This window comes from Acinetobacter sp. YH12211, from assembly GCF_013418015.1.
In the GTDB taxonomy this organism is placed as follows: Bacteria; Pseudomonadota; Gammaproteobacteria; order Pseudomonadales; family Moraxellaceae; genus Acinetobacter; species Acinetobacter towneri.
On the sequence record NZ_VPCW01000010.1, the window covers coordinates 57,672 to 102,377 of the forward strand.

General features: G+C 36.9%; 32 protein-coding genes and 4 pseudogenes (1 of these 36 cut by a window edge). 30 read left to right on the forward strand and 6 right to left on the reverse strand.

Translation table 11 applies throughout. From position 1 onward, the window contains the following. Window positions 1–1,013 carry the 3' portion of a hypothetical protein gene (locus tag FTU98_RS07305; protein ID WP_163170011.1) on the forward strand. 946 nt of this gene lie to the left of the window's left edge, so 1,013 of the gene's 1,959 nt are visible here — the last part of the coding sequence; the start codon falls outside the window, past its left edge; the stop codon is at window positions 1,011–1,013. After that, window positions 985–1,371, forward strand: coding sequence for a hypothetical protein (locus FTU98_RS07310; RefSeq protein ID WP_163170012.1), 387 nt, complete (start codon window positions 985–987; stop codon window positions 1,369–1,371). Before FTU98_RS07305 ends, FTU98_RS07310 begins: the two co-directional genes overlap by 29 nt. A gap of 12 nt (window positions 1,372–1,383) precedes the next feature. On the opposite strand, the gene FTU98_RS07315 is transcribed toward FTU98_RS07310, so the two are convergent. Continuing rightward, window positions 1,384–1,611: a helix-turn-helix transcriptional regulator gene (locus FTU98_RS07315; protein ID WP_163170013.1), complete on the reverse strand. Its 228-nt coding sequence runs from the start codon at window positions 1,609–1,611 to the stop codon at window positions 1,384–1,386. An 80-nt stretch (window positions 1,612–1,691) separates the two neighbouring features. On the opposite strand from FTU98_RS07315, the gene FTU98_RS07320 reads away from it, so the two are divergent. The 22 genes and pseudogenes from FTU98_RS07320 to FTU98_RS07425 all read left to right on the forward strand — a co-directional run bounded on the left by FTU98_RS07320 (window position 1,692) and on the right by FTU98_RS07425 (window position 36,136). Then, a complete protein-coding gene (locus tag FTU98_RS07320) occupies window positions 1,692–2,186 on the forward strand; it encodes a hypothetical protein (protein ID WP_163170014.1) in 495 nt (164 codons plus the stop codon). Between the two features lie 216 nt (window positions 2,187–2,402). Next, window positions 2,403–5,678 carry a helicase-related protein gene (locus FTU98_RS07325; protein WP_180050859.1) on the forward strand — a complete coding sequence of 1,092 codons (3,276 nt, stop codon included), beginning with the start codon at window positions 2,403–2,405 and terminating at the stop codon, window positions 5,676–5,678. Window positions 5,679–5,680: 2 nt separating this feature from the next. Next, window positions 5,681–6,361, forward strand: coding sequence for a DUF4391 domain-containing protein (locus FTU98_RS07330; RefSeq protein WP_180050862.1), 681 nt, complete (start codon window positions 5,681–5,683; stop codon window positions 6,359–6,361). Window positions 6,362–6,363: 2 nt separating this feature from the next. Then, on the forward strand, window positions 6,364–9,078 hold the full coding sequence (locus FTU98_RS07335) for an ATP-binding domain-containing protein (RefSeq protein ID WP_180050865.1): 2,715 nt from the start codon (window positions 6,364–6,366) through the stop codon (window positions 9,076–9,078). Between the two features lie 24 nt (window positions 9,079–9,102). Then, a complete protein-coding gene (locus tag FTU98_RS07340) occupies window positions 9,103–10,986 on the forward strand; it encodes a site-specific DNA-methyltransferase (RefSeq protein WP_257220025.1) in 1,884 nt (627 codons plus the stop codon). A gap of 12 nt (window positions 10,987–10,998) precedes the next feature. After that, the gene (locus FTU98_RS07345; protein ID WP_180050868.1) at window positions 10,999–14,169 is read left to right on the forward strand and encodes a type III restriction-modification system endonuclease; all 3,171 of its coding nucleotides are present in this window, start codon (window positions 10,999–11,001) and stop codon (window positions 14,167–14,169) included. Window positions 14,170–14,219: 50 nt separating this feature from the next. Beyond that, window positions 14,220–15,143, forward strand: coding sequence for a hypothetical protein (locus tag FTU98_RS07350; RefSeq protein WP_180050871.1), 924 nt, complete (start codon window positions 14,220–14,222; stop codon window positions 15,141–15,143). 281 nt (window positions 15,144–15,424) lie between these two features. Next, window positions 15,425–16,132 (forward strand): hypothetical protein, encoded by a 708-nt coding sequence (locus tag FTU98_RS07355; protein ID WP_180050874.1) that lies wholly within the window; start codon window positions 15,425–15,427, stop codon window positions 16,130–16,132. Between the two features lie 273 nt (window positions 16,133–16,405). After that, window positions 16,406–18,073, forward strand: a pseudogene (locus FTU98_RS07360) (class I SAM-dependent DNA methyltransferase); the annotation flags it as partial. 11 nt (window positions 18,074–18,084) lie between these two features. Next, on the forward strand, window positions 18,085–19,431 hold the full coding sequence (locus FTU98_RS07365) for a restriction endonuclease subunit S (protein ID WP_180050877.1): 1,347 nt from the start codon (window positions 18,085–18,087) through the stop codon (window positions 19,429–19,431). A gap of 56 nt (window positions 19,432–19,487) precedes the next feature. Further along, the gene (locus FTU98_RS07370; protein WP_373885883.1) at window positions 19,488–22,523 is read left to right on the forward strand and encodes a type I restriction endonuclease subunit R; all 3,036 of its coding nucleotides are present in this window, start codon (window positions 19,488–19,490) and stop codon (window positions 22,521–22,523) included. 80 nt (window positions 22,524–22,603) lie between these two features. Then, window positions 22,604–24,406, forward strand: a complete 1,803-nt coding sequence (locus FTU98_RS07375) for a DUF262 domain-containing protein (protein ID WP_016659432.1) — start codon at window positions 22,604–22,606, stop codon at window positions 24,404–24,406. 579 nt (window positions 24,407–24,985) lie between these two features. Further along, window positions 24,986–26,464: an NAD(P)/FAD-dependent oxidoreductase gene (locus FTU98_RS07380; RefSeq protein ID WP_179990655.1), complete on the forward strand. Its 1,479-nt coding sequence runs from the start codon at window positions 24,986–24,988 to the stop codon at window positions 26,462–26,464. Next, window positions 26,461–27,399 (forward strand): alpha/beta hydrolase, encoded by a 939-nt coding sequence (locus tag FTU98_RS07385; RefSeq protein WP_104473353.1) that lies wholly within the window; start codon window positions 26,461–26,463, stop codon window positions 27,397–27,399. The genes FTU98_RS07380 and FTU98_RS07385 overlap by 4 nt, the downstream gene beginning before the upstream one ends. Before the next feature lie 12 nt (window positions 27,400–27,411). Beyond that, window positions 27,412–28,554 carry an iron-containing alcohol dehydrogenase family protein gene (locus tag FTU98_RS07390; RefSeq protein WP_154320578.1) on the forward strand — a complete coding sequence of 381 codons (1,143 nt, stop codon included), beginning with the start codon at window positions 27,412–27,414 and terminating at the stop codon, window positions 28,552–28,554. A gap of 43 nt (window positions 28,555–28,597) precedes the next feature. Further along, on the forward strand, window positions 28,598–29,983 hold the full coding sequence (locus FTU98_RS07395) for a sigma-54-dependent Fis family transcriptional regulator (RefSeq protein ID WP_228274519.1): 1,386 nt from the start codon (window positions 28,598–28,600) through the stop codon (window positions 29,981–29,983). Between the two features lie 31 nt (window positions 29,984–30,014). Next, the gene (locus FTU98_RS07400) at window positions 30,015–31,457 is read left to right on the forward strand and encodes an NAD-dependent succinate-semialdehyde dehydrogenase (RefSeq protein ID WP_104473351.1); all 1,443 of its coding nucleotides are present in this window, start codon (window positions 30,015–30,017) and stop codon (window positions 31,455–31,457) included. A gap of 24 nt (window positions 31,458–31,481) precedes the next feature. Beyond that, complete coding sequence (locus tag FTU98_RS07405) at window positions 31,482–32,846, forward strand: MFS transporter (protein ID WP_100357467.1); 1,365 nt, start codon at window positions 31,482–31,484, stop codon at window positions 32,844–32,846. 85 nt (window positions 32,847–32,931) lie between these two features. Next, on the forward strand, window positions 32,932–34,200 hold the full coding sequence (locus FTU98_RS07410) for a DcaP family trimeric outer membrane transporter (RefSeq protein ID WP_104473350.1): 1,269 nt from the start codon (window positions 32,932–32,934) through the stop codon (window positions 34,198–34,200). A gap of 56 nt (window positions 34,201–34,256) precedes the next feature. Beyond that, a complete protein-coding gene (locus tag FTU98_RS07415; RefSeq protein WP_180050883.1) occupies window positions 34,257–34,982 on the forward strand; it encodes an SDR family NAD(P)-dependent oxidoreductase in 726 nt (241 codons plus the stop codon). Continuing rightward, entirely contained in the window at window positions 34,975–35,418 is a 444-nt protein-coding gene (locus FTU98_RS07420) for a thioesterase family protein (RefSeq protein ID WP_157799945.1), read from the forward strand. Before FTU98_RS07415 ends, FTU98_RS07420 begins: the two co-directional genes overlap by 8 nt. Beyond that, window positions 35,402–36,136, forward strand: a complete 735-nt coding sequence (locus FTU98_RS07425) for an SDR family NAD(P)-dependent oxidoreductase (RefSeq protein ID WP_100357471.1) — start codon at window positions 35,402–35,404, stop codon at window positions 36,134–36,136. Before FTU98_RS07420 ends, FTU98_RS07425 begins: the two co-directional genes overlap by 17 nt. 176 nt (window positions 36,137–36,312) lie before the next feature. On the opposite strand, the gene FTU98_RS07430 is transcribed toward FTU98_RS07425, so the two are convergent. Next, window positions 36,313–37,044, reverse strand: a complete 732-nt coding sequence (locus FTU98_RS07430; RefSeq protein ID WP_154320580.1) for a Fic family protein — start codon at window positions 37,042–37,044, stop codon at window positions 36,313–36,315. Window positions 37,045–37,478: 434 nt separating this feature from the next. On the opposite strand from FTU98_RS07430, the gene FTU98_RS07435 reads away from it, so the two are divergent. Together FTU98_RS07435 and FTU98_RS07440 are read left to right on the forward strand one after the other, a co-directional pair. Next, window positions 37,479–37,676, forward strand: coding sequence for a hypothetical protein (locus FTU98_RS07435; RefSeq protein ID WP_004972905.1), 198 nt, complete (start codon window positions 37,479–37,481; stop codon window positions 37,674–37,676). Between the two features lie 532 nt (window positions 37,677–38,208). After that, window positions 38,209–38,427: a hypothetical protein gene (locus FTU98_RS07440; RefSeq protein WP_004972907.1), complete on the forward strand. Its 219-nt coding sequence runs from the start codon at window positions 38,209–38,211 to the stop codon at window positions 38,425–38,427. Between the two features lie 114 nt (window positions 38,428–38,541). Here FTU98_RS07440 and FTU98_RS07445 read toward each other — a convergent pair whose 3' ends face one another. The 3 genes from FTU98_RS07445 to FTU98_RS07455 form a co-directional block, all read right to left on the reverse strand. Next, window positions 38,542–38,910 (reverse strand): hypothetical protein, encoded by a 369-nt coding sequence (locus FTU98_RS07445; RefSeq protein ID WP_004972910.1) that lies wholly within the window; start codon window positions 38,908–38,910, stop codon window positions 38,542–38,544. Between the two features lie 217 nt (window positions 38,911–39,127). After that, a complete protein-coding gene (locus tag FTU98_RS07450; RefSeq protein WP_179988940.1) occupies window positions 39,128–39,844 on the reverse strand; it encodes a hypothetical protein in 717 nt (238 codons plus the stop codon). Window positions 39,845–39,953: 109 nt separating this feature from the next. Beyond that, window positions 39,954–40,652 (reverse strand): exonuclease domain-containing protein, encoded by a 699-nt coding sequence (locus FTU98_RS07455; RefSeq protein WP_026438378.1) that lies wholly within the window; start codon window positions 40,650–40,652, stop codon window positions 39,954–39,956. Between the two features lie 251 nt (window positions 40,653–40,903). On the opposite strand from FTU98_RS07455, the pseudogene FTU98_RS07460 reads away from it, so the two are divergent. The 4 genes and pseudogenes from FTU98_RS07460 to FTU98_RS13960 form a co-directional block, all read left to right on the forward strand. Then, a pseudogene (locus FTU98_RS07460) lies at window positions 40,904–42,166 on the forward strand (alpha/beta fold hydrolase). Window positions 42,167–42,343: 177 nt separating this feature from the next. Then, on the forward strand, window positions 42,344–43,597 hold the full coding sequence (gene glyA, locus FTU98_RS07465; RefSeq protein WP_019836649.1) for a serine hydroxymethyltransferase: 1,254 nt from the start codon (window positions 42,344–42,346) through the stop codon (window positions 43,595–43,597). Between the two features lie 163 nt (window positions 43,598–43,760). Further along, the gene (gene rnk / locus FTU98_RS07470) at window positions 43,761–44,165 is read left to right on the forward strand and encodes a nucleoside diphosphate kinase regulator (protein ID WP_004972920.1); all 405 of its coding nucleotides are present in this window, start codon (window positions 43,761–43,763) and stop codon (window positions 44,163–44,165) included. Between the two features lie 174 nt (window positions 44,166–44,339). Then, a pseudogene (locus FTU98_RS13960) lies at window positions 44,340–44,579 on the forward strand (RNA-guided endonuclease TnpB family protein); the annotation flags it as partial. Between the two features lie 7 nt (window positions 44,580–44,586). Here FTU98_RS13960 and FTU98_RS07480 read toward each other — a convergent pair. Further along, window positions 44,587–44,706 (reverse strand): annotated as a pseudogene (locus FTU98_RS07480) (IS30 family transposase); the annotation flags it as partial.

A 44,706-nucleotide genomic window follows, 5' to 3' on the forward strand; every position in this document is an offset into this window, starting at 1 on the left:
ATTTTATTCAAGGTGAAACAAATAAAACTATAAAAGATAAAGAAGCTCTGTGGATTGTTCCCTCTATTGTTAGCATAGCAATCGAGGCAATTTCTATTATTTGTGAGCTGAGATTTAGTGTGTTACAAAAAAATGGGTTTATATCACAATCAATTGAAGAATTTAGGCCATATTTACATTTAAATTCTTTTGAACCTTGGGCTTCTTCAGCTAATGATTTTGAAAAAATTTCCTTAATTAATGAAGTACGTCGATATAATGAAGCGCTACACATGTGGCCAAAACTGTTTGATCACAACCAGCTTGTAATTCAAGAAGAAGATTTGAAAATTGCAAGAAAAATGACTTCTTACTTAGATGAGACAAAATTTAGAGTTGGAAATATATGGCCCTTAGCTTGGCATCAGTTGCGTAGAACTGGCGCTGTTAATATGTCGGCATCAGATTTAGTTCAGGATGAAAGTTTACAGTATCAGTTAAAGCATAGTAGTAAATTTATGAGCCTCTATTACGCAAGCAATGCTTACAAATTAAACTTTGATTTAAATGAAGAGGTTGGTGAGTTATTTATGCAAGAATGGCACATGCATAACGTTTCAAAAAATCAGGAATTGGTATCTGAAAACTTTATTTCACCTCATGGTTCTAAAAGAAAAGCTCAACTTATTTCTACAATTACTCTAAAAGATCATACATCCCTGTTAAGTCTTTCTAAATCTAAAAAACTGAATTACAGAGAAACTTTCCTAGGTGGTTGTACTAAAAGTGGTGATCCATGTCCTTACGGAGGTATTACTAATATTTCAATGTGTATGGGAATTGATGGTAATCCACCTTGTGATTCAGTTCTATTAGATAAAAACAAATTACCTTTTATGTATCAGTTAGAAGATTTTTACCAGAAAAAATTTAACAATCATGAGACTGATTCCATACCGGCAAAGGCTACACTGCAACAATTAATTTCTGTAAGGAAAGCTATTAATGTCATTAAATCAAATGAAACTGAGTAAAGCTGAGCTTCAATTCTATGAAGCTTTTATGCGTTTAAAAGAAAATAAACCTGTTCATTTACCCAAAGGGACACCTGTAACTCAGAATAATGTCGCAAAGGAAGCAGGTGTTGACCCGTCAGCTTTAAGGAAAAGCAGATATCCAGAATTAATTAAAGAAATTCAAGCTTGGGTTGAATTGAATGATCAAAAAGAGATATCAAAAAAGAAAGTCGCAAAAAAATTAAATTCTGAAGTTGCTGAATTACAAGTGACTATTAATACATTAATTGAGCAAAGAGACAATGCTATGTCTAAACTCTTAGCTGCTCAAATTAAAATAATAGAATTAACAAATAAAATCAATGATTTAAAATAAATTAATGGAAATCTATAATACTCTTTCTAAGAATCTGATTATAGATATATCTAATACGCTTAACCAATCTTGTAGTTCCAATACATCGATACGTCTGTCTAAATTTTCAACTTTTGCAACGTATGACTGAGGTTTTTTTAAAGACGTAGCTAACTCTACTTGAGTTATTTTTTTTGACTCACGTATGGCTATAAGTTCTCGTATAAGTTTTATATATCTAGGATCGTGTATTGAGCTCATAGCTCAAGATGTTGTACTATTAGCAAAAATATCCCAAAATAGGATATTTTTACTGGTTTTTGATAATTCGGCAGATTTGTATGTATGTAAATCAATCTCTTAAGAGTTGTTTGGTTAAATTTCTGGCAACCACTGCCTTTAAGGCAAAGGAATTTAAAGATATTAGAAAGATGTTTATTGAAGCCTATCCAGAATTTAAAGCAAAAAAGTTTTATCAAAAAATCTATCAAACTGTTAGAGAGCTACAAGAATATGGTTTTATATCAGTTGATAATTCGACATGTACCTATAAATATACATCAGCGTATAGAAGTTGTGATTTGCTTGATTATCTATCAAATGAGACTACTTCATCTTCTATTCAAGAACAATTATATCAAGACTGCACTCGGCTTGAAGAGGAGGTAGATAAAGTAAAATTAGAGATAGAAATACTAGCTAAGTATATGCGTCTATATCCAATAATAGTTGATAAGATTTCTCGTTGTGTGTTGGATGCACAAATGTATTTGAAAAGTCTTCAATCAGAAATCACTGTATTAAACAAACTCATAGGCTGTATTTCAAAAAATTGACGGGCAATGAGAGTTTTAATTCCTGTGTATTTAATTGTTATTGCATATTTTCAGTATCAATTTTATGGTCAATAAATCAGATAACTTTTTTTGAAATCCCAGATACTTTCTAAGAAATTTGAGAATCATCAGGGTGATTACAACTTCATGAATTTTCACATATAAAATTTAAGGCTGCTATAATTTAGTATCTGTTATATTTTCTGCTTCACCCTTATGAAACTCATTGATAACATTAATAATATATTAGGCTCAGATATTGGGGAAAATCTAAGTAGTAAGTCTAGATTGAAGATTGCTGCTTCATACTTTTCCATTTATGCCTATGCTGCTTTAAAAAAAGAATTAGAAAAGATCGAAGAGCTGCAATTTGTTTTTACATCTCCAACCTTTGTCGCTGATAACGTCACAGATAAGCTAAAAAAGGAAAAACGTGAATTTGTCATTCCTAAACAAGATCGTGAAAGCAGTCTGTACGGGACAGAATTTGAAATTCACTTAAAAAATCAGTTATCACAAAAAGCAATTGCTAAAGAATGTGCAGATTGGATACGACGAAAAGCAAAATTTAAGTCAAATAATAGCAATGCGCCGATGCAGGAATTCATCAGTATTCAGAAACCTGAGCAGTCATTGACTTATATGCCTATTCAGGGGTTTACCCCAATGGGTCTTGGCTTCGAGAAAGGTAACGCCATTTCAAATATGGTCAATTGCTTTGATGAGCAGCCGATGGTGCAAACCTATATTCAGCTATTCAATCAAATTTGGAATGACCCTTCAAAAGTTGAAGATGTCACCAGTGAAATTATTCGACACATTGAGTCTGTCTATCAGGAAAATCCGCCTGAACGTATTTACTTCTTAATGCTTTACAACATCTTCAAAGATTTTTTAGAAGATATAAATGCAGACGTTATGCCGAATGACCTGACAGGTTATCAAGATACCTTAGTATGGAATAAGCTGTTCAATTTCCAAAAAGATGCAGCAGTAGGCATTATCAATAAACTTGAAACCTATAATGGCTGTATCTTGGCGGATAGTGTGGGTTTAGGTAAGACCTTCACTGCATTGGCAGTGATCAAATACTACGAATTACGAAACAAGAGTGTTCTGGTTTTATGTCCTAAGAAATTGGGAGCAAACTGGACGAATTATAACGCCAATCTAGTCACGAACATCTTTGCTAAAGACCGTTTTAGCTACGATGTGCTGTATCACACCGATCTTTCTCGTAAGGGTGGTGAAACCCTAGGTATAGATTTGGCGAAAATCAATTGGGGCAACTATGACTTGGTTGTCATTGATGAGTCGCATAACTTCCGTAACCGAGGCACGTTTAAGGATCGTGAAACACGTTATGACCGCTTAATGAATCAAGTGATTCGTCAGGGCGTGAAAACCAAAGTGTTAATGTTATCTGCTACGCCAGTTAATAATCACTTTACTGACCTTAAGAATCAGCTCGCCCTTGCTTATGAAGGGAATGCAGCGTTATTGGAAAATAAGCTCGATACTGAACGAGATATCGAAACCATATTCCGTAGAGCACAGGCCAGCTTTAATGCCTGGGCAAAACTAGATCCTGCCCAACGGACAACTCAAGCGATTCTGAACCTTCTAGATTTCGATTTCTTTAAGCTTTTGGATAGCGTAACGATTGCTCGTTCAAGAAAGCATATTCAAACTTTCTATGACACCAAAGATATTGGACAGTTCCCTCAACGACTCAAGCCGATTTCATTCCGTTGTGCATTATCAAACGATCAGGATAGTGTTTCTCTGAATCAAATTTATGCAGATCTGTCTTTAATCAAGATGTCAGTTTATGCACCAGTCAGTTATATCTTTCCAAGTGCTTTAAAAAAGTATGAAGAAATTTTTGATACTCGTGTAGAAGGCAAAGGTAAATTAAGACAGGTAGACCGTGAAAAAAGTTTACAGGCCCTGATGACGGTCAACTTGCTGAAACGCCTAGAAAGTTCTGTCCATGCGTTTAGGCTGACATTGAACGTTTTAAAGAAAAATATTGAAAATGTACTCGCTAAAATTGCGGACTTTGAAGCTCGTCAGGCTGATGATGAGGTGAGTATTTCACCCGACTTTGGCTATGATGAGGATGAGAATGGTGAGTTACTCAATACCGAAGATCTAATCGGAAATAAGCTCAAAATTCATTTGGCTGATATGGATCTGTTGAGCTGGAAAACGGATCTAGACGGTGACTACCACATTATTCTCGGTTTACTGCGAACGATTCAGCCAATTACCGCAGATAAGGATGCCAAATTACAACATCTTAAAGCGCATGTTGTTGAGAAAATTCAGAACCCAATTAATGCCAATAACCGTAAAGTCATCATATTTACTGCCTTTGCGGATACAGCGAATTATATCTATGAGCATATTGCTCCTATCCTGCTGGAAGCCTATGGTTTGCACAGTGCCAAAGTGATCGGCAGTGATAATACTTCAACGATCAAGACCAGAGTGGGAAGCCGTCAAAGTTATGATATGCAGGGCTTGCTCACCCTATTCTCTCCACAATCAAAGCAAAAAGCAGACATATTCCCTGAAGAGTCCAGAGAAATTGATGTGCTCATTGCAACGGACTGTATTTCTGAAGGACAAAACTTACAGGACTGTGATTATTTGATTAATTTCGATATTCACTGGAATCCTGTACGTATCATTCAACGCTTTGGGCGTGTGGATCGTATTGGCTCATCAAACAGCGTCATTCAGCTCGTTAATTACTGGCCTGATATTAGTCTGGATGAATATATTAACTTGCGAGAACGGGTCGAGAATCGCATGGTGATCGTCGATATGACAAGTACGGGAGATGATAACGTTCTCAGTGCCCAAGCCAATGATATTGCCTATCGTCGTGAACAATTACAGAAACTACAAACTGAAGTTTTAGACTTGGAAGATGCCAATACAGGGGTTTCGATTACCGATTTAGGTTTGAATGACTTCCGTATGGATTTGCTTGGCTATATGGAAGAGCATCCTGAATTGGAGCGATTACCGAATGGATTACATACTGTTGTGCCTGCACAGCCAGAACTCGGTTTAAATGCGGGAGTAATTTTCACTTTAAGAGCACGACATCCTGAGTCGCCTAACAGCCAAAGCAACCGCCTATATCCATATTACTTAGTTTATATTAATCAAGGCGGTGAAGTCGTTTATGACTACACCCAAGCCAAATATTTATTGGATGTAGCACGTAAAGCATGTCGAGGAAAAGATCATCCGATTCCTGAAGCATATGAAAAGTTTAATGAGAAAACCAATGACGGACGAGATATGAGTCAATATTCAGAATTGTTGGATATTGTGATTCATACCATTCAGGACGTAAAAGCTGAGAAGGATATTGATAGCTTGTTTTCAGGCTTGACTACATCAGCGTTGGTAGATGTGGTTTCTGGATTAAACGACTTTGAGCTGATTAGCTTTATTGTGATTGAAGAATCTTGATCATGAAGTTATATAAATTTCCACCCCAGGCTAAAGTGGATCGGTTAATTCCGAAAAATAAGTTTTATGAGCAAGGTAAAGCCAATAGCAAGATCGAACAATTATTTGTTAATCAAGTGGAAAATATACGGTGGGCGTACAAGTTGGCTTCATCTACAATTCACCTCCAAGATCAGGAAGATTTGAAGGAAATTCAAATCTTTCGAGTAAAAAGTCGGGTTGAAGATTTAGATGTGTCAATACTATCTTTCATTGATAAACTCATTCTCACTCCAATTATTTTTGAAGTTGTTTATCAGGATAAAGTTAAAGTTGTGGCAACCTATAAGCGTTTGAATCAAGCAAATAAAACTAAAGCTGTGATAGGTCAATATTATGCTTCGGAGTGGCTAGAAGATCATGATCGTATTGAATTGCCTCTTTATTTAAAACTGGCTGATCTATATGAACATTTCATCGCACAGATGTTGCCGATTACATCAAGCGAAGATTCAGGAGACGATGATGAATGCGTTTCTATTGAACTTAAATTGCAAAGAGCTCAACAACTTGAAAGCTTGCAAAAGCAGCTCGATAAGTTGAAATCCAAGTTAAGAAATGAAAGGCAATTTAATCGGAAGGTTGAATTAAATAAAAAAGTGAGTGAATTAGAATCGCAACTCGCTCAAGTAAGAAGGGGGTAAGCATGTTAGATAAAGGAATTCAAGAAATTGCACAAGATACAGTGGATATTCTTGCTGATATTTCAAATAAAGCAAAAGATGCATTAAAACTGTCAGGTTATTCACAGGATGTAATTACTGCTAACTCATTTACTGATAATGCTTTTTTGACTTTAGAAACTGTTTATGATTCTAATCGACGAGATAATTTAATTTTAGCTTCTGAACCTGTATTTATGCGTGTGGATTTGGAAGATGTTGACGGAAATTATTGTCGGAGTATTTATATTTCACAGGTTGCTCCACCAGGCTTGAGTGTTTGTCAGACAAAACCGATTAATGTTGTTAGTTATCGTGCCCCTATGGGGCGAATTGCATCTTTATCGCCAGGTGCAGATTTTCTGATTAAGGAACAAGAATATTATATTGGTCAAAAAATTAAATTTACACCACGCCAAGTTGAACAATTGTGGGATGGATTTGCAGTTGAAATTTTTTCAGAAGAAGAAAAAATTAACCTAGAGTCTTTTAGAGCATTGCTTGATAATTTAGAAGAGCAAGGTATAGATGTAGAAGCATATTTACAAGCAATTGCCGAAGAAGAACAGACCACAGCAGGTAAAATTAAAAATTTGACCCGTAATATACGCTCAGGCATGTCTTTACGTAACCAAGCAGCGCTTGATGAATACCAAGATGAAATTTTTCGTTTACCCGTAAACTCACAACGTATTATTTTAGGGCCACCAGGTACAGGTAAAACCACAACTTTAATTAAACGTCTAGGACAAAAACTTGATAAATCTCAAGGGGTACTATCTGAGCTTGAAGAAGGACTTTTAAAAAAATTAGGTAGGGATGGTCAAGGATTTAATGATTGGCTGATGTTTACGCCTTCAGAGCTATTAAAAGAATATTTATTTAAAGCATTTAATATAGAAGGCATAGCCATTAGAGATAATCTAAAGACCTGGTTAGATTATTCTAAAAATATTGCACGTAAGAACTTTGGCATTTTAAGAAGCTCGACAAATGGCTCAGGATTCTCGATAGAAACAAGTGAAAATATCAAACAACAATATGTTGATGATCCACAGTTTTTATATAGTAGTTTTCAATCTTATATAGAAAATGCTTTAAATTTAGAGTTAAACAACGGCATTAAAATTTTACAGCAAGCCTCTGGTTTAAATGATGAAAAACTCATTGTAAAAATTCGCAACATTATTGAAAGTGATACGAAAGTATTGAGTAAATATCGCCAACTTTTTGAACTAGAAAATCAAATTAAAAAAATGATTGAAAGTGAAAAATTAGTGAGCGATAAAATTATTCAAGAAGAGCGGAATTTACTGTTTAACATAAATGAAGGTATTTTTAAAGAATTAGCTCGCTTTTTAAATAACTTCAAAAATGTAGATGCTGAAGAAGATGATGAAGAGGCTGATTACGATGATGATGAAGTAGAAGCTGGCTCTGTCACGCATTCACAAGAAGCAAAAGCTTTAGTTGAATATCAAAAGTTTTTAAAAAAATTAGCACGTTATCACTATTTGAAAAAAACGTTTAAGAAAGGTAGTAAGGATGCCAAAATTGCTGAATGGTTAGGGGAAAAGCTTCCTTCAGAAGAGCGATTACTACAATTAGGGCGAAGTATTACTTTACAAAATGGTTTACGTCATAACCTAAACTGTTGGAAACGAATTTATAAAAAACCTGTAGGACTGTATAAAAAATTTAGGAAAGAAGAGCATTACCAACATTTTTATAGCAAAGAAAAATTAGAGGTACAAAAGATCTCACAAGCAGAATTAGATTTAATTTTGTTGGTGATTTTACGTAATTTAAAAGATTTGTTGAAAGAGCCATACATTGTTAGAAACCTTAATGAAATTGCTTTTCAAGAGCTTAAGGGTTTACGTGAAGGTTTGTTTAAAGACCAAATTATGGTGGATGAAGCCACAGATTTTTCTGCGCTACAACTTGCGTGTATGCAAGCCATGACGAATCCATTACTTAATTCATTTTTTGCGTGTGGTGACTTTAACCAACGATTAACTACCCAAGGGATTAAAGATCTAGTTTTACTCGAGTGGATTTCACCTGATTTAAAAATTGCACGTATTAATACAGTGTATCGTCAGAGTCCAAAATTAAATGAATTTACCCATGCCATTTTAGATTTAATGGATGAACAAGATATACAGGCACGTTCTGAATTGCCAAAGTTTACAGACTTTGAGGGTTTAGCCCCTGTGATTGCAGAATATCATGATGATTTAGATGATATTGCTTATTGGATTACTCAACGCATTGGGGAAATTGAGCGTTTGGTGAATACCAATCATACAGAAGAACAAATTTTACCTTCTATTGTAGTTTTGGTAAAAGATGAAGCTGATGTACAGCCGATGGCGAAAAAACTTACAGAAAATTTAGATGAGTTTAATTTAAAAGCGATTGCATGTTTGCAAGGTCAAAGTGTAGGCAATGCAACGGATGTACGTGTATGTAGTATCGAGTATATTAAAGGGCTAGAGTTTGAGGCTGTATTTTTTGTTGGCGTAGATCAACTGTTACAGCAGTATCCTGATTTATATCAGAAATTTTTATATGTCGGTGCAACCCGTGCAGCCAATTATTTAGGTGTAACGTGTGCCGATGCATTGCCAAGTGAATTAGAACAATTACGTCCATATTTTGGTGAAAACTGGGATATGGAAAGTTTAGATTTTTAAGATTAAATGATTGAGATGATAAAGATGTCAAACCAAGACCAGTTAAAAATGCACTCCCCCAACCTAGTCGATACCAACATTGAAAAGATTTCAGCACTGTTCCCAAACTGTATTACCGAGACCAAAGATGAAAATGGTGAGCTGAAAAAGGCTGTTGATTTTGACTTGCTTAAACAAGAACTTTCACAAGTTTTGGTTGAAGGTGAGCAAGAACGTTACCGTTTAGATTGGGTGGGAAAAAAAGAATCTATTCTGACTGCCAATGCACCTATTGCGAAAACCTTACGTCCATGCCGTGAAGAAAGCGTTAATTTTGATAAGACAGAAAACTTGTTTATCGAAGGTGATAACCTCGAAGCCCTGAAACTTCTCCAAGAGAATTACTTGGGCAAGGTCAAAATGATCTACATTGATCCACCATATAACACAGGTAACGATTTTATTTATGAAGATGATTTTGCAGAAAGTACCGATGAGTTTTTTGAACGTTCGAATCAAGTAGATGAAGAAGGAAATCGCTTAATTGCGAATACTGAAAGCAATGGCCGTTTCCATTCAGAATGGCTGAGTATGATCTATTCTCGACTAAAATTAGCTAAAAACTTGTTAAAAGACGATGGCGTTATTTTTATTAGTATTGATGATTATGAAAAAGATAATATCAAAAAGATTTGTGATGAAATTTTTATAGGTAATTATGTTGCGACAGTAGTTTGGCAAAGAGCTTTCTCACCGAAGAATGATGCTAAATATTTGTCCTCTAGTCATGACTATGTCTTAATCTATGCGAAGAATATCAATAGCTTTAAAGTTGGAAAACTTCCGAGAACAGAAGAAGCAAATGCAAGATATAAAAACCCAGATAACGATTACCGAGGGAAATGGGTTTCGGGAGATTTATCTGTAAAAACCTACTCTAAAGAATATGATTATCCTATAACTACACCATCTGGAAAAATTATTAATCCATCACATGGTTCATGTTGGAGGGTAAATAAAAATAAATTTAATGAATTAGTAAAAGATAATCGTATTTGGTTTGGTGAAAATGGTGACAATGTACCTCGTTTAAAGCGATTTCTGTCTGAGGTGCAGGATGGGATGGTTTCGACTACATTATGGCTGCATAACGATGTAGGACATAATCAAGAAGGACGGCAGGAAGTAAAAAAATTATTCGATGATAAGGGATATTTTGATGGGCCAAAGCCTACTCGCTTATTATCTAGAATTCTTCAAATCGCTAATACTACTAAAGATTCTATTATTTTAGATTTTTTTGCAGGTTCTTCGACTACAGCACATGCTGTAATGAAGTTAAATGCAGAAGATAGTGGCAACCGAAAATTCATCATGGTTCAATTGCCTGAAAAAACAGATGAGAAATCAGAAGCATTCAAGGCTGGTTATAAAAGTATTGCTGAAATATCTAAAGACCGTATCCGTCGTGCAGGTAAAAAGATTATAGAAGATAATGCCAGCAAAGAAGGGATTGAAAACTTAGATATTGGCTTCCGAGTCTTAAAAATCGACTCAACCAATATGAAAGATGTGTATTACACGCCAGCTGCTTTGAAACAAGCTGATATGCTGGATTTAGCTGATCACATTAAATCAGACCGTACATCTGAAGATCTCCTATTCCAAGTCATGTTGGATTGGGGGCTTGAGCTGTCATTACCAATTGAACGTAAAAATGTTGCTGGAAAAGAAGTGTTTTATGTGGCAGGTAATAGCCTTGTAGCGTGTTTTGATGATTTAACATTTGATGTGGTCGATGAAGTTGCCAAAGATCATCCTTTACGCTTCGTATCAGCAGAAAAAGCTATTCATCTGGATCATGATAAAACCAATATCAAAGAACGCTTTAAACAGCTCTCTCCTGATACCGAAGTCAAGTTTCTTTAAGAGGGTTAGATAATGGAAATCCGTTTTAAAACCCTTGCTTATCAAAAAGACTCTGTACAAGCGATTGTAGATTGCTTTAAAGGACAACCACGTTCTGAAGGCCATCGTTACATGATCGACCAAGGTACAGCTAAAGTTAAAAAAGCAACTGCACAGGTTGATATGTTGGAAGAAACCTTGGATTTACAAGGTGGCAAGACTAAAAAAGTGATTGCAGATGTTGGTTTTGAGAATGCCCATATTTTTGATCTACAAGCTGTACTGAAAAACATTCAGGACGTACAAGCAGCAAGTGGATTACAAAGATCATCTCAACTCATCACGGATGATAATGGCAAAGGCAAGAACCTGACCAAAAGCCAATTAAACCTTGATATTGAAATGGAAACAGGTACAGGTAAGACCTATTGTTATATCCGTACCATGTTTGAACTGCATAAGCAGTATGGTTGGTCGAAGTTTATTGTTGTTGTACCAAGCATTGCGATACGTGAAGGTGTTTATAAAAGCCTAAATATGATGGCAGATCACTTTCAAGAACAGTACGGCAAAAAAGCCCGTTTCTTCATCTACGACTCAAAAGCATTGCACCATTTAGAAAGCTTTAGCTCAAATGGTGGGATCAACGTCATGGTGATTAACGTACAGGCTTTCACTTCAAAATCTAAGGATAACCTTCGTATTTATGATGAGTTGGATGAATTCCAATCGCGTCGTCCTATTGATGTAATTAGTCGTAACCGTCCAATTGTGATCTTGGATGAACCGCAAAAGATGGGAGCGGTTACCACTTTAGAGTCTATATCAAACTTCAATCCGTTATTTATTTTGCGCTATTCTGCGACACATAAGCGTAACTATAACCTTGTCTATCGCTTAGATGCTTTGGATGCCTATAACCAAAAACTGGTGAAAAAAATCACCGTCAAAGGCGTGGAAGTACAAGGCTTAACGGGTACACATGGTTATTTATACTTGCAAGACATCATTGTATCGAAATCAGCACCTATCGCTCGCTTGGAAATAGAGATTGAAACCAAGAATGGCTTTAAACGTGAAATAAGAAAGGTCAGTAAAGGCGATAACCTTTACGATATTTCCAATAAGGCCGAACAATACAATGACCGTTATGTCGTCTCAGACATTGATGCACGAGATAACTCGGTGACTTTCTTGAATGGCACCAAAATTCATGTGGGTGAAGCATTAGGGCATGTTGATGAAAAGATCATGCGAACCATTCAGATCCGTGAAACGATTCGTGCACATATTCAAAAAGAACGCCAGTTATACAATCAAGGTATTAAAGTCTTGAGTCTTTTCTTCATTGATGAAGTAGCAAAATATCGTCAATATGATGAGGATAATAATCCTGTAGATGGCGAATACGTTCAAATTTTCAAGGAACAGTATCAACAGGTACTCAATGAAGTTCTGGATCTAAACTTAGAAAATGACCCATATTTTGACTATCTGAAAGCAATTGAGGTAGATCGTACTCACAACGGTTATTTCTCAATTGATAAGAAATCAAAACGTCTTGCCAATCCAGCAATTGATAAGAAAGCTGAAGAAGCTCAGGTATCCAATGATACAGACGCTTATGACCTGATTTTAAAAGATAAAGAACGCCTACTTTCCTTTGAAGAGCCAACTCGTTTTATTTTCTCTCACTCAGCGTTACGGGAAGGTTGGGATAACCCGAACGTGTTTGTGATCTGTACTTTAAAGCATTCAGATAATGTGATTTCTCGTCGCCAAGAAGTTGGCCGTGGTATGCGCCTTGCAGTGAATAAATTTGGCGAACGTATGGATGCTAACCATTTCCAAGGGGCCTTAGGAGAAATTCATAAACTGAATAATCTCACAGTTGTGACCAATGAAAGTTACAAAGAGTTTGTGTCGAATCTACAATCAGAAATTCTGAATACGATTCAGAATCGCCCGACACAAGCGACCCCTGATTACTTTAAAGGGAAAATCTTTAAGTTATCCGATGGGTCTAGTGTTGAAGTCACTGAATTAATGGCAAAGCAGATTAATAAGCATCTGTCTAAGCACGATTATATTGATGACAATGATCAGTTAACGCCAAAATATCACGAAGCGAAAGATCAAGGTACGCTGGCTGAATTGCCTGAAAACTTGGTTTCATATACTGAGCAAATTCACAAGCTGATTGATGGGCTGTTTGATCCTAAAGCTTTGGAGGGTATGGCTGATAATGGCAATAAGAAGCTAACCAATACCATCAACCAAGCCAATTTAGAACGTAAAGAGTTTCAGGCTTTATGGTCTCGAATTAATCGAAAAGCCGTTTATCAAATTCATTTAGATTCTGAAAAACTCATTGAGCAAAGCATTAGTGCTGTTGAACGTACGGCTAAAGAGCGTAACAACAAATTTGTGGAAACGCTGAGTTATAAACTTGCTGAAGCAATGCAGAATGATGAATCCACCTATGAGCAAGTCAAAGCCAAAGAAATGTTTGGGAAGGTGACATCAAAAACTGAGGTTGCGAATATTTCTATTCAGTCTCAAGTGACCTATGACCTAATTGGCAATATTGCCGATGATACCAATCTAACTCGTAAAACGGTTGCCCGTATCTTACAGGGAATTAACGCTGCGGTATTTGCACAGTTTAAGTTGAATCCAGAAGCTTTCATTCGTGAAATGAGTCGTATCATTAACGAGCAGCAGGCTAAAATGGTCATTCAAGGACTGAAATATAATCCTTTAGATAGTACTTATCCTGACAATGAAATCTTTGTGAGTAATGAGAATATTCCATTACAGTCGTATAAGGCAGAACGCCATATCTGGGATTACGTAGTCACCGACTCTGATAATGAGCGTAAATTTGTTGAAGAGTTGGATGGTGCAGATGAAGTGGTTGTCTACGCTAAACTCCCTGATCGTTTCCAGATCCCTACGCCTTTCGGTAGCTATAACCCTGATTGGGCAATTGCTTTCAATAAGGATAAAGTACGCCAAATCTATTTCGTTGCAGAAACTAAAGGCTCAATGCTAGACAGTGACCTAAGGGAAAAAGAGAAACGTAAAATTGACAGTGCTAAAAAGTTCTTCGCTACTTTAAATGAAGAACATCAACCATTGGACGATGTAGTTCATTATTCGGTGATTGATAGTTTTGGTAGTTTGATGAATTTAGTGAAATAAGCAATCGAAAGTCTATGACTAAGTCATAGACTTTCTTTTACGAGGAAATTATGGGCTTTTTTGATATGTTGTTTTCTGGCATTGGATCTTTATTCAGTGCAGCAGTGAGCGTAGTTTCTGAAGTCGTTTCTACAGTCAAAACCTATTTCACGGCAAAAGAAATCGTGACAAAGACTGTCTACGATGAACGAGACAAGAAACAAGATCAAATACATGAGCTTAATCAAGAAATTCAATTTTTGCGTAGAAAATTGAATGAATCAGGACGTATTACTGAACAACAACGTAAAAGGCTGATTGAGCTTGATGAGGAAAGAAATTTTCTAAAGCAAGGCATTAAAAGTGATAGTCAAATTATTGCTGCGGATAAATTTCAACAAAATGAAAATAATATTCATAAAGTTGATATTGATCTAGAAACAACACATGTCCTTCAATGGAATGCTTTTGCAGATACCATGGCAAAGACATGCCCTAAATGTCAAAGACCTATGAAATTGCAGTGGGCACGTAATTTAGTTTATGTTAATCCACAAGATTTCTATTGGGGGTGTACAGGTTGGTATTTTAAGAATAAGCAGGTTCGTTTATGTGAATATCGTGAAAATTTATCTCGACAAGATTTAGCATTAATGACAGATACATCCGCACCTGAATTTAGTCTTTCAGCTCAAGATTTCAATATTATTCTTCAGGATCAGAGTACGTCGGAAAGTATTATAGAACGTATGGATGATTTACAGTCTGATCTAAGAAACAATAAGTTAGGTATCAGCATTGTTTGTTGTCCAATTCATGCTGAACCGATGACTTTGCAAAAGAAAAAAAATGGAGTTGGGCTGTTGGATCAATATTATTTACGTTGTCCTCATTGGGCACCTAATGATCAAGGGTGTCCTTATACAGAGAAGCTAAAATCAGGTTCACAATTGGCGGCTTTATTAAAGCATCAAACTGGTACAGGAATACTTTAAATTTTATAATGTGTCCAAGTAAAGTAAGAATGGATGTTCAACTTCAAATAAGAAAATCTGTCCATTCAAATAAGAATACGCAAGTAGCACTTCTGCTAATCTACTACAGCCCCTTATAAAATATATAGAGTTATTTTATAATCAGCGAAGAATTCAAAAAGGCTTGGATTTTAAGACACCAAATCAAATGGCAAAAGACTTTTATCGGTTAGCTGCCTAGAATCTCCCAAGTGAAAGTCTCCTGCTAATTCAGCACACATCATTTTTATAAGTAGGTTTAAATGAATCAAGATCAATTTAAGAGATTATTTCTAATAATTTTCTTCCCTTTACTTATTTTTGGCTTCTACCTTGCAGACAAATTGCCATTTTTAGAAAGTAAAATTTATTATTGTGATTTTGAAGCTATTGAATGTCGTTTTGCACCTAAGTCTACTTATATATCGGAAAAATATAGAGCTGAATTTGCAGGGCACTTATATGAAACGTCAACAGTATTAGAAAATTTCCCAATACAAAATTTATTATTTAAATGGAGTGAGAATAGTTTAAACGACATAGAGAAGAAAGAAATCATCGAATACATAGTTGATGGTGCACTTACAAAATGTCATTTCTTCCAAAATTATACTTTTCGCTGCTATATACCTCATCTTTTTGACAAAAAATTTGTTTCTGGAGATTTTTCTTTCAATAATCCCAAAGACAAGGAAAGCTTTTCCAATTTAATAAAAAATGAGCTCAAAGACACAGGGGAAGACTATCGTTTAACCGTAAAAGTAATAACAGCTTTTATGATTTTATTACCACTACTACTTTTCTTATTATTTAGTTTTTTAATCAAATACATTACAACCGGATCAACCAAGGACATCAAGTATTTGAAATTTCTCACTTTATTTACTTTAACCATCATTATTTCAGTAACTATACTTATGTTTTTTGGTATCAATTTTAAAACTGATGAGACAATGATGTGGTACCGTTAATTAGAGCACTTAAAGAAGTTGTATGATGAAGTATGTGCATTGTCAGTGACAACTATAGTACGAACATAGTGAAAATTAAATTCATTATTAGTAATATTGCATAACGATTAATACTATTTTGAAAAAATGTTTTTAATCATTGAAATCAAAGCTATGGACATTTTTGCCAGAATGTCCATAATTTTTATTTGCTCTATGGACATTTGAGTTGTATTAAATAATGATAAATTACAGTTGCTTAGATATGTCCATACATTATGATGTAATCCTTAATGCGGTAGTGGCGGTATGCTCACCGAAGCGCAAAACTTTATTGAAGAGCGTTATAGCGATGAAGATCGTGACATCTTCCTCTACGGTAAAGAAATTAACGATGAAACCTATGCGATCTGTAAATCAGACATGATGATTAAGGGCAATAACCCTGAAAACATACGTGTGGGTTCGACCTTGGCAAGTGATGAGTTTGCCTCAAAACGTTTTGACTTTATGTTGTCAAATCCTCCGTATGGTAAAAGCTGGGCATCAGATCAAAAATACATTGTCGAAGATAAAAAAGTCATCGACCCACGTTTTAGAGTCGAGCTTAAAAACTATTGGGGTGAACTGAAAGAAGAAGATGCAACGCCACGTTCGAGCGATGGTCAGCTTTTATTCCTCATGGAAATGGTCAGTAAGATGAGCTCGCCTGAGCAAAATGGTATTGGTAGCCGTATTGCTTCTGTCCATAATGGTTCAAGTTTATTTACAGGTGATGCAGGTGGCGGCGAATCCAACATTCGTCGTTATATCATCGAAAATGATTTGCTGAATGCCATCATTCAATTGCCAAACAACTTGTTCTATAACACGGGTATTACCACTTATATTTGGTTGTTATCCAATAACAAGCCTGAGTCACGTAAAGGCAAAGTACAACTGATTGATGCAAGTTTGCTTTACCGTAAGTTACGTAAAAACTTAGGACAAAAGAACTGTGAGTTTGCACCTGAGCATCTTGAGGAAATTTTAAATGTGTACCTCAATGGGCAAGATGTTGAGCGTGGTTTAGATGCCAATAATGATCCAATTGGATTAGCCTCTAAGGTCTTTAATAATAGTGATTTTGGCTATTATAAAGTCAATATCGAACGTCCTGATCGTCGTAAAGCGCAGTTTAGTTTGGAGCGTTTACAGCCATTACGTTTTGATAAATCCTTGCTTGAGCCAATGGAATATATGTTTGCTGAATATGGCGATGCGCTGTACCAAGCAGGCAAGCTCAAAGAAGTGGAAAAAGACGTTTTAGATTGGTGTGAGAAGCAAGAGATCAGCTTAAATACCAAAGCAAAAGCCAAGCTGTTTGATATTAAGCATTGGACATCACTCAAGACGTTGTTTGAATCTGCTCAAGCAATTATGGCGCAAGTGGGTGAAGCGGAATCAAGTGACTTTAATGTGTTTAAAGACAACGTAGATAAAGCAATTAAATCCCTTGGTTTAAAGCTATCTGCATCTGAAAAAAACAGCATTTTAAATGCCGTAAGTTGGTATGACGAAACGGCTGAGAAAGTGCTGAAAAAAGTTGAAAAACTGAATGAGCAAAAGCTAGCGCAGTTACTTGAAAAGTTAGGCTGTGAAGAGTCTGATTTAGCCGATTTTGGTTATTTTGCAACAGGCAAAAAAGGCGAGTACATCACCTATGAAAGCAATGCTGATATTCGTGACAGTGAGTCTGTGCCGTTAAATCAGCGTATTCACCAATATTTCTTAGATGAAGTAAAACCGCATGTGGATGAAGCATGGATTAATTTGGATTCTGTAAAAATTGGTTATGAGATCAGTTTTAATAAGTATTTCTACCAACATAAGCCGTTGCGTTCACTTGAAGATGTCGCTCAGGATATTTTAAGTCTTGAGAAACAAGCCGATGGTTTAATTGCACAGATTTTGGGTCTTTAAGGAGAAGCGGAATGTTTAATAAATATGATGCTTATAAAGATTCGGGTATCGATTGGGTCGGAAAAATTCCTGCTAGTTGGGATGTAAAACGCTTAAAAGCCCCTCTCGCTGAGAGAAATGAAAAAAATGATCCGATAAAAACTGATTTTATTTTGTCATTAACTATGCATCAAGGGGTTATACCACAATCTGAAAAAACAGGAGGTGGAAATAAGCCTAAAGAAGATTTAACAGCTTATAAGTTAGCAAGACCTAATGATATTGTTCTGAACAGTATGAATGTAATTGTTGGTTCGGTTGGATTATCGAAATATTTTGGAGTTGTTAGTCCTGTTTATTACATGCTTTATGCAAGAGATGGTGCTAAAACAAATATTGGATATTACAACTATATTTTCCAATCACAGGCATTTCAAAAAAATTTGGGTCGTTTAGGTACTGGTATTTTAATTAAAAAATCGGAGACTTCAGGCAAGCTAAATACTATTCGCATGAAGATATCGATGGATGACTTGAATAATGAGTTATTGCCGATACCCTCTTTCAGTGAGCAAAATAAAATAGTTGATTTTTTGGATAGAAAGACAGCTGAAATAGACCAAGCCATTGCCATTAAAGAACAGCAAATTGCTTTACTGAATGAACGTAAGCAAATTGTCATTCAAAAAGCAGTGACGCAAGGTTTAAATCCAAATGTTGCGATGAAAGATTCGGGTGTTGAATGGATTGGGCAAATTCCTGAACATTGGGAAACATCAAAAATCCGTTATTTAGGTACTACTCAAAATGGTATTAGTGCGGGTGGTGATTATTTCGGGACAGGTTATCCATTTGTCAGTTATAGCGATGTTTATAAAAATCGTGTTTTACCTGAGTGTGTAGAAGGCTTAGCTAACTCTACTTTAAATGACCAAAAGAGTTTTAGTGTTCAGGAAGGTGACATTTTCTTTACAAGGACTTCTGAGACGATTGATGAAATTGGATTTACATCTGTTTGTTTTAAGACAATAGAAAATGCTGTGTTTGCAGGTTTTTTGATTAGGTTCAGACCATTTTTGAAAGCACCTCTTATTAAAGAATTTTCGAAATATTATTTTAGTTCGCCGATGATGAGAGCATATTTCGTTAAAGAAATGAATTTGGTCATTCGAGCTTCATTAAGTCAAGAGTTACTAAAAAATCTAGATGTTTTATTGCCAGACATTGAAGAACAGAAAGCGATTGCAGAATATTTAGATGATTTAACAGGCAAAATAGAAAATGCAGTTTTGATTAAATATGCTGAAATTGAAAAGCTTAAAGAATATAAAACCACCCTGATTAATGATGCTGTTACAGGCAAAATTAAAGTGGCTTAATTTTTTATCTAGCTTTTAAAAAAAATGAATTACCAATGCATGTAAGAGGGGTAACTGTGAACAAAAATTTAAACGAATTGGCTTTAGAAAAAAATATCGAACGTGCATTGGTCGGTATCTGTAAAGAAGACCTTGCTCAAGGCATCGCTCAAACCCATACGGGTTTGGGCTATGTCATCGGGCAAGTGTCCGACTTTAATGCAGACTATGCCATTGATGAAAAACTATTTTTTCAATTTTTAGAAAGCACTCAAAAAGATAGCTTAGATGCCTACAAAGCCTATAACAAAAACGACTGGAAACAAAAAATTCTAGGGCGTTTTGACAAGCTGATTAAAAAACATGGCATTGCCTATATGCTTAAAAAAGGCATGGCACTCGATGAGCAACATTTTCATTTTATGTATCCATGCCCATTGGCAAGCAGTAGCCAATCGGTTAAACAAAATTTTGCGTCTAATATCTTTAGCGTGACACGACAAGTACAGTATTCACTCAAAAACCGTCGTGAAGAAATTGATATGGTCATCTTCCTCAATGGCTTGCCATTAGTGACGATGGAACTTAAAAACGCATGGACGAATCAAACAGCACGTTATCACGGTCAAAAACAATATCGTGAAGATCGTGATCCAACACAGCCATTACTGACACCTGCACGTTGCTTGGTACATTTTGCTGTCGATACCGATGAAGTCTATATGACCACTAAACTTGAAGGGAAAAAGACTTACTTCTTGCCATTTAACAAAGGTACAGCTTCAGGTGGACAAGGTAATCCTGTTAATCCAAACGGTTATAAAACAGCATACCTGTGGGAAGAAATCTTTGCCAAAGAAAGCTTGGTCAATATTGTTCAACACTTTGTCCGTTTAGACGGTAAAGATTCAGATCAACTCAGCAAACGCACCTTATTTTTCCCACGTTATCATCAGCTTGATGTGGTGCGTAAAATCATTCGTGATGTGTCACAGCATGGCGTAGGCAAGCCGTATTTGATTCAACACTCCGCAGGTTCGGGAAAATCAAACTCAATTACGTGGGCAGCTTTTCAGCTCATTGAAGCCTATCCAAATAATGCACTTGCAGCAGGCAAACGAGCGTTACATCAACCGTTGTTTGATTCGGTAATTGTGGTGACAGACCGTAAAATTTTGGATAAACAACTGCGGGATAATATTAAAGATTTCTCAGAAATCAAAAACATTATTGCCCCGGCGCTGAGTAGTGCAGAGCTAAAAAGTGCTTTAGAAACAGGTAAAAAGATTATTATCACCACCATTCAAAAGTTCCGCATCATTTGGGATAGCGTGACTGATTTAAGTGATAAAAACTTTGCCATCATTATTGATGAAGCACATAGTTCACAGTCAGGCGAAGCACATAACAGCATGAACCGAGCGATGGGCAATGAAGCGTTAAAAACTGCTGATGATGTTCAGGACATGCTTGTGGCAATGATGACCACACGTAAAAAGCGTGAAAATGTATCGTACTTTGCTTTTACTGCAACACCTAAAAACACCACTTTAGAAAAGTTTGGTCAACTAGATGTTGCGACAGGCAAATATGTACCATTCCATCTATACAGTATGAAACAAGCCATTGAAGAAGGCTTTATTTTAGATGTGTTGGCAAACTATACGACCTATAAGAGCTTTTATGAGATTCAAAAGTCGATTGAAGGTAATCCGATGTTTGAATCGAAAAAAGCACAACGTATATTAAGAGCGTATGTGGAAGCATCACAACAATCCATTGATGCCAAAGCCAGCATTATGCTTGAGCACTTTATTGACAATGTGGTCAATAAGAAAAAACTCAAAGGTGTGGCAAAGGGCATGGTAGTGACACAAAGCATTGAAGCTGCGATCCGTTATTACTTGTCACTTAAAAAATTGTTAGAGCAAAAAAATAACCCATTTAACATCATGATTGCGTTCTCAGGTGAGAAAGAGGTTGATGGTAAAACCTATACTGAAGAATCGCTGAATGGCTTTAATGATACCAAAACCAAAGAAAAGTTTGATTTAGATGAAAACCGAATTTTGGTGGTGGCAAACAAATACCTGACAGGTTTTGACCAACCAAAACTGACCACGATGTATATCGATAAAAAATTGACAGGCGTACTATGTGTGCAGGCATTGTCACGTTTAAACCGTGCTGCGCCAAAATATAATAAACGCACAGAAGACTTGTTTATCTTAGACTTCTACAATGACATTGATGATATTAAAAAAGCATTTGATGATTTCTATACCTCGACTTCATTGTCCGAAGCAACAAATGTCAATGTACTGAATGATATTAAAACGGCCTTAGATGACACAGGCATTTATGAACTGCATGAGGTGGTGAAGTTTAATGAACTGTTCTTTAGTAATGCTTCTGGCAGTGACCTAAGCCCTATCATTGATACAGTGGCAGCCCGTTTTGATGTAGATAGAAAAGGATCATGGGAACATGAGCAACGTGTCGATTTTAAGGTGAAGGCAAAACAGTTTGTTAAAATTTATGCCCAAGTCTCTTCGATCATGCAGTTCAATAAAAAGGAATGGGAACAACTGTATTGGTTCTTAAAGTTCCTTATTCCAAAATTGAATGTACAAGATGGGCGCTTAAATGGTATTGATGATCTGTTGGAATCAGTTGATTTAAGCACTTATGCTTTAAAGCGTGAGCATATCAATAAAGCCATTACTCTAGATGCAGAGGAAACAGTTGTAGCGCCAACAAACGCCAATCCTCGTAATCCAAGCGAAGAAAATGATGATGAAACCTTAGATGTTATTATTTCTAAGTTTAATGAAAAATGGTTTCAAGATTGGAGCGCAACACCACAAGATCAACGGGTAATTATCATTGATTTGGTGAAGCGTATTCAGCAACATCAAAACTTCATGAAAAAGTATAAGCAGACCCAAGATCCACAAAACAGAGCACTCGTGTTTAAAAAGATGCTCGATGAAATTATGGTGGTACAGCGTAAAAATATGGTGGATTTATATAATCTTTACCGTAAGGATTCTGCATTCCAAGATACGTTTAGCCAGACCTTAGAAAACTTGATTGATATGGAAGAAGTTTGATTTTCTAAATTTGGTCATTGGGTATCAGTACCCAATGACCTTTTATTTTGTATGTTTTAGTTATTTTGAGGGGCGTCTTAATGGCGAAATATTCAGTACATCAGCATCCAATTGATACATTACTCTCTTGGATAAAATCAGGTGAAATCGCAATTCCTGAAATCCAGCGACCTTTCGTTTGGTCGAGTAGTAAAGTGCGGGATCTAATGGATTCGCTATATAAAGGTTATCCTGTCGGCTATATCATCACATGGCGTAACCCGGATATTCGTCTTAAAGATGGAACCTTATCCGCAGGAAAAAAGGTACTTATTGATGGACAGCAACGTATTACTGCATTGACTGCTGCTGTTGTTGGGCAGTTGGTGTTAGATAAGGACTATAAAGAAACTAATATTCGAATAGCGTATAACCCAACTGCTAAAGATGATGAGCCCTTATTTGAAGTATGTAACACAGCTATCGAGCGTAATCCAATCTGGGTCAATAATATCGCCCCAATTTTAAATGGGGATATTTCAATATCTCAGGCTAGACGTGCATATATGGGATTGAATCCAGATGCAAATGAAGATTTCATTGAAGATAAGCTTGAGCAGTTAAAAGCAATCAAAAATCGTCAGATTGGTATCATTGAACTAGATTCATCTCTGGATATCGACACGGTTACTGAAATTTTTATACGAATCAATCAAAAGGGTGTAGTACTCAGTAATGCAGACTTTGTTATGTCAAAGATTGCATCAGATGAGCAATTTGGTGGAAATCGATTACGTAAAATGATTGATTACTTTTGCCATCTTTTGAAAGATGGTAGTTTTAATAAAATCATTAAACAAAATGATAAAAATTTTGCAGATACGGAGGACTATAAAAAAATTAGTTGGATAGCTGATATCAAAGATGATTTGTATCAACCTAACTATATAGATGTTTTACGTGTGGCATACACGTGCCAATTTAATCGTGGAAAATTTAGTGATCTTGTGGCGTTACTTTCTGGCCGCGATTTTGAAAATAGACGTAATATACAAAGTATTGCTGAAGAAAGTTATCACAAGTTACGTCAAGGTTTAGAAGACTTCTTCAACCAGACAAATTACCAACGTTTTCTAACGATCATCCAATCAGCGGGATTTATTGACAAAAAACTTATTAGCTCAAAGACTAGCTTGAATTTTGCTTATGCGCTTTATTTGCAGCTTAGAGCATCAAAAATGCCTGAGCCACAAATTCAAAATCTTGTAAAACGCTGGTATGTGGTTTCATTACTGACAGGGCGTTATTCTGGATCTTCAGAATCAGCGATTGAGCGTGATAGTAAACAAATCTTAGAAAAAGGTATTGAAGGATACTTAGCTCAAATCGAGCAAGCAGATTTAGATGATGGGTTCTGGAATTACCGTTTGGTAAATGAGCTGGATTCTTCAAGTACTGTTAATAATGCATACTTGTGTTATCTAGCAGCACAATGCAAATCAAATGAGCAATCCTTCCTGTCTGGTAGTTTAACTGTACGAAGCTTAATAGAGCAAAGAGGGGATGTACATCACGTTTTTCCAAAAGACTATTTAGCTAAAAATGGGTTTAAGAAAAGTGAATATAATCAAGTAGCTAATTATGTTTATACAGAGCAAGCAATCAATATTAAACTAGGAAACGCTTCTCCAAAAGTGTATATGGAAAAAATCCAAAATGATATTAAGTTGGATAAGAATGAAATAACTTCTCTGAAAAGTATTGAAGGTTTAGACCTGAATTTACAGACTCATTGCATACCAAGTAATTTAAACCAGTTAGATGCTGATCAATATACTGAATTTTTGAATGAGCGTCGTAAGCTCATGGCACAAAAAATTAAGGAATTCTATAAAGGTCTATAATTCTTATAGATGGTTACAGGCTGTGCTTCATGCACAGCCTATTCTCTTTCTGAGGTTGATGGGTAAATATGGGTAATAGATAGTGGGTAATATTGTTTTAACTTCATGTTTAAATTAAATTTTCAATATGAGTTGTTTTGTCACCATCTCCAAAAAACATAAAACTTTATTAATAAGAATAAATTCATCAAAAATTAGAATATAAATATTTATTTGCTCAAAAGCCTTTATTTTAGGTGCAATCACTTCACTTTATTGAAAATTATAGCTAAGACACTTTGACTATTCTTCAAATTAAATATACCTATAAATTTCACTTTCGACCAAAGTCTAAGAAAAAATTCACAAAATATTTCGTGTAAAAAAATAATAATTATTGAATATTAAATGTTAGAGTAATTTTTTCATCGAAAAAACTAAATAATGAGAAAGTATTCATCGTTTATCTAAAGTTGTTTTTTTAAAATATATTAAAAAACAAATGGATGCTTATTTTCTTTATATTGGCATGATTATTGTAACTTATTTGGTGTGATGATTTTTTTCATTATTTTTGGAAATTTGGTAAAGGATTAACAAGTGAACAGTAAAGTTATTGATGTAGCAATTTTGGGTTCAGGTTATGGTGGTCTGGGAATGGCAGCCCAATTGAAAAGAAATAACATAACAAACTTTCGAATTTTTGAGAAAGCATCGGCTTTAGGTGGTGTTTGGCGCGACAATATTTATCCTGGCGCAGCTTGTGATACACAGTCACATATTTATTGCTTTGATTATTTTCCTAACCTTCGTGTTAGCCGCATGTATGCAGGACAACAAGAGTTACTGAATTATTTACAACGACTAGCACAGCATTTTGAGCTTGATTCTCATATTCAGTACGATTCTGAAATTACAAAGGCGGTATGGAATGATGCAGAACAGCTTTGGGATTTAGAAATTAAAAACTCAGCACCTGTGAAAGCCAAAGTCTTTGTACCTGCTTGGGGTCAATTGAATAAAGCAGTTATACCTAAATTTAAAGGAGCAGAATGCTTTAAAGGTGCTGCTTTCCATTCAGCCGAATGGGACTATTCTGTTGAACTGGCTGGAAAAAAAGTAATTAGTATCGGAAATGCTGCAAGTGCTGTTCAGTATATTCCTGAAGTTGCAAAAGTAGCAGCGCAATTAACAGTGTTCCAACGTAGCGCTAACTGGATCATGCCGCGTGATCAACAAATCTTTAGCGCTGAAGAGTTAGATGAGTTTGAAGCAAATCCAGAAACATTCTTTGCCAGTCGTAATCATATTCATCAAATGCGTGAAGATGGTTTTAACCGCACACAGCATGGATCTGATTCACAAAAAGAAGGCATGCGTATTGCTCTCGAGTTCTTAGAAAAAAATATTGATGACCCTGACCTTCGTCAAAAACTCACACCTGATTATGAATTTGGCTGTAAGCGTATTTTACGTACCGATGATTATTACCCAGCTTTAAATCGTGAAAACGTATCTTTGGTAACAGATGGTGTGGCTGAAATTACAGAAAATGCCGTAATTACAACTACTGGTGAAGTTATTGAGGCGGATGTAATTATTTATGGTACAGGTTTTGCCAGCCAAAATTTCAATGGTGATTTAGATATTATTGGTCAGCAATCAACACCGTTATCAGAAGTATGGGCAGAGGGAGCAGAAGCCTATTTGGGTTTAACTGTTCCTGCATTCAATAACATGTTTATCGTTTATGGTCCAAACACTAACTTAAACCATAACTCGATTGTGACTATGCTTGAAATTCAGCATCAGTATATTGTTGATGCGACGAAATACATCTTACAGAACCAAGTCTCTTTAGATGTTAAAGCACCAATTTTCACTGCCTATAATGACGATATTCAAGTGAAGATGGCGAGTTCAGCTTTTGCTTCTGATTGCTCAAGCTGGTATAAAAATGCCGCAGGTAAAGTCATTAATAACTGGCCACTGAATGTAGAGTCTTACCGTAACTATACGCAGTTTAATGCTGAAGATTATGTGGTACATGTAGTTACAGCTCACGGTGAGCCAGTATGAGTCTGGTACTGCATCCAGAGGCTCAGCCCATAATCGACGCCTTTATTGCCAATGGTGGTAAATCATTTGAGAAAATGGGCGAGATCCCAGCTTTAAGAACAACTTATGAAGGCAATTGTGCTTTGGCTGCCATGCAGGGTTTAGAGCATATTCAAAGCCAAGACATCTTTGCTCTAGTTTCTGAACAACCTGTTAATTTACGTGTTTATGACACGAATATAGAACAGGCTGAGAAACGTCCAACAGTGTTGTTTATTCATGGTGGTGGTTGGGTTATTGGTAACTTAAATACACATGATTCGATCTGTCGAAAAATCTCAGCAATAGCAAATGTCAGAGTTATTGCTGTGGATTATCGCTTGTCGCCGGAAGCAAAGTTTCCAATACCATTTGAAGATTGTCAGCGTGCTTTGCAGTACATCATGGCGCATGCGGATGATTTAAATGTGGATATAAGACGCATGGTCTTTGCAGGTGACAGTGCAGGTGCAAATTTAGCAGCACATTTAGGTCAAAATTTTTACCAAAACTATGGTGTCGAATTAAAAGCCCAAGTGTTGCTGTATCCAGTCATTGGACATTTCCCCGAATTAAACAGCTATCAACGCTATCAAGATGGTCTACCACTTGTAGAAAGTACGATGCATTGGTTCTTTGCGCAATTGTTTGCTGAAGGACAAGACCGAGATGCTATATCTCTATTGAAACAGCCATTTGATGCTAAAAATGGCGACATTTTCTTATTAACGCTTGAGCACGATCCTTTGTGTGATGAGGCTTTACTGTATTTACAGAAAGCTATTCAGAGTGGACTAAATGTGGAATATCACCACTTAAAAGGCTTGATGCACGGGATTTTCACACTGGCAGGGAAGTTGCCAGTTGCAGAGCAATATTTAGTCCAAATTGGTAAATATATCGCAAGCAAAATTTAAACAGGAACGTGAATGAGTTTTTCTACTTTTAAAAGTGCAAATAAATTAATCACTGGTCAATCAGCCTTGCAATATTTAGTACAAGCGATTGAGCAATTTAAAGTTCAGAAGCCTTTAATTGTGACGGATCAGGGCGTAGTGAAGTCGGGCACGATTCAGTATGTCCTAGATTTACTCACTGTTGAATATTCAATTTTTGATGCAGTTAAACCAGAGCCTGAATTAGAGCAAGTACAAGAATGTATTGATGTCTACCATGCTCAGCAATGTGATGCAGTATTGGCGGTAGGCGGTGGGAGTGCCTTGGATATTGCTAAGTGTGTCGCTGCTCTAGCGGGTCAAGTGGGTGACATTCTTGAATTCGTTGGTACAGATAAGATCAAAGGTCGTGATATTCCTTTGATTGTTATTCCTACGACTTCAGGTACAGGGTCAGAAGTCACGAATATTGCGATTTTATCTGACACTGCAAACCAAATGAAACAAGGTATTGTCAGTGATTTTCTGCTACCTGATGTTGCAATTGTATCACCAATAATGTCAGTGAGTTGTCCAGCTTCTGTAACCGCTGCCAGTGGTGTAGATGCTTTAGTGCATGCGCTTGAGGCCTATATTTCGGTAAATCACTCTGATATTACGGATGCGTTAGCTGTACAGGCCATTGAACTTATTGTGGAGTACTTACCGCAAGCCTATGCCTTGCCCAATAACCTTGTTGCTCGTGAAAAAATGGCGACCGCAAGTTTAATGGCAGGTTTGGCTTTTGGTAACGCAGGTGTGGGAGCTGTACATGCCTTGGCTTATCCGCTAGGGGGTAAATACAAAATGCCGCATGGTGTCAGTAATGCCTTAATGCTACCGCATGTCTTGAAATGGAACGTGATTGGCTGTGCTGAACGTCTGAGTCATATCGCCACGATTTTGAAGCTGAATAAAGGGCAAAATCATCAGGAAAATGCTGAAAGCTTGGTGGAGTTTTTACATAAGTTTTCTGAGCAGCTCAATATCCCAGCAGGTTTACGCTCTTTTGGTATTCATGAGAGTGACATTCCTGCACTAGCAGCAGAAGCAATCAAAGTAGAGCGTTTACTGAAAAATAATCCACGTCAACTTTCCATTACGGATATTGAAGCAATTTATTTTGAAGCATATTGATCGGGTAGGTGAAGACATGAGTATAGATGAAGTTATTTCTTTCATGAAAACGAGTAAGGGACATTTCACGCTTCAAGCTCAAGATGGCCATTCTATATTTGATGTAGAGCCAATCCGTTCAATTATTGATGCTATTCAAGATGGTATTTATATCACTGATGCAAATGCAATCACCATTGCTGTGAATAGCGCATATCAACGCATTACAGGACTGAACAGAAATATTCTGATTGGTCGTTATATGGGTGATTTAGTCAAACTGGGCTATCTGTCGAATTCTGCATCTCTTGAGGTGTTAAAGCGTCAGGAAGTCGTGACACTTGTGCAAACCATCAATGGTACGCAGAAGATTTTGGTTACAGGTAGCCCAGTATTTGATGAAAAAAAACAGCTGATTTGTGTCGTGACAAGTGTGCGAGATATTACCGAGTTGTTGCGTGCCAAACATGCACAGGAGCAATTGGAAAATTTATTCCGTAGTCAGTCACAGTATAAAATTTCCTGTGCTTCTAATGATTTGATTATTTCCCGTGAAACACAAAAGCTTTTCGATTTAGCGACCAATGTTGCGAAGTTTAATAGCAAAGTTTTACTTCGTGGTGAAACAGGTACAGGTAAAAGTAAGCTGGCACGTTACATTCACAGCATTAGTCCACGTGCAGAATATGCATTTTTGGAACTTAACTGTTCGGGTATCCCAGACAATCTCCTGGAAATTGAATTGTTTGGTTATGTGTCAGGTGCTTTTACAGGTGCAGCCACTAAAGGCAAAAAAGGGCTGCTTGAAATTGCTCATCAAGGAACATTGTTTCTCGATGAAATTGGTGACTTACCATTAAGCATGCAAGTAAAGCTGTTAAAAGTTATTGAGGAAAATCGTTTTTTACCAGTTGGTGCAACTGAGTTTAAAGAAGTAGATATTCGAATTATGTCTGCTACGCACCGCAATTTAGAAGAAATGGTATCAAACGGTGAATTCCGAGAAGACTTATTTTACCGCATTAATGTAGTGGAACTAGAACTGCCACCATTAAGAGCGCGCAGCTCTGAAATCTTACCTTTGGTTCAGCAATATCAGAAAAGTTTTAATGAAAAATATGCTCTGGATAAGCAGTTTAGTCCAGAAGTTATTGAGTCCTTATCACAGTATAAATGGCCTGGAAATATTCGTCAGTTGGTAAACGTGCTTGAGCGTTTGATGGTCAGCACTATGCACACGGAAATCACCATACATGACTTACCTGATTATCTACGGCATGAAGTTAATGCTGAAACAGCAGAACTGAATTTGAAAGATAAAGTGCTCGCTTTTGAACGTGATTTGATCCTGAATGCCTTAAATATTCATGGCTCTACACGTGCAACAGCTGAAGCCCTCGGGGTTGAGCAATCGACACTCGTTAAGAAAATCGCACGATTTAAACAGTAACAGTTAAAAATTGATTTAGGAAACTTACTATATGGATATCACCCGTTTGTCAGTATTTGAAAATAAATGCTGGGTCAATGGAGTGTGGATCAGCTCTGAAGAAACTTTAGAAGTTAAAAATCCACTGGATAATTCTGTGATTACAGAAGTCCCTGTATTGTCAGATGAAGTTGTATTGCAAGCTTTAACGGATGCTGAAATTGCACAAAAATCTTGGAAAAATGTGGCGCCGAATGAGCGTAGTCGTTTACTAAGAAACTGGTTTGATTTGCTGATGCAACATCAGGACGAACTTGCTGCAATTATGACGGTAGAACAAGGCAAACCTTTAAGAGAAGCAAAGGGTGAAATCGCTTATGCTGCCAGCTATGTAGAATGGTTTAGTGAAGAGGCTAAACGTAGTTATGGCGACATTATTCCAACTGTTCCTTCAAGTGAAATTTTAGTCTTTAAAGAAGCAATTGGTGTTTGTGCCGCAATCACGCCTTGGAATTTCCCAGCAGCAATGATCACCCGCAAGGTTGCTCCTGCATTGGCAGCAGGCTGCACAATTTTAGTTAAGCCAGCATCTGAAACACCTTTAACTGCTTTGGCAATTGCAAAACTGGCTGAAAATGCTGGCATTCCTGCTGGTGTATTTAATGTCATTACAGGTTCATCGACCAAGATTGGCAAGATTTTTACTGAAAGCCCAATTGTTAAAAAACTCAGTTTTACAGGTTCGACTGAAATTGGGGCCAAACTGATGGCGCAAAGTGCACCCACAGTGAAAAAACTTTCACTGGAGCTTGGTGGTAATGCACCTGTATTAGTCTTTAACAGCGCCAACTTAGACCAAGCTGTACAAGGGGTAATGGATACAAAATTCCGTAATGCAGGACAAACCTGTGTTTGTGCTAACCGTATTTATGTACAAAGTGCCATCTATGATGAATTCGTTGCCAAACTGAAAGTTAAAGTAGATGCACTGAAAGTCGGGAATGGTCTAGATGCTGATACAGATATTGGGCCTCTCATTAATCGTAAAGCCATTCAAAAAGTTGAAGAGCATATAAAGGATGCTTTGTCTAAAGGGGCAAGCTTGGTTACTGGTCAGACTGAAAATACTGATGGTAACTGGTGTATTCCGACCTTAGTTAAAGATGTGACACAAGACATGCTTTGCGCTAAAGAAGAAACATTTGGTCCATTTGCACCTATTTTTAAATTTGAACAAGAACAAGATGCAATTGCAATGTCAAATGACACTGAGTTCGGTTTGGCATCTTATGTTTTTACTCAAGATATTAATCAATTTATACGTGTTTCGCGTGGTTTAGAGTACGGCATGGTGGGAGTAAATACCGGTCTTATTTCTAATGCTGCTGCGCCTTTTGGAGGAGTGAAATCATCAGGAATTGGCCGTGAAGGCTCTAAATACGGTATGGATGAATATTTAGAAATTAAATATGTATGTTTAGGCAACATTAATTAAGTTAAGGATTAAAAGGAAGTTCACATGGAAGCTGTAGAAAATAATGTTGGGGCAGTTGATGTGCCCGCAGAAAAATCGTCAATTAAGAAAGTAGTTGGCGCAGCAATGGCAGGAACTATTGCAGAGTGGTATGAGTTTTTTATTTATGGTATTGCAAGTACTTTAGTATTTTCTAAGCTATTTTTCCCTGCAATGGGGGATGGTAGTCTATTGATGGGTATCATTGCGGCCTTCGCGACCTATGCAGTTGGTTTTATTGCACGTCCATTAGGTGGTTTAGTCTTTGGACATTATGGTGATATATACGGCCGTAAAAAGCTTTTGCAGATCAGTCTAATTATGGTTGGGGTTGCAACATTCTTGATGGGATGTATTCCATCGTACGAAAGTATTGGCTATGCAGCACCCGCAATTTTAGTATTACTTCGTTTTATCCAAGGCTTTGCTGTAGGCGGTGAATGGGGCGGTGCAATGTTGTTGGTGGGCGAGCATAGTCCTGAAAACCAACGTGGTTTTTGGACGAGCTTTCCTCAAGCGGCTGCATGTGCGGGTAACGTCTTGGCAAGTCTCGTTTTATTAGGACTCTCTTTCTCTTTAGTTCCAGAAGATTTCTTATCTTGGGGCTGGCGTATTGCATTCTGGTTGTCTGCGATTATCGTATTCATTGGCTACTATATTCGTAAAAATGTAGAAGAGTCAGATGTTTTCAAAGAGCAGATTAAGCGTCAAGAAGAGAACCAAAAAGCTGCTGCTGGCCTAAAAGAAGTGCTAGTTCAATATCCGAAACAAGCATTATTTGGTATGTTAATGCGTGTAGGTGAAAACTCTACGTATTATATTATTGTTGTATTTTCAATTGCTTATATGTCTATTCAATTGAAATTTGAATACACTACAATCTTATTACTTTTATTGTGTGCAAATGCATTCCAGTTCTTTGCGATGATTTTCTCAGGTTATTTATCTGACAAGATTGGCCGTAAATTAACTATGTATATTGGTTATGCTGGTTTAGTTGTGTGGTTGCCATTCTATTTCGTCGGTTTAGATACGGCTCAGTTCTACATTGTATTGTTATCTATGTGCGTAGGTTTATATTTCCAAGCAATGTGCTATGCAGGTCAAGGCGCTGTACTGGCTGAAATTTTCCCGACACGTATGCGTTATTCAGGTTCTTCATTTTGCTACCAAATCAGTGCAATTTTGGCAGGTTCTATTGCGCCGATGATTGCAACGATGTTATGGAAAACTTATGACAGCACGACACCGATTACAATTTACATTATGTCAGTGATTGCACTGTCTGTATTTGCAATTTTTATGCTTAAAGAAACACGTGGCCGTTCACTGCATGAAGTAGACCACGAAGACCAAAAGAAATTTTCTTAATACATCACATCTAAATGACTTAGACCATTCCACTCATACTTCTTGAGTGGAATCAGGAAACTCGCGTTTAAAAAAGGACTTCACAATGAAATTCAAATTAAAAACAATTGTTCTATCTATTGCATGTGTAGCCAGTAGCAGTGCTTTCGCTAACACTATGGAAAACCGAATTGCAGCGCTTGAGACTGAACTGAATCAGCTTAAAGAATTGAGAGCTGCTGATGCTAAAGCAGCCGAAGCAAAAAATACACAAATTGCCACCCAATTCACGAAGCAACCATCAATCACGCTGAGTGATACCAATCTTAAATTTTATGGGATTGTGCGTATGGATGGTGCTGTTGATTTTAAAGATACAGCCTCAAATCAATTTGTACAAAACCAAACGCCTGATGTGAACAAATCGTCAGCAGGTAACCGTTCAGCTGTGACATTGACTGCCACACGTTTAGGTATGGATATCTCTAAAGTGGTAAAAGATACAGATGTCAAAGCCAAAATTGAAATGGACTTTTGGGATGGCGCTGAGGGCAATGGTAAATTACGTATTCGTCATGCCTATGTTGATTTTAATAATTGGCTTTTAGGTCAAACGTCTTCAGGTATGGCAAATATTGAAACCAATACTGAGAGTGTCGATTACACCTTGTTTATGGGGTATTCATGGACACGTACACCGCAAGTTCGTTATAACTTTAATTTAGCACCCCAACATAATTTAAAAATTGCTGCGGAATATGTTGATTCTCGCTCATCCGAGCTTCCTGCTTTGACTGCAAAATATGTGTTTAACCAAAGTAATGTGACTGCTGTGGCACAAGGTTTTGTCCATGAAAAGCGTGCAACGGTTACAGTGAACGGTGATGAGAAAGATCTGGATAAATTAGCGTGGGGTATAGGTGCAGGTCTAAAATTTAAACCGACTGACCAGAGCTCGATTCAAGGTCATTTTTATCATGTTGAAGGTGATGAAAAATTCGTTTCTTATACAGCACAAAATGCAGGAATATTAAATGGTTACCCAAGCAAGGGTGACTTTAGTGTTAATGCAAACCAAAACGATTTGGATCAAAATAAAGTGAATACTTATGTTTTAGGTTATTCACACAAACTGTCAGATCAGTGGCGAACTAACTTAGTTGCTTCTTTATTAGATTTTGATGATTCAACTGCTTATGCCAAAAACAATACGGCAGCCAATAAGCGTGTGTCAGATTTAGCTGCTAACCTTTTCTATACACCAGTTCCAAGCGTGGACGTCGGTCTTGAATATCATCAAGGCAAACGTGAACAGTTTGATGGTAAAGAGTTTGATGTATCCCGTTTAAACTTTGTCACGGCATACAAATTCTAAAATTGGATAGATATATGAAGGGTGTAATGCACCCTTCAGTTTTTAAGGACTTCAATATGAATGGATTAACACAAAAAACTGTAGTGATGACAGGTGCACTAGGTGGAATTGCTAAAGCGACGATAAAAGCTTTTGACGAACACAATGTGAACTTCATTTTGATGGATGTTGTTGGGGAAGATTCAAAATTTTTATCTACTTTAAAAAGTCCATATACATATTTTAAATGTGATCTTTCATGTTCAGATGCCATTGATCAAGTAAAAGGTGAAGTAGAAGCACGATTTAAAACAGTCGATTTTCTGATTCATGCAGCTGGTCTATATCAACATATTGAACTTGAAGATTTAAGCTACGAAGAATGGAATCGTCAAATCAGTATTAATTTAAATGCTAACTATTATTTAATTAAAAGCTTCTTACCACTTTTGGCAGAGCAGAGTGCCATCGTTAATATGTCTTCTATCGCTGGGCATCAGGGGAGTATTGCACATACCGCTTATGCTACAGCAAAAGGCGGTGTACTTGCATTGACGAAAAGTTTGGCGATTGAACTGGCACCGAGAACCCGCATTAACACGATTTCTCCAGGTTTAATTGATACTGCGATGATGCAAGGTATGAGTGATGAAAAACGTAATGCGATGATTAACAGCACGCCACTAAAACGTTTGGGTCAGCCAGAAGAAATTGCACAGGTCATTAAATTTTTATGTAGTTCAGGTGCATCTTACATTACAGGTGAAAACATCCATGTAAATGGTGGCCTATATCGTGAATAATCAGGTGAAGTTTTCTCAAGTTACTCGTCCAATTTCATGGGGAGAAATGGACTTATTTGGTCACCTAAATAATGTACATTATTTTCGTTATATGGAAGATGCTCGGATTGATTTTTTGGATCAATTCCAGTTTTTTAAAGAATCTTTGTATAGCGTCATTTTGAAAAATGAATGTGAATATAAAGCACCTGTTTTATATCCTGATCAGTTAGTTACACGGTCCTATGTTACGCATGTTGGCAATACAAGTTTTAGTATGTGCTATGAAATATATAGTGAGGCACAGCAAAAAGTGATTGCAGTTGGAAACAGTGTAATCGTGATTGTGGATCAGAAAAATTTTTCGAAACAACCGATACCAATTCAGATCAAAGAAAGTATACAGGCATATATGATTCAATTTCCTTATGGGGGACTCAATGAACAAGCAGAATAAAGTTGCTATGATTACTGGCGCTGCATCAGGTATTGGTCGTGAGGTAGCTATACGTCTTGCTCATGAAGGTTGTCGATTGTGCCTTGTAGATTTAAACGTAGTTCAATTAGAGAGGCTTGAAAAAGAGTTATCTATGTTGACTTCAGTATTAATTTATACAGGTGATGTTGCAGATCATCTTTTTATTCAGTATGTATTACAAGAGATCGAGCATAATTTCGGACGTTTAGACTTAGCTTTAAACAATGCTGGTGTCACTACTGATGCTAATCCTGTTGCAGATATTGCAATTGAGGAATGGCATAGAGTCATGGATATTAATGTCAATAGCCTGTATTACTGTATGCATTACCAAATTCCATTGATGCTGAAAAATGATGGCGGTGCAATTGTGAATATGTCTTCGATGTTAGGACTAATTGCAACTAAAAATCGTGCACCGTATGTGACAAGCAAACATGCGGTCACAGGCATGAGTAAAGCAGTTGCACTAGATTATGCGGATCAAAATATACGAATCAACTCTGTCCATCCAGGATATATCCTAACACCGTTAATTGATCATATTGATCATGAAACATTGGTAAAAAAACACCCTATAGGCCGTTTAGGTAAGGCGGAAGAGGTCGCAGCTTTGGTAAGTTTCTTATTTTCAGATGAGGCTAAATTTATTACAGGTTCACAGTATGTAATTGATGGCGGTTACTCTATTCAATAGAAATATCAAAATCTTATACGATGCTGATTTAGACGGTATCTATCCAAATAGATTTAAACCCAAAGAATCAGCATGCACTTTGGTTGCTGATTTATCAAAAAATAATTTGAGTTAACTAAAGTAAAGGCTTGTCCATATTTCTATTTTTGATAGAGCATAGAAACTATTCTTTTATCTTAAATCCCTAAAACAAGCTTATATGGTTTAAATCCCTCTAATACAGCTTTGGAAACCAACTGAATAAAAGCTTCGGTCTTCCCATATGCCATCCACTGATCCAAAGCTTCATAGTAAGCCAATCGATTTTCTACTGTAATCACACAAGGCGGATAACCAGCTTTTAATAATTCAAGATTCATCAAAAGACGTGATGTTCGTCCATTGCCATTAATGAACGGATGAATACCCACAAAATCAGCATGTACTTTGGCCGCACGCTCAATTGGATGCAGCTTATGTGCTTCACTATTATACCAGTCTACTAATTGAGCCATCTTGTCATTTAGTAATGTGTAATCAGGTTGGGTAGATGTAGCACCTGAAATCAATACGTTTTGCTGGCGATAGTGGCCAGCATTGTCATCATCGATATTTTTTAAAATGAGTTGATGTATATTTCGAATCTTCCATTCAGAGAATGGTTCTTCTTTTCGAATAATATCTTCAACATAATAAATCGCATTTCTATGATTGATTGCTTCGAAGTGTTCGCGTAAGGCTTTGCCACCAACGGTTATACCTTCTAAAACAACTTTTGTTTCAAGCAATGTAAGTGTATTGCCTTCAATTGCATTCGAGTGATATGTCCAACGGACAATAAGATCTTCTTGTAAATTTTTTACAATTGCAGGAGAAAGAGGACGATGCTGATCTAATTTTTTCTTTAAATCATCAATACTTTCAAACATGCCCTGAACCCTGAATCTTAATTAATTAATGATATATGAAAAACAGAGAACCTAAAAATGTAATGATATAACATATCACAAATGAGGGGTTGAATATGACAGAATAATAAGATAGATCTAAATCATGTATGTGGGAAATAAAATCATAAGGCATTTGATGTCATATATCTGATTAAAGTTTTTACGGTATTTAATACGGTAAATAAAATCTTTAAGTATAAAAAGTTAAATACTATCAATAGTCTACTGATGGTTTCTGGTGCGCGCTGAGCGCACCAAATTAGTATATAAGCATTGAACTGTAATATAAAAAATAGTTGAAAAGTATATAAAAAATTAAGATAAACATTCGATCTTATTTGCCATAGCCTGATCACGTTTTTCAGCATATAAAACTCACATATTTTAAAACTGAAAAATCTGAGGGCAGCTTCGTGGGCTATATCGTTAAACTCATTCCAGAAAACTTATATTTTGTTCCGCATGATAATGAAATTGGTACCACGGAATTTCGCAGTAAAGCTGTCGCAGAAGGTTTGTTCTACGATTATGCTGAAGCAACAGCAATGGTAAAGCTATACAATAAAGATATGCTGCAAGATGTTGATTATGAAATTGAGTTAATTGAATAATCGTCGACTTCTTATTATTTGAAAGTATCGCCAAGTTATGCAGAAGCTAATCGCAAAGCTGGAGCTTTTAACCGCATAAAATTATGCCGTAACTGAAAATTAAATCAATTGAAATTTTGCTGTGTGAATGTGTTGAAATGTAGTGGGCTATTGCAGCAAAAAATAAGTTTCACTATATTAAAACTACAGTAGGTCATTCAATGTAATAGACGCTACGATGCAGTTGGACGGATCAATGACAGCTCGTTGAGTTTGTAACTCTTGTTCAAACAATAAAATCAGCACTAGCCTTCCAACATAAAAAAACTCGCAGCAATGCGAGTTTTTTCTGTGCTAGAATGAAAAACAAGCAAATTTACTGTGGTTTTGTAAGTTGTAAATAAAATTTTAAAAAATATGTGTTTGAATTTATTAGATAATTTAAATTTAGTTTAAAAAAATACTACATTGTCAAACAATCTAACAACTCACTTTTTTAAAAAATTTATAAGCTATGGTATAAAAAATTTCCGTCAAGAAAAAGGGAACAACAATGACGCAAATCATCGATATTAAAGTTAAAGACCAGTTTAGCCATATTTACGAAGCAAAAGCATTGCTACGTAATATCCCAGAAACTTCATTGGCAGCGGGTTTGGCACTATTTCACAAAATTGAACACATTATTGTGGAAGGTGAAGTGATTTTACCAAGCATCGAACTTTTGTTTGAAAGCCGCGAGTCTGATAGTATTTTCCGTGTGTTGGAGTAAATATTTGTGAGACTACTTTATTTTTAGAAAAGCTCATTTCGATGAGCTTTTTTGTGCGCAGGATTTTTAAAGCACACGTAAATAAAGTGCTCATTAAGTGTAAAACATATCGCTTTAAACCGTCTGATCTTCTACAAGTTGGATATTTACATCGTATTTATCAAACTCTTGAATAATTTTTTGAATGACCGCTTGCCCAATGTCATCATCGGGTTGAAAACTCAACTCTTGATTGGTTTGACTATCAAAACATTCAATTTGCAAGATTTGCCAGAGCTGGGCATCTGTACTTTGTTGAATCACTATGCGTCGCGGTTGTAAATGTGCTGAAATTTGACGCGGCAACACATTGGTAATCGCTAACTGTATTTGGCTTTCCTGATCTTTTGGGCTTAAAAAGGTAATCACCCAATTGCCAACTTTACTGAGTTGCATTGGATTGTCATAAGCATCAAACGCTAAAAAAAATGCATAATTCATCATAACCCTGTGCCTCAACAATTCTAGAAAATACTATATCGCTGATTTTTATCAGTCGGGGCTATGCCGCTAAAGTCTTAGCTTTTATAGGAATAATGGATCTAAGGTTTATATGTGTTTTTAAGGTGTTGAAAAGTAATAAAAATAAATTAATCCATATGTCCCTGAGCATGGTTTTAATTGTTAAAAAGACTTAAAACTAAGTAAAAAAATCTAAGCTTTAAGTCGGATTAAGCTTTTGCAGAGAGTGGTTGATTTGCTGCAAAATCTGATTGAGTGCTTTCGGTGGTAAACGAGTTTCTTGCAAAGAGGTAATCCATTGCATTTGGCAGAGTTTTAAGCTGCGAATATCCTGAGCTTGTAAAATTCGCTGAATCAGTTGTTTTGCCATTAATCCACAATGACGCTGCAAAGTATCCATCATGAGAAATTTTACATCTTCAAAACTCAAAGCGGTAATTTCAGGCTGTATTTCTGCTTGGGGTTCAGGTTGTTCAGCGGGCTGTTCTGTATTGATGGCAGCTGCAACACGTGCTTCTAAATATGCAGGAACTGAATTTACTTGAAGATGTTGGGTGTGGATTGGTTCTGCCAAACTTTCAGCATGCGCTTGCGGGGTGCTGCTTGCAAGTTGGCTATGAATTTCTGTGTGTAAAGTGGTAGATGATGGCTCTTGCTCTTGTTGCAGCAGAATGTTAGCCGTTTGCTCTTGGTGTTGCAAAGTGTCTTGCTCAAGCGCAGCAGGGGCAATCAGGTGCATATCTAATAGCTGTTCAATCAATTCAGGTGGTGCAAGACGTTGCTTGAACTGATCTCCGAGTAAATCAAAATCTTCAGTACCAATCAGTACCAATAAACGACGTTGACGTGCATTTAAATCACGTGTGCGCTGTTGTAATGCATCTAGACCGAGTTGAGTTTTTTGATAATTAAACATGAGCCTTAATTTATTTCCCCAATAAATTAAGGCAAAGCATAGACTTTGAAAATTACAATAATATGAATAATTTATGACAGGTAAATGCAATAAGATTCACTTGAAACATTTATAAAGTCAAAATACTGGTATTTTCGAGCGCCTTGCGTAAGTAAGGATCTAAATCTTCTTGTCTTAATAACCATTGCACATAATCGGCAGGAAGGTCAGCAATTGCCGTACCACGATGTTTACCAAAATTGATAATTTGTGGAATACGTGCTTCTTCTGAGGCAGTGTAGAGTTCTTCAATACTTTGAATTTGTAATTGATGAACTTCGTGCATCAAAATATTGGCCGTTAAAATAATATCCATATCGGCACGATGCGCTTTTTTAATCATATCACGCGCTTTTTCGCTGCCTTTGGTAATCATATAAATTAAAGCTGAAATATTGTGTGCTTCAGCATTCGGCCATACACGACGTGCAAGTGCTAAAGTGCAAATGGCTTTAATTTTAGAAGTATCCACACCACATTTTTCTAAAGCGCGAATATCGTAATCAATATTATGCCCAATAATATAGGTGGTTTCGGCAGGTAATTCGAAACTACTGTAATGCGGTTGATCAATTAAATCTGATTCTAAAATATGATGTACCGCCATCGCTGCGAATGAAATTGGCTCATCGACTTGATATAACTGATCGAAAATTTGACTTTTATCTAGACTGATTTTGCCATCTTGAATTTGAATGGGGGCGTAGGCAATCTCAATGGGTTGTCCATTTAAAGTATGGGTTTCAGTGTCGAGAATAATTGCCTGCATGTCCTGATTCGCTTGCGTCATTCAATAAAAATGCAATCTAACATTAGCCGCTGCGTATGACAAATTGAATTGAAATTTAATAGGCACTTGTATATGTGATCAATTTACTGATTTTTACCGTAAGTGTTTAATTTTAAATAAAATACACTTGCATATTAATTGTTGAAATCTTGCCTGATACGATAAAAAAGCGTACAAATAAAGATTGCGAAGGATGCAATTAATAAGAATATGAAGACAAGGGTAAGCAAATGAAAAAAATATGGTTAAGCGTGGCTTTGGCCAGCAGCAGTTTGTTTTTAACCGCCTGTAATGATGATCATGACGATACGAGTGTTGTGGTTGTTGAGGATGGTATTCCGAAATATAATTTTAGTGCCCCAGTCGTGAAAACAGAGCTTTATCGGGATCAGGGTGAAAATGCGAATAATCTTTTAAATGCAGTGAGTTCATCTAAAACATTGATGACATATAAAATGTTAGGTGTAAATGGACGGGAAACTCAAGCAACTGCACTTGTTTTTACCCCTCAAACAGTTAAACCTACGGGCGGATGGCCACTTGTAGTTTGGGCACATGGCACAACAGGCGTGGCAGATGCGTGTGCACCAAGTCGTCAAGGTTTAAATGGAAATGAGTACTTCATTGCTAAACTATTGGCAGCAGGTTATGCCGTTGTTGCACCCGACTACGAAGGTTTAGGCGAACCGAGTGGTAAAGAATTACATCCATTCTTGAATTTAAAAAGTGCAGCTTATTCGATTACAGATGCTGTTGTCGCTGCAAGCAAGCTTTTGGGTAATACTGCAGAAACGCGATGGAGTGTAGTTGGACATTCACAGGGTGGACATGCGGCTTTAGGTGCAGCACAGTATGCATCGCGGGCGCAGTTAAATTATAAGGGTGCCATAGCTATCGCACCTGCATCAAATTTAGCGTTGGTATTGGCGGGTGGTGAACAAAAAGCGGCTCAAGAGCCAGATGTAATAAAGAAAGCACAGACACTTGTGCCACTAGATACGTTTACTGCTCTAATTGCTGCGGGGCTAAGAAATACTGCTCCAACCTTGCAATATTCTGAAATATTTGTGTGACCAACAGATCAACTTGCTGCTCAGGCAGAGTCTATCTGTTATGAGGCATTAGGTGAGAGTATGGCTCAGTCAATGCTAACGCATGTAAAGACGTATGGAACATTGGATGGTTATCCACGTACTCAACCAAATTTCATGACGACCATCCCTGAAGTTAAAGATTTCTTAACCAATGATTCACAGCCATTAAAAGTGAAAATCAGTACGCCTATATTTATTTATCAAGGAACGGCTGACCCAACTGTACCGAAACAAGTCACGGATTACTTGGTTCAGTCAGCTCAAGGGATGGGAACTAAAATTCATTACGTCACTGATCAGGATTTACCTGTAGAGCAAAAATGGAACCATGGTACTGTGTATGTGAATAATATGGATGAGATTGTCAAAGATGTTCAATCACTAATGCCTATTCAATAAGTTGTTGAATTACGATAAAGATTGATTTGACCTAAAATAGCTCGTGTTTTATCTGAAACATGAGCTATTTTTATGTAAAACTGAGCAAAGTTCATTCTCTCAGTTCACAAACTTTATGCTACAATACGCGCCAATCTTAGCACGGCTTAAAAGCCCTAAATTAATAGGACCTCGCTAATGTTTGCCAATATTTCTATTGCCGAATTTGATCCAGAATTAGCTCAAGCGATCACCAATGAAGATGCGCGCCAAGAAGCTCATATTGAGTTAATTGCTTCTGAAAACTACTGCTCACCTGCAGTAATGGAAGCTCAAGGTTCAAAACTTACCAATAAATATGCAGAAGGCTACCCAGGCAAACGCTACTACGGCGGTTGCGAATACGTAGATATTATTGAACAATTGGCGATTGACCGTGCTAAAGAACTCTTTGGTGCAGATTATGCTAACGTTCAACCACACGCTGGTTCACAAGCAAACTCTGCAGTTTACTTAGCTTTACTTAACCCAGGCGACACTGTGTTAGGTATGAGCTTGGCACATGGTGGTCACTTGACTCATGGTGCAAAAGTAAGCTTCTCAGGTAAAACATATAACGCTATCCAATATGGTTTAAACCCAGAAACTGGCGAAATTGATTACGAAGAAGTTGAGCGTTTAGCGCTTGAACACAAACCACGCATGATTGTTGCGGGTTTCTCTGCGTATAGCCAAATTGTAGATTGGCAGCGTTTCCGCGACATCGCAGACAAAGTTGGTGCTTATTTATTTGTAGATATGGCACACGTAGCAGGTCTAGTGGCTGCTGGTGTATATCCGAACCCTGTGCAAATTGCTGACGTAACGACTACTACTACACACAAAACATTGCGTGGTCCACGTTCTGGTCTAATTCTTGCGAAAGCAAACGAAGAGATCGAGAAAAAATTACAATCTGCTGTGTTCCCTGGTAACCAAGGTGGTCCATTGGTACACGCAGTTGCAGCAAAAGCAATTTGTTTTAAAGAAGCAATGGCGCCTGAATACAAAGCGTATCAACAACAAGTTGTTAAAAATGCGCAAGCGATGGCTGAAGTTCTTATTGAACGTGGTTATGATGTAGTATCTGGTGGTACGAAAAACCACTTGTTCTTGCTTTCTTTAATCAAGCAAGATATTACAGGTAAAGATGCAGATGCATGGTTAGGTGCTGCGCACATTACTGTAAACAAAAACTCTGTACCGAACGATCCACGTTCTCCATTTGTAACTTCTGGTATCCGTATCGGTACTCCAGCGGTAACTACACGTGGTTTTGGTGAAGCAGAAGTACGTGATCTTGCAGGTTGGATTGCAGACATTCTTGACAGCAAAGGTGACGAAGCTGTAATTAATACTGTAAAAGCAAAAGTTGAAGCTGTTTGCGCGAAATTCCCAGTTTACGCAAAATAAGCACAGCCTTGAGAAAAGCCCCTCAAGGGGGCTTTTTTTATGGATGTAAAAAATTGATTTTTCGTTCAATAAGCTGAATTTCTGTTATAACTTAAGCGTATTGAATATGATTGTAGGCAAGCTGATGATGACAGTATTGTCGGAATGACAGGAATAAAAGTAAATGATTAGACCAAAGATTATTATTTCAGAACAAGATTTGCACCGTTTGGAAACGATGCTTGAGCATCAACCTAAATTGACGCCAACGATGCAACATCTAGAAGATGAATTGGCACGTGCTGAAGTGGTTGCGCCACAAGATGTACCGAATAATGTGGTGAGCATGAATGCCCGCGCATTGATTACCATTGCACCTGCAAAAGAACCGACTGAAATTACCTTGGTTTATCCGCATGACTTTAAAGGTGAGAAAGGGCAGGTGAATGTGGTTGCACCTGTCGGGACTGCCATTTTAGGTTTAGCTGAAGGTCAGGAAATTGAATGGCCACAGCCCGATGGTCATATGATGAAAGTCAAAATTGAGAAGATTTTGTATCAGCCAGAGCGTGAAGGCGATTATTTATAATCTGTTTATCATCCTGCGTTAGGAACATTGAAAGCCATGTTGATCATGGCTTTTTTATCAAATGGAGCGTAAAACTCTGTCCTTCAGGTCAGAGATATAAGCGACACGACATAAAGTGTCGTTTGATTTAACTAAGGACTATTTTCCTTGAGTTTTGATTGTTAATATAAGTACATGAAAACCCTTAAATTACGTATAAAAGACAAACATTGCAAGGTGTTAGACCAACTAGCATCAGAAGTGAACTTCGTCTGGAATTATGTCAATGATTTAGGGTTTAGGCATTTGAAGCGGAAAGGTGAATTTCTCTCTGCTTTTGATATTGCCAAATATACGAAAGGCACATCCAAAGAATGTAATTTACATAGTCAAACCATTCAGGCTGTAACTGAAGAATTAGTCACCCGAAGAAAGGGCGGATTCAAGCGGCAAGTGCAACAGTATAAAAACCAGCCATAACTTCACTCGGTGTATACCAACCTAGTGTTTTTCTAGGACGATGGTTGAGTGCAAATTCTATCTGCTCTATTTGTTCGTTTGA

Excerpts from the sequence above, each read along its gene's own strand:
- FTU98_RS07310 (WP_163170012.1), top strand. The coding sequence starts at position 985 with ATGTCATTAAATCAAATGAAACTGAGTAAAGCTGAGCTTCAATTCTAT.
- FTU98_RS07315 (WP_163170013.1), bottom strand. The coding sequence starts at position 1,611 with ATGAGCTCAATACACGATCCTAGATATATAAAACTTATACGAGAACTT.
- FTU98_RS07320 (WP_163170014.1), top strand. The coding sequence starts at position 1,692 with ATGTATGTAAATCAATCTCTTAAGAGTTGTTTGGTTAAATTTCTGGCA.
- FTU98_RS07325 (WP_180050859.1), top strand. The coding sequence starts at position 2,403 with ATGAAACTCATTGATAACATTAATAATATATTAGGCTCAGATATTGGG.
- FTU98_RS07330 (WP_180050862.1), top strand. The coding sequence starts at position 5,681 with ATGAAGTTATATAAATTTCCACCCCAGGCTAAAGTGGATCGGTTAATT.
- FTU98_RS07335 (WP_180050865.1), top strand. The coding sequence starts at position 6,364 with ATGTTAGATAAAGGAATTCAAGAAATTGCACAAGATACAGTGGATATT.
- FTU98_RS07340 (WP_257220025.1), top strand. The coding sequence starts at position 9,103 with ATGTCAAACCAAGACCAGTTAAAAATGCACTCCCCCAACCTAGTCGAT.
- FTU98_RS07345 (WP_180050868.1), top strand. The coding sequence starts at position 10,999 with ATGGAAATCCGTTTTAAAACCCTTGCTTATCAAAAAGACTCTGTACAA.
- FTU98_RS07350 (WP_180050871.1), top strand. The coding sequence starts at position 14,220 with ATGGGCTTTTTTGATATGTTGTTTTCTGGCATTGGATCTTTATTCAGT.
- FTU98_RS07355 (WP_180050874.1), top strand. The coding sequence starts at position 15,425 with ATGAATCAAGATCAATTTAAGAGATTATTTCTAATAATTTTCTTCCCT.
- FTU98_RS07365 (WP_180050877.1), top strand. The coding sequence starts at position 18,085 with ATGTTTAATAAATATGATGCTTATAAAGATTCGGGTATCGATTGGGTC.
- FTU98_RS07375 (WP_016659432.1), top strand. The coding sequence starts at position 22,604 with ATGGCGAAATATTCAGTACATCAGCATCCAATTGATACATTACTCTCT.
- FTU98_RS07385 (WP_104473353.1), top strand. The coding sequence starts at position 26,461 with ATGAGTCTGGTACTGCATCCAGAGGCTCAGCCCATAATCGACGCCTTT.
- FTU98_RS07390 (WP_154320578.1), top strand. The coding sequence starts at position 27,412 with ATGAGTTTTTCTACTTTTAAAAGTGCAAATAAATTAATCACTGGTCAA.
- FTU98_RS07395 (WP_228274519.1), top strand. The coding sequence starts at position 28,598 with ATGAAAACGAGTAAGGGACATTTCACGCTTCAAGCTCAAGATGGCCAT.
- FTU98_RS07400 (WP_104473351.1), top strand. The coding sequence starts at position 30,015 with ATGGATATCACCCGTTTGTCAGTATTTGAAAATAAATGCTGGGTCAAT.
- FTU98_RS07405 (WP_100357467.1), top strand. The coding sequence starts at position 31,482 with ATGGAAGCTGTAGAAAATAATGTTGGGGCAGTTGATGTGCCCGCAGAA.
- FTU98_RS07410 (WP_104473350.1), top strand. The coding sequence starts at position 32,932 with ATGAAATTCAAATTAAAAACAATTGTTCTATCTATTGCATGTGTAGCC.
- FTU98_RS07415 (WP_180050883.1), top strand. The coding sequence starts at position 34,257 with ATGAATGGATTAACACAAAAAACTGTAGTGATGACAGGTGCACTAGGT.
- FTU98_RS07425 (WP_100357471.1), top strand. The coding sequence starts at position 35,402 with ATGAACAAGCAGAATAAAGTTGCTATGATTACTGGCGCTGCATCAGGT.
- FTU98_RS07430 (WP_154320580.1), bottom strand. The coding sequence starts at position 37,044 with ATGTTTGAAAGTATTGATGATTTAAAGAAAAAATTAGATCAGCATCGT.
- FTU98_RS07440 (WP_004972907.1), top strand. The coding sequence starts at position 38,209 with ATGACGCAAATCATCGATATTAAAGTTAAAGACCAGTTTAGCCATATT.
- FTU98_RS07445 (WP_004972910.1), bottom strand. The coding sequence starts at position 38,910 with ATGATGAATTATGCATTTTTTTTAGCGTTTGATGCTTATGACAATCCA.
- FTU98_RS07450 (WP_179988940.1), bottom strand. The coding sequence starts at position 39,844 with ATGTTTAATTATCAAAAAACTCAACTCGGTCTAGATGCATTACAACAG.
- FTU98_RS07455 (WP_026438378.1), bottom strand. The coding sequence starts at position 40,652 with ATGCAGGCAATTATTCTCGACACTGAAACCCATACTTTAAATGGACAA.
- glyA (WP_019836649.1), top strand. The coding sequence starts at position 42,344 with ATGTTTGCCAATATTTCTATTGCCGAATTTGATCCAGAATTAGCTCAA.
- rnk (WP_004972920.1), top strand. The coding sequence starts at position 43,761 with ATGATTAGACCAAAGATTATTATTTCAGAACAAGATTTGCACCGTTTG.